This is a genomic window from Verrucomicrobiota bacterium (genome assembly GCA_039192515.1).
Classification (GTDB): Bacteria; Verrucomicrobiota; Verrucomicrobiia; order Methylacidiphilales; family JBCCWR01; genus JBCCWR01.
This window is the reverse complement of record JBCCXA010000009.1, coordinates 1-57671: the sequence shown is the minus strand read 5'-3', so window position 1 is coordinate 57671 and position 57671 is coordinate 1. Positions and strand designations below refer to the sequence as shown.

35 protein-coding genes and 1 pseudogene (1 of these 36 running past the window's edge) are annotated in these 57671 nt (G+C 42.1%); 19 read left to right on the top strand and 17 right to left on the bottom strand.

The features are described from left to right. Nucleotides 1-4608: the 5' end (the start) of a hypothetical protein gene (locus AAGA18_05835; GenBank protein MEM9444857.1), read on the bottom strand. The gene continues 12831 nt to the left of window position 1, outside the view; only the first 4608 of its 17439 coding nucleotides appear in the window; the start codon lies at nt 4606-4608; its stop codon lies beyond the left edge, outside the window. Nucleotides 4609-4909: 301 nt separating this feature from the next. On the opposite strand from AAGA18_05835, the gene AAGA18_05830 reads away from it, so the two are divergent. Next, nucleotides 4910-5704, top strand: a complete 795-nt coding sequence (locus AAGA18_05830) for a hypothetical protein (GenBank protein MEM9444856.1) — start codon at nt 4910-4912, stop codon at nt 5702-5704. Nucleotides 5705-5708: 4 nt separating this feature from the next. Here AAGA18_05830 and AAGA18_05825 read toward each other — a convergent pair whose 3' ends face one another. Next, nucleotides 5709-6458, bottom strand: coding sequence for an SUMF1/EgtB/PvdO family nonheme iron enzyme (locus AAGA18_05825; GenBank protein MEM9444855.1), 750 nt, complete (start codon nt 6456-6458; stop codon nt 5709-5711). Nucleotides 6459-6571: 113 nt separating this feature from the next. Here AAGA18_05825 and AAGA18_05820 point away from each other — a divergent pair, with 113 nt between their 5' ends. The 6 genes from AAGA18_05820 (at nt 6572) to AAGA18_05795 (ending at nt 16254) form a co-directional block, all read left to right on the top strand. Beyond that, nucleotides 6572-7993, top strand: a complete 1422-nt coding sequence (locus AAGA18_05820) for an efflux RND transporter periplasmic adaptor subunit (protein MEM9444854.1) — start codon at nt 6572-6574, stop codon at nt 7991-7993. Nucleotides 7994-8009: 16 nt separating this feature from the next. Next, nucleotides 8010-10163 (top strand): biotin/lipoyl-binding protein, encoded by a 2154-nt coding sequence (locus AAGA18_05815; protein ID MEM9444853.1) that lies wholly within the window; start codon nt 8010-8012, stop codon nt 10161-10163. A gap of 11 nt (nt 10164-10174) precedes the next feature. Next, nucleotides 10175-12151, top strand: a complete 1977-nt coding sequence (locus AAGA18_05810) for a DEAD/DEAH box helicase (protein MEM9444852.1) — start codon at nt 10175-10177, stop codon at nt 12149-12151. Between the two features lie 67 nt (nt 12152-12218). Next, nucleotides 12219-14117 carry a TolC family protein gene (locus tag AAGA18_05805; protein ID MEM9444851.1) on the top strand — a complete coding sequence of 633 codons (1899 nt, stop codon included), beginning with the start codon at nt 12219-12221 and terminating at the stop codon, nt 14115-14117. Between the two features lie 38 nt (nt 14118-14155). Next, on the top strand, nt 14156-15553 hold the full coding sequence (locus AAGA18_05800) for a glycosyltransferase family 2 protein (GenBank protein MEM9444850.1): 1398 nt from the start codon (nt 14156-14158) through the stop codon (nt 15551-15553). Nucleotides 15554-15603: 50 nt separating this feature from the next. Beyond that, the gene (locus AAGA18_05795) at nt 15604-16254 is read left to right on the top strand and encodes a polysaccharide deacetylase family protein (protein MEM9444849.1); all 651 of its coding nucleotides are present in this window, start codon (nt 15604-15606) and stop codon (nt 16252-16254) included. A gap of 2 nt (nt 16255-16256) precedes the next feature. Here the strand turns inward: AAGA18_05795 and AAGA18_05790 are convergent, their stop codons facing one another. From AAGA18_05790 to AAGA18_05765, 6 genes are all read right to left on the bottom strand, one after another. Then, nucleotides 16257-17396, bottom strand: coding sequence for a class I SAM-dependent RNA methyltransferase (locus AAGA18_05790; GenBank protein ID MEM9444848.1), 1140 nt, complete (start codon nt 17394-17396; stop codon nt 16257-16259). 183 nt (nt 17397-17579) lie between these two features. After that, nucleotides 17580-17933: a hypothetical protein gene (locus AAGA18_05785; GenBank protein MEM9444847.1), complete on the bottom strand. Its 354-nt coding sequence runs from the start codon at nt 17931-17933 to the stop codon at nt 17580-17582. Nucleotides 17934-18003: 70 nt separating this feature from the next. Further along, nucleotides 18004-18486, bottom strand: a complete 483-nt coding sequence (locus AAGA18_05780) for a DUF695 domain-containing protein (protein ID MEM9444846.1) — start codon at nt 18484-18486, stop codon at nt 18004-18006. A gap of 23 nt (nt 18487-18509) precedes the next feature. After that, nucleotides 18510-19094: a DUF4412 domain-containing protein gene (locus AAGA18_05775; protein MEM9444845.1), complete on the bottom strand. Its 585-nt coding sequence runs from the start codon at nt 19092-19094 to the stop codon at nt 18510-18512. A 163-nt stretch (nt 19095-19257) separates the two neighbouring features. Next, entirely contained in the window at nt 19258-20115 is an 858-nt protein-coding gene (locus tag AAGA18_05770) for a hypothetical protein (protein MEM9444844.1), read from the bottom strand. Nucleotides 20116-20573: 458 nt separating this feature from the next. Beyond that, nucleotides 20574-21035, bottom strand: coding sequence for a thermonuclease family protein (locus AAGA18_05765; protein ID MEM9444843.1), 462 nt, complete (start codon nt 21033-21035; stop codon nt 20574-20576). 292 nt (nt 21036-21327) lie between these two features. On the opposite strand from AAGA18_05765, the gene AAGA18_05760 reads away from it, so the two are divergent. Continuing rightward, nucleotides 21328-21993: a nitroreductase family protein gene (locus tag AAGA18_05760; protein ID MEM9444842.1), complete on the top strand. Its 666-nt coding sequence runs from the start codon at nt 21328-21330 to the stop codon at nt 21991-21993. Nucleotides 21994-22112: 119 nt separating this feature from the next. On the opposite strand, the gene AAGA18_05755 is transcribed toward AAGA18_05760, so the two are convergent. Continuing rightward, nucleotides 22113-22367 (bottom strand): hypothetical protein, encoded by a 255-nt coding sequence (locus tag AAGA18_05755; GenBank protein MEM9444841.1) that lies wholly within the window; start codon nt 22365-22367, stop codon nt 22113-22115. Between the two features lie 310 nt (nt 22368-22677). Here AAGA18_05755 and AAGA18_05750 point away from each other — a divergent pair, with 310 nt between their 5' ends. The 3 genes from AAGA18_05750 (at nt 22678) to AAGA18_05740 (ending at nt 23342) form a co-directional block, all read left to right on the top strand. Then, on the top strand, nt 22678-22821 hold the full coding sequence (locus AAGA18_05750; GenBank protein ID MEM9444840.1) for a hypothetical protein: 144 nt from the start codon (nt 22678-22680) through the stop codon (nt 22819-22821). A gap of 25 nt (nt 22822-22846) precedes the next feature. Next, nucleotides 22847-22972 (top strand): hypothetical protein, encoded by a 126-nt coding sequence (locus AAGA18_05745; protein MEM9444839.1) that lies wholly within the window; start codon nt 22847-22849, stop codon nt 22970-22972. 148 nt (nt 22973-23120) lie between these two features. Beyond that, nucleotides 23121-23342: a hypothetical protein gene (locus AAGA18_05740; protein ID MEM9444838.1), complete on the top strand. Its 222-nt coding sequence runs from the start codon at nt 23121-23123 to the stop codon at nt 23340-23342. A gap of 251 nt (nt 23343-23593) precedes the next feature. Here the strand turns inward: AAGA18_05740 and AAGA18_05735 are convergent, their stop codons facing one another. The 3 genes from AAGA18_05735 to AAGA18_05725 form a co-directional block, all read right to left on the bottom strand. Then, nucleotides 23594-24520 carry a PEP-CTERM sorting domain-containing protein gene (locus AAGA18_05735; protein ID MEM9444837.1) on the bottom strand — a complete coding sequence of 309 codons (927 nt, stop codon included), beginning with the start codon at nt 24518-24520 and terminating at the stop codon, nt 23594-23596. Between the two features lie 158 nt (nt 24521-24678). Next, nucleotides 24679-25659 (bottom strand): hypothetical protein, encoded by a 981-nt coding sequence (locus AAGA18_05730; protein MEM9444836.1) that lies wholly within the window; start codon nt 25657-25659, stop codon nt 24679-24681. Between the two features lie 97 nt (nt 25660-25756). Then, nucleotides 25757-28168, bottom strand: coding sequence for a TonB-dependent receptor (locus AAGA18_05725; protein ID MEM9444835.1), 2412 nt, complete (start codon nt 28166-28168; stop codon nt 25757-25759). An 81-nt stretch (nt 28169-28249) separates the two neighbouring features. Between AAGA18_05725 and AAGA18_05720 the strand changes: the two genes are divergently transcribed. The 3 genes from AAGA18_05720 to AAGA18_05710 all read left to right on the top strand — a co-directional run bounded on the left by AAGA18_05720 (nt 28250) and on the right by AAGA18_05710 (nt 30741). After that, a complete protein-coding gene (locus tag AAGA18_05720; protein ID MEM9444834.1) occupies nt 28250-29029 on the top strand; it encodes an energy transducer TonB in 780 nt (259 codons plus the stop codon). Between the two features lie 142 nt (nt 29030-29171). Beyond that, the gene (locus AAGA18_05715) at nt 29172-30041 is read left to right on the top strand and encodes a PEP-CTERM sorting domain-containing protein (GenBank protein ID MEM9444833.1); all 870 of its coding nucleotides are present in this window, start codon (nt 29172-29174) and stop codon (nt 30039-30041) included. A 13-nt stretch (nt 30042-30054) separates the two neighbouring features. Further along, nucleotides 30055-30741, top strand: a complete 687-nt coding sequence (locus AAGA18_05710; protein ID MEM9444832.1) for a PEP-CTERM sorting domain-containing protein — start codon at nt 30055-30057, stop codon at nt 30739-30741. Nucleotides 30742-30831: 90 nt separating this feature from the next. On the opposite strand, the gene AAGA18_05705 is transcribed toward AAGA18_05710, so the two are convergent. Both AAGA18_05705 and AAGA18_05700 read right to left on the bottom strand, forming a co-directional pair. Next, nucleotides 30832-36855: an SDR family NAD(P)-dependent oxidoreductase gene (locus AAGA18_05705; GenBank protein ID MEM9444831.1), complete on the bottom strand. Its 6024-nt coding sequence runs from the start codon at nt 36853-36855 to the stop codon at nt 30832-30834. A 2-nt stretch (nt 36856-36857) separates the two neighbouring features. Further along, nucleotides 36858-38888, bottom strand: a complete 2031-nt coding sequence (locus tag AAGA18_05700; protein ID MEM9444830.1) for an AMP-binding protein — start codon at nt 38886-38888, stop codon at nt 36858-36860. Between the two features lie 119 nt (nt 38889-39007). Here AAGA18_05700 and AAGA18_05695 point away from each other — a divergent pair, with 119 nt between their 5' ends. From AAGA18_05695 to AAGA18_05675, 5 genes are read left to right on the top strand one after another with little or no spacing between them, the layout of a single operon-like run. After that, nucleotides 39008-42421 carry an amino acid adenylation domain-containing protein gene (locus AAGA18_05695; GenBank protein MEM9444829.1) on the top strand — a complete coding sequence of 1138 codons (3414 nt, stop codon included), beginning with the start codon at nt 39008-39010 and terminating at the stop codon, nt 42419-42421. After that, a complete protein-coding gene (locus tag AAGA18_05690; GenBank protein ID MEM9444828.1) occupies nt 42393-50087 on the top strand; it encodes an amino acid adenylation domain-containing protein in 7695 nt (2564 codons plus the stop codon). Before AAGA18_05695 ends, AAGA18_05690 begins: the two co-directional genes overlap by 29 nt. 18 nt (nt 50088-50105) lie before the next feature. Beyond that, nucleotides 50106-50813 (top strand): phenylalanine--tRNA ligase beta subunit-related protein, encoded by a 708-nt coding sequence (locus AAGA18_05685; protein MEM9444827.1) that lies wholly within the window; start codon nt 50106-50108, stop codon nt 50811-50813. A 15-nt stretch (nt 50814-50828) separates the two neighbouring features. Further along, the gene (locus AAGA18_05680; GenBank protein MEM9444826.1) at nt 50829-54002 is read left to right on the top strand and encodes an amino acid adenylation domain-containing protein; all 3174 of its coding nucleotides are present in this window, start codon (nt 50829-50831) and stop codon (nt 54000-54002) included. A gap of 27 nt (nt 54003-54029) precedes the next feature. Beyond that, entirely contained in the window at nt 54030-54800 is a 771-nt protein-coding gene (locus AAGA18_05675) for a thioesterase domain-containing protein (protein MEM9444825.1), read from the top strand. 72 nt (nt 54801-54872) lie between these two features. On the opposite strand, the gene AAGA18_05670 is transcribed toward AAGA18_05675, so the two are convergent. The 3 genes and pseudogenes from AAGA18_05670 to AAGA18_05660 all read right to left on the bottom strand — a co-directional run bounded on the left by AAGA18_05670 (nt 54873) and on the right by AAGA18_05660 (nt 57671). After that, nucleotides 54873-55952 (bottom strand): DUF3500 domain-containing protein, encoded by a 1080-nt coding sequence (locus AAGA18_05670; protein MEM9444824.1) that lies wholly within the window; start codon nt 55950-55952, stop codon nt 54873-54875. A gap of 184 nt (nt 55953-56136) precedes the next feature. Further along, complete coding sequence (locus AAGA18_05665) at nt 56137-57246, bottom strand: Fic/DOC family N-terminal domain-containing protein (GenBank protein ID MEM9444823.1); 1110 nt, start codon at nt 57244-57246, stop codon at nt 56137-56139. A gap of 326 nt (nt 57247-57572) precedes the next feature. Beyond that, nucleotides 57573-57671, bottom strand: a pseudogene (locus tag AAGA18_05660) (integrase core domain-containing protein).

The following is a 57671-nucleotide window of genomic DNA, read 5'->3' as shown; positions in this document are numbered from 1 at the left end:
CTCAAAGCTTGCAGCATTCGTAACAGACTCGTTGTATTGAGCAATGACCGTCATACGCCAATCACCACCAGAGGGATAGACATTTGTCGTATCTAAACGGAAAGCTAAATGATTATTACCCCCAACGCCTTCAATGAAGGCGATAATCTTTTGATAAACCCCATTGTCCATGAGGGCGGAAGTTGCTTGGATCGCCTGATTGAGGTCATTGACCAAGTCATCTAAACTGGCGTTATCTGTTGTGTCCTCGACTTCAATGGTCAGTATCTGACTGGTTCCATCAGGTAGGATAAACTCAAAAAATGCATCCGTAGCTAGAACAAAATCGCTTACATCAACGGGGTTGTCGGCAATGATGGGGTCTGTTTCCGTAGCCAAGTATTGATTTTTAGCCACATCAACTCTAATAATATCGTAATTTACTCCAAGAATTTGGAACCCTAAGTTTCCTCCATTATCAAATGCCTCAAAATCTACAGAGCTGTGGGCATTGTTTATGTCAACAATCAACTGGGCTAGGTTCGTATTACCCGAAGTGTCAGTAGCCTTAGTTGAAAAGACAAAAGCATCTGTTGCCCCCGTAACTGAGTCCTCTAGCTTAACGCGGTAGTAGACATCATAATCCGGATTGTTGGGAAGAACTCCTGAAGCATCGATCTGCGTAGCACCCGCTAATACATCAAAATCATCGAGATTACCTGTTGAAACATTCGTCGTAAAACCTAACTTAACGGCAGCATCATTATTATAGGTCGTATCTTCTGAAATGTATTCAGGAACTTCGACTGCTAAGCTACGACTTGACCCCGCCACGGTTGTGAAGCGAATCACATCTCGTTCAAAGTCGTTGACCATGTCCAAAGAAGCTACTACCAGCGAGCTAAGCATAACTCCACCACCGATATCAACTGCACTCAGTGCGGCATTAATATTCGCAACAAAGTCTTCTGTGCTTGTGTTAAGAGCCGTATCACTCGCTAAAACGAGAACGTCGTGTACCACACCATCGTCAAGTATCACCTTAAAGAGAGCATCGTACGAATCAAGCTGCCCATCCCAGTCTTGAATGATAACGGGTAGTTCTACGACAAGCTCCTCACTGCTTGTTTTCGGCTGAATTAAATTGAGGCCCAAATCAAAACTAATTTCTGAGGAGCGGGATACCGTGACTTGTTTTTCGGCTGATAGATTACTTATCTGCCCCGTCGCTGTTTCTCCATAGCTGGACTCAAATCGCATATCGACATCAGTGAGATCTGCCAACCCTTCATCCCCAAAGTATTCGTCTACGTAGAGGTGGATGGGAAAGGTGAAATAAGGAGAGACCCCATTGACAATGTCCCCGCCATTATAGACTGCAGGGGAGGAAAGAAGACCATCTGCCAACCCTGCTTCACGTAGCGCTATGGATATAGCGTCCACTAAATCAGCCATAGAATTATATGTATCTCCTTTAATGGTAGCTGTCACTGCAGCAGCCCCATTTACAGAAACGAATAAGGTCGTATCGACCGTAAAGTTACTTAGATCTACAGCACTGGATGAAGTGATTTCTGTGTTAGCATTATCTACTAAATCCGCATCTAAATTGAGAAAACCTTTCCCGGTTCCACCTGTAACCTCAACACTGGTCGTATTTGCAGACCAACGGCTGATCTCCACACCATCAGCGGAGCCATTAAGGTCCACACTGACCTGTGGTAATCCCGTAGATTGATTAAGGAGCGCGACAAATTCTTGCACATTACTAAACCGAGGTTTTTGATCCTCGGCAGATAAAGCCATTACTTGGGCAGCCAATCCATCTAAGTTATAGTCATCCATACCAAATGAAGCAGAAGCTCCAGTCGAAATTTCTTGGATAAAGCCAGAACCGGCACCTGGATTTAATGCAAAGAATTCTAAATAATCAGTTGAACTCCCATTCTGGTCAAAGGAGCGAATATCCACTCCAGTTCCAGAAAGAGAGTCCCTTAAACCTGCTCGAGTCAAAGCACTTTGCACATCACTAACAAAGTCTGAAACAGAGGTGTTGGTGGAATTTCCTAAAAGATCTGTCGTTGTGTTGCCATTGATGTAAACTCGAGTAGTCGTTGCGGATGCATTGCCATCTTGCTTCACATCAATATCAATGTAAGCCGCCGTAGCGCTTTCACTCGTACTGGATAATCCTATGAGGCTATTACTAGAGGTAGAAATGGTTAGCTCATAAACCTCTGCCGAGGTATAAAAACGTATACCTTCGCCACCACCCACAGGAATCTTCTCAATCAATATCCCCGTATTCGTAAAAGCATCATAAAGACCATTGCTTTGAAGAGCTTCGCGAATAGCAAAAATCACATCATCGACGGACGCATATTTTCCTGCGGGAATCGAAATAGTCTCTGTAGTTGTCGCCAATAGCCCAGCCTGCTGAGAGCTGAATGAAATAGTCAGAGATAACCCCGACTCAAAAGGAGAGAGTTCTACAGGAGTTGCCGAGGTATAGGAGCTCGCTCCACTTGTCGCACTTAACTGGAAAATCCCCACATCACTACCCCCAAGCGTTAGTGTTTCCCCTGAACGAGAACCACTAATAGAAAAAGTTACCCCGAAGCCCTGACTATCCCCGGAAGTAGCTTCATCCACCTCAATTCCCTCGCCCGTGCTCGCATCGTAGACGCCAGCCTCCGCTAAAGCCGATTGTAAGGCAAATACAAAATCTGCCATAGAGCCATAAACACTTGGAGGCAAAGTAATGGTGGTCGCGCTGTCAGAGCCAATTGCTACAGTAAAAGTCTTTAGTGTTGTAAAATGACTTACCTCTATGGCGGTGGAAGACTCTACCTTAACTTCTTGTAGCTGATATTTCTCATTTTGATTGCTCGAGATCGTTCCATTGTTTCGAGCAAAGACCAGTCCATAAGGATCAATACCAAGATCTAATGTTTCTCCACTTGGATTCACACTACTAATGAAGAAGGTCGTATCCGCATCTACACCATACAACTCTAGCCGAGGAGAAGCGGTTTCGGTTACCCGTGCGAAGACTCTTTGGGTCCCTGCGGCAGCGGCAGCGAGCGCAATATTTAAGTCATCGGCAACATCTTGCAGTGAAGCACGGGAGCTATTCGCATTGAGAGTAATGATTTGCAAGGCACCACCTTCTAAGACACCTTGGTAAAAGACATAAATTTGAAAGCTACTATTACCCGTGTAATCAAGTGGATCACCACTTGTTGATGGCGCATCTTTGATGCGTAATACATTCTCAATGATGACTAAAGGATCAACTAATGCTTTTTCTGAAGCCTCCAGGAAATCATACGCTTGGCCCAGGTTAAGATCAAGTAATGGAAGAAAATTTTGCATCTCTGTTAGATCTGAACTCTGACCAAAGAGATAGGTAGCGTTTTTAACAAACTGTAAAAGATCATCAGCAGTCATCCTCGAAAAAGAAGCTAATGTCTGATCACTTGCTTGAACCAAGGGTGAACGGCTATCAAAAAGATCGTTATCGGTAAAGGTAAAGTCTCCGGTGATACCATCAATACCGCTAATAAACTCATCCCCTGCTGGGTTAGCTACTTGGATTGGTAAAAAGAGTTCACCTTCATTAACACCCGCACCGGTTGGAGTATCCACTCTGTAGATGCTTTCATATGATGAAGCAGTATCAATTGCTCTGAGCTCATCCAGACTGAGCTTACTATCAGCAGACAAAGAACTCTCCAAGATAAAATCAAGTTGAAGATTAAAAGAGAAAGTCCCGCCTGTGTTAGCAACATAACCACCCGAGTCCATTACATCATCCCGAGCATCAATGAGTCCAAAACCAACTCCAAATCCGGTTAAGGGATCTAGACTATTGGTATGACTCGAAGAACCCATTATAGATAACGTGTCTTTATCACTGCCACCAAACTCGACTGAATAAAGGCTATCGTTAGAGGAGTTATCTGTTTCATCTGTTGCCACATTATCCACTCCACTTAAATCAGCTTTAATAGAGAACGTTATGGCATCCGCATTAAACTTTACTTGGGCACCTGCTCCATATTCTAAGAAAAACTCCTGAGCTTCGGTGCCAAATTTTAGGTCCTTTGTAACTTCATTCAGATCGATAGAGAAATTTAATATCAGATTATCATTGTCCGAGCCTGTATCCGTAACAGATCCAACTCCAAAGGTGTTCTGCACTGCGCTCTGTAGGTCAGCAGCAAGGCCTGTGGAATCCGGACTCGCATTGTCAAAGTAGTCATCAACTACTTGGCTATATGCATCACTACCTGACCCACCCTTTAAAAAGTCTTCAATCTCAAAACCTAATAAATCCTCAACGCTTGATTGGAAAAAAGGAACTGCTGAGGAATCTGCTGCCTCTTCGGTTCCTATCTCGTCTGCATACTTGCCGAGAAAAGTAAAAGTATCCGTTAACTGCGTTTCTATATTCGTTGCGACATCACTATCCCCAGAACCGCCGCCATCTCCAGGATCATACAAGGCGGCAGAAAATAAAAGCCTCGGCTCTAATGTTTGCAAATCATATTGCAGATGCCTTGGGATTTTCTTGTGCTTTCGGGGTTGTTTCCAGCGATTCCGATTTTTAGTTTTTGTCTTAGCCATATTTATTACCTCTTTTTGGTATAAATAGGGATACGATGACAGGTAATATTCCTGCCATCTAAACCCTCCCAACATTAACAGTCTTTCGCAACCAAAGACTTGTTTGATTCTGAAGACAGCACTGTTATAATCAAGTATTAATCAGATAAAACTGGATTAATTTCAACTCTCCAATCATCATCGAACTATGCTAAAGTTTATGTATAAATTCTATTTCATTATTGTAATTATATTAATTTATGAAAAATACAATAATCGCATGCTTACTGAACAAACTATTGACCTTCTGCGGTTTTAGATAATGATGTCAAACATGCCTAACCAAACAAAAGAAGCTCCTACAGGACAAAAGATTAGTTTAAACGAGATCGCAGATCGTTACCTAAATGTTTATCAACGTCTTTTCGATATCGCGATGGTGAACCTCGCGGGATATCGCAAAGTTAGTGAAGAGGATTACGATAGTGTTACCAATCAATTTCCTGTTCAACCCCAACAAAAAGAAAGACGCTCCTTTGAGGCAGCAAAAAATGCTTCTCAAGATTGGCTTACTCGAAATCTTATCACAGAGGCTTTGTCGACCATTGTGCCACTATTAGAGGATTGCAGAACTGTGCTAGCCCTATGTGATTACAAATCTGCTGGCAAAAACGACGCCACTGAAATCCAAAAAATCACTGGCAAAGACCGTCAAGAGTTTATGAATCTTCCAGTCCCAGATAAATTCAAGTTTTTGAAAGATAAATACTCAGCATCTTCTGAGCTCCAAGAACAAATTCTTAGCCTAATGGATTTTTCTAGAGGCATGATTATGTTTGAAGGAAAAGCAACAAAAGAGATCTGCCAAGATGGCAAATATATCTTTAAAATTAGAACGATTACTTTGTCGCAAACGCCTGCTAAATCAGATTCCGGAGAGCCCATCCTCGGCCTAACTCGCAAAATGTCCGACCACACTCGCCAATTTAAAGAAGGTGATCAATTAGAATTGAACAAAGGCGAAATGATTGGCTCCTTAGTTACCATTGCAGGCTTTCTTGCTACGCTGCTAGCAAGTGTTCAAGGATATGCTAAAAAAGTGGGTGCTGCCAGTTAGCAACCTACTGAAGTGCGTCTTCTTCTTTTTTATCTTTCGTCAAAACAATTCGGAAGCCATACACGGAAAGCCTAAGGTCCGGACGGTTACCGATTTTATTGGTCAAGAGAAGGTCATTTGGCAAACGCATACGCCAGGAGGCCCCTCGAAGAATTCGATAATCTGGAGATTGATTAAAAATATCTTCACACCACTCCCAAACATTGCCTCCAAGATCATAAATACCAAGTTTGTTAGGCTTAAAACTGCCTACCGGAGAGGTATGGGAGTAGTTATCTACAAACAAATCAGGGCTGTAATTTCCAGCATCTGGGGGCGGTGGCCATTCTTTTCCCCAAGGATATTCAAAATCTAAATTATCTTCGAAAGAGAATTCATCTGCTGCACCCTTAATCCCAGAAGCTAAGCTCCATTCCTTATCGTTGGGTAATCGATAATACTGTTTAGCTGAGATAATTTTCTCTTTTCTCTCCTTTGCCGTTAGCCAGTAACAGAAAGCTTTCGCATCCTCCCAGCTGACATTGACTGCTGCATGATTCCCATTCTGCTTAAAAGAAGGCTTTTTAACTGTGCGCTTCGTTTCTTTTACAAAAACCTGATAATCTTTTACGCTTGTTTCATAGACAGAGAAATAAACTTCTGTGTTCGGAACTGTCACAAACAACATACCTAAGCTATTTTTAAAATCTGACTTCTGCGCTTGTGTCTCCACTACCCCAAAGAAGCTGATCAACCATATCAAATTCCATCGCATGAACATCTTTTTCTTATCTAAGACTTATCTTAAAACCTTAACTCTCTTTTCTTGTTTTCCCAAAACAAAATTTACTAGGACTACACCCACACCTTGAGATAGTCTCTACTTAGATGTCAGAAAGTATAGAGTCTGAAACAACATCCTCATTGCCCTCTAAGACGCATAATCAAATGCCAGAAGGACCTCTATGGATCACCCTGGACCTGATCTCGTTACTCAACCAAAGTAGTCGGTACGATCACGCAGCACTCTCTCTTTGCAATGAATTGGTTTTTCACTTTCGTTGTACACGTGTTTCTATTGGCCGCTTGCAAGACGATGAAATGAGACTTAAAGCAACAAGTCACTCAAATAAAATCGAAAAAAGAACTGAGATCGCACAAGAACTCGAACGGGTAATGCTGGAAGCATCCGATCAAGATGAAAATGTTGTTTGGCCCACTAAAGACAACGAACTCACCATCACTCGAGAACATCAAAACTTTCATCAAAAATTTGGTGCAACAAATATGCTGTCAATGCCGTTGAGAATAAATTCCCAAGTCATTGGTACACTCACTTTGCAAAGAGAAAACGCGCAGTTTAAAGAAACAGAAGTAGAAGCACTTCGGTTAATTTGTGACCTAGTTACACCAAGGCTCGAAGAACTTCATAAATACGCTAGAGGTTGGTGGTTTCTCGGAGAGAACAAAACACGCAGCTGGTTGGCTACCGTTCTTGGACCAGAACACACATGGTGGAAATTTGGGGGCCTACTCGTTACAATCGTGCTTCTTTTTTTATGCCTATACCCATGGCCTTACAAAGTCAGTGGAGAGTTTATTTTAAAAACGGATGCCCTCATCAACCTACCCGCTCCTTTCCAAGGCTACATCAAAGAAGTCCATGTCATTCCCGGTAAGGAAGTAAAAAAGGAGGAACCACTCATTGCCCTAGATACTCGCGAACTTAAACTCCAAGAAAGTGAAGTCATGGCTACTATGCAACGCTACCGAAGCGAAGCCCAAGTCGCACTTGGTCAAAGTAGTCTTGGTGACATGCATATAGCCACAGCTAAAGCAGCTCAGTCTGAATCAGAACTCAAACAAACCCGCTATAAATTAAGCCGTTCAAAAATCGTGAGCCCATTTGACGGTGTCATCGTCGAAGGAGCTCTTACTGAACAAATTGGTGCTCCAGTTGAAAAGGGTGATGTCCTTATGAAAATCGCCCGTTTAGAAGACCTTTATACTCAAGCAATGATCCCAGAGGAGGATATTCAAGAAGTCCTAGTCAAAGCTGATGGAGCTATTGCTTTTAAGAGCCGCCCGGAAATCAAGTACCCCATCACCGTGAGACTCATCGAGCCCAGTGCAGTTGCTCGCGACAAAAAAAATGTCTTTTATGTTCGCTGCAGCATCGAATGTCCACCGGATGAATGGTGGCGCCCAGGCATGACAGGTATTGTCAAAATCAATGCTGGCACCAAGCCTCCCCTTTACATGATGACCCATCGCCTTATTGATTTCTTAAGATTAAAATTGTGGCTTTAGGATACAATCAGAAAATATGAATCGGAGTTCATTATTCAGTGAGTCTTGGCACCGTATTGCTAGTCGTAGTGCGCAGCTACATCCCAGTGTTCGAGTTGAACGTCAAAGCTATAGAGGAGTGCCTTGGTATGTTTTAAGCGAACCATTTAGCAATAAATTCTTCCGTCTTTCTCCTGCTGGCTACCATTTTGTAGCTAGACTACGAATCGAACGAACAATCGAAGAAGTCTGGAATGAATGTTTAGAAATTTATCCTGATGAAACGCCCGGACAGCAAGAAGTCGTCCGACTTCTTGCCCAATTGACACAGGGTAACCTCATTCACTCCGACTTTCCTCCTGATGTCTCAGCTATGTCAGAAAGACGCCGTAAAGCAGAACATAAGGAGTTACGAAGCAAATTTCTTAATTTCCTCTTTATTAAAATTTCTCTTTGTGACCCTACTCCATTTATTAATGCACTGCTTCCCTTTTTCAGGCCTCTCTTAAATCGTTGGGGAATGATCCTTTGGTCCATTGTTATTTTTCTAGGAGCTAAAGAACTCTTTGAAAACTGGGACGCTGCGCTTGATCAAACAGAGGGCCTTCTATCTCCTGGAAACCTTTTCCTGCTCTATCTCTGTGGTGTGATTGCAAAGTTTTGGCATGAACTCGGTCATGGTTTGATATGCCGGGTCTTAGGAGGAGAAGTGCGCACGTTAGGTGTCATGTTACTAATCTTCACACCCATTCCCTATGTCGACGCTACAACAAGTTGGGGCTTTCGCAGTAAATGGAATCGCATTTACGTCGCAGCCGCCGGAATGATCTTTGAATTCTTCCTCGCAGCTATTGCTGTCATCATTTGGGCCAATACCTCGGATACCACTATGAATGCCATGGCCTATAATTTGATGGTCATCGCATCCATCACTACCTTTTTATTTAACATAAATCCTCTTTTGCGTTTTGATGGCTATTACATTCTCTCAGACCTTATCGAAATCCCTAATATGTCTCAACGCTCCAACCAGCAATTGAAATACCTTTTGGAAAAATTTATCTTTAAATGCCGTCACATGCTCCCTGCTGCACAATCTAACTCGGAAAGCATTTGGTTGGCTATCTATGGAATAAGTGCAGGCCTTTATCGTATTTTTCTATTAACGAGTATTGCTCTCATCGTGGCTGACCAATTCTTTGGGCTAGGTATTGTCTTAGCAGCTATCACTTCATTTATTTGGTTAGCTATGCCTTTGTACAAATTTTTTTACTATCTGTTTACAGACCCGGGCTTAGACGCTACTAGAAACCGAGCCCTGACCATCGTTTTTTCAATTCTCGTAGGCACGATCACCCTATTGGCCATTATACCCTTTCCACTGCATGCCAGAGCACACGGGGTGGTAGAAGCTGATAAATTCCTTCGGCTATTTGCGCCTACCTCTGGTCGCTTAGAGCAAGTTTATACGCGTCCAGGCACCAAAGTAGAGGCAGGTGATAAGCTCATGGTGTTTAGCGACTTAGCACTAGACTGGAAAATTGAACAAGCTCAGGCCGAGATACGCGCATCTAGGGCTACCTTGCAAAATCTAGCCTTTAAAGAAAATGTTCGCATCAAACCCGTCCAGCTTAAACTGGAAAGCGCACGGAAAAATCTAAAATTCTATCTGGAGGAAAAAGAACGCCTCAATATAACAGCTCCCTATGACGGAGTTTGGGCCGCCCCTGAATTAGACCAGCAAATCGGCGCCTGGTTTCACAAGGGCACCCCAATCGGAGTCTTCCTCAAACCTACTAGCTATCGCTTTGTTGCTATCGTAGAGCAACCACAAGCTGCGGATGTTTTCTTTCAATCGATACGCGGTGCTTCAGTCCGACTGATAGGTCAAGCTGGTAAAGAAATTGAAGTGCTCAATATGATTCGAATTCCCGGAGAGCAGAAAGCATTGCCTTCACCCGCTCTAGGTTGGGGTGGTGGTGGTGAAATCGAAGTTTCACAAGAAGATCCTCAGGGGGTTACAAGCAAAGAGCCTTTCTTTATGATTTATGCAGAGCTTGAGAATCAAGAAAATGTTTATTTTGTCCAACACCGTAGAGGACAAATTCGCTTTCATATTGGTTACGAACCATTACTCAAACAAGGCTGGAGATTGATCAGGCAAGTTCTTCAAGACAGACTCAAGTTGTAACTACCCTTCCGATGTCAAATTTCCAGTTAGATTATTGGCGGCTCAAAGCAAGTGAAAAATGCAAAAGCTATCAAGGCCTTGATGCCTTTATTTTTTCACTCCATGGTAAATACAAGCGCCGCAAAAGTTCACTAAAATACTTTTTAGAATTAGCTAAGAAAGCTCAGCATATAGCTGAGCGAAATGAGTCCATTACAGACAAAGAGGTTGTATCCCGTTTAAAAAACCTGCGCCTTCATTTCCTCAAATTCCCTGCCACAGATAAAGCCGTAGCAGAAGGTCTTGCTATGCTAGTTCTCGGAGCAAAGCGAGCACTACAACTAAGTCCTTACCCGGTTCAACTTGCTAGTGCGGCCAGCCTATTCCATGGATATTTAGCTGAAATGGCCACCGGAGAGGGGAAAACACTTACTGTCGCACTAGCTGCTACTCTCATGGGAAGCACAGGTAGACCTTGCCATGTCATTACAGCCAACGATTACTTAGCCTCACGCGACAGTCAAGAGATGGAGGCTTTATTCCGTTTTTTCGGCTTATCGGTTGGATCCGTCACTGGTCACATGCCTGCTAATGAGCGCGAGAAATCCTATGCAGCACATATCACCTACACTACACCAAAAGAAGCTTTAGCTGATTTTTTAAGAGATCGTATAGCCTTAAGTACTCCCTATGACCCCACTCGCCGCCTGATTCGTAATCTGGCAAAAAGACAAAACCGCCATCAAAGTGTAGTCATGCGTGGTTTACATTTTGCCATTGTGGATGAAGCAGATAGCGTCCTCATTGACGAAGCCGTGACACCACTTATTATTTCACAACGCGTCAGGAATAAAGATCTCGAATCAGCCAGTATTCACGCTAAAAAGCTGATTGCACCCCTAAAACGTGGTCAAGACTATCAGGTTGATTTCAAGTTCCGAGAAATCAGTATCGTATCTCAAATTAATGATCGACTCTTTAGCAAAGCTTCGATTCTCCCTGCTGCTTGGCGAAACAGGGAGCGCTTCCACGACCTCATTCGTACCGCTTTAATTGCAAGAGAATTTTATCTAAAAGATGTTCATTATGCCATAAACGAGGGAAAAATAGAACTCATAGATGAATTCACTGGTCGGATTATGGAGCATCGCACGTGGCAACAAGGATTGCACCAAGCGGTGGAAGCTAAAGAAAACGTAGAAATCACACCTCCTAATGAATCTATAGCTTCTATGAGCTTTCAAAGATTTTTTCGTTGTTATCCAAACCTCTCGGGTCTATCTGGAACCGCATATGAATCCAAGGAAGAACTCTGGCAAATCTACCATCTAGCAGTCCTAAAAATTCCTACACACCGCCCTGCATTACGCAAAAGATACCCTGACCAAATTTTTGCCTCTCAGAACGACAAATGGAAAGCTGTTGCTTGCGAGGCAAAAAAATTGCATCAAAAGGATCGCCCCCTCCTAATCGGCACACGGTCTGTTCAAAGCAGCGAGTTGGTGGCCAAACATCTCAGTAAGATGGGGTTACAATTCGAAATCCTCAATGCCCTCCGGCAGGAAGACGAAGCTCAAATTATCTCTAAAGCCGGACAACTTGGCCGGATAACCATTGCCACAAACATGGCTGGACGTGGCACAGATATAAAGCTCGGACACGGAGTGAGAGAATTAGGAGGACTTCACGTCATTGCTACTGAGATCCATGAGTCATCTCGCATTGATAGACAACTCATTGGTAGATCAGGCCGACAAGGAGATCCTGGGAGCGCCCGGTTTATTGTATCTATTAACGACGAATTAACCCTACGGTTTTTACCACTTTCTCTCTTAAAAGCTGTGGGTGGAACCTTACCTAAACCTTTGCCCAGTTGGATTATTCATTTATTCGCATGGGCTCAGTGGATGGCCTCAAGCATGGCTTTTAAGACAAGAAAGCGTGTTCTGAAACATGACACCTGGTTAGACGAAAACCTATCCTTTTCCGGGAAATCTTCTGCGGTCTAGGTTAACCAGCAAAAGTTGACAAGCCTTTGCGAATCTGAAAGACTTTCGCGGGTTGTTAAAAAATGTCATGCTTGGAAATAAAAATAAACTAAAGATAACGAGCATATATGTTTTGCTCTCTAGCTTCATTTTTGCTGTTGTTGTTGTCGGTTGCTCTAAATCCTCTTCTACTCAGGTTGCTAAACTCGAGTCTCCACTAGCCAAGAAACATGCGCTTCTTGCAGGAAGCTTGATTGCTAGCACCAGTAGTTCAACAACAACGACCACTACTAGCTCGGACGACGACCCTTTTGAGCCGGATGGCCTGGATGCTGTCAGTTCTAATACAGAGCCAACTCTAACCACAGAAACAACCGAACTGAACGAATCCCCTACAGGCTCACCACCTGATATCCCAGAGTCAGATTCCGTGCCTCCGAATTCTTTGCCGACATACTACGGCTCATCTAGTTCCTCGGAAGATGAATACAAAATCCCAACTTTAGAAGCTCTGCCAGAAATTACACTGGACTTGCCATCTGCTATTTCTTCATCTCTAACAAAAAACTTAGATGTTGAAGTGAAGAAACTGGATATCTCCATCGCCCAAGATGTTCTTCGACAACAGATTGGGGGATTTAACCCCGAGCTCTCCTTTGAAGGACAGTATGAAAAGATACGTACTCCTCAAAATACCGAGGAATTTATTAGTAGTGGTGGTAATGCAGTTATTCTAAGTAGCGATCCTCGTATTTTCACTGAAGAAAACTGGAGCTATGAACTATCGTTAGAGGGCAAACTCCCTACGGGCACTGAATATGATCTCTTTACTAAACAAGACATTCTAAGAAATACCTTGATTGAGTCAGGTCCCCAGCAAAGCGCTCTTTCTTTATTTAGCCCAGAATATAGCACCTTTACCGGGATGACACTTACCCAGCCGCTACTCCGTAATTTTGGAACAGATGTAAACCTCGCAGAAATCCGTGTTGCTAGAAAAAACAAATTGATCTCTAGGCTCGAGCTAGAAGCAGCTATGCTCGAAACAGTTAGCGAAACCTTAAAAGCCTACTTTGATCTCATGTATCACGTGAGAAATTTAAAGCTCAAGGAGCTTGAGCAAGATCTAGCCTCTGAGTTAGCCAAAGAAAAAAGGGAACTACTCGAAAAAGGGCTTGTTTCCCCCGGCGACCTCAATAAAGCAGAAGCAACTCTTGCCGAAGTCATTGAAGAACTAGTCCTAGCTCGTAATGAAGTCTTTGCCAAACAGACCGAACTTCAAATTCTCACGACTAACCACCCCACACCTAATAGAACTTCAGTCTTTATTCCAACAACTAAGCTTATCATCCCCCATATTGATCTAGATTATAACAATCTGGTTGCCGAGGCCTTCAGCTCGAGCCCCGCATATAAAATCGCTAAACGAAAAGTTGAGCGAGAAGATATCAGACTCGTTTTTGCCGAGAACCAGGTCTGGCCTCAACTCGATCTTAAAGGCACCTACGGAATAAATGGCTTGTCTCCTAGCATTGGGGGTAGCTACACGCGATCTTTCGGAGGTCAAGGCTCCGAATGGTCCGTCGGAGCGGTCTTCTCCATTCCCCTCGGCAATGACGAAGCCATTGGTCGCAAGCACGAAGCACAACACCGAAAGAGACAAAGTATACTAGAACTAAAAAATCTCGAACTACAAACCTCATTGGCCTTTCAACAACTTATTGCCATCATAGAATCTAACCGAGAACGCCTTGAGGCCATGCAACTCTTTCATGCCAATGCTCAACGTTCCTATGAAGAGGAAGAAATACGCCTTGAAAAAGGTCTCACCACTGAAAATACTCTTTTTAAGTTTAGACGTGATCTTCATAAAGCTAAAGTTCGGGAGCTAGCAGCAACTGTTGATCTCAACAAGGCCTATATCAGACTCTTTGAGACTGCTGGCACTTTACTGGAAAGATATAACATCTTTATTTCTTCTAGTTAAGCACCATCTTGGTAGAGCGACACAGCGCTCAAAATACTATGTCAAATCTATTGCTTAGTGTTGTTATGATCGTTAAAGATGAGGAAAAGAATCTTCCTCGCTGCTTGGATAGCGTCAAAGAAATTGCGCAGGAGATCGTGATTATCGACACAGGCTCCACTGATAAAACACTAGAAATTGCTGAGAGTTATCAGGCTAAAACGGGTTTCTTTGCCTGGAATGGAGATGAGGCTGCCGCACGTAATGAGTCTCTCAAAATCGCCACCGGGAGCTGGGTTTTGGTTTTGGATGCTGACCAGGAACTTTCCTCCGGGCTACAAGTAGAGTTGATTAACAAACTTCGTAATATAAACCAAGACAACAGTATTAATGCCATAACATTTCTAGAAGAGAACAAGATGCCACAAGGCACATCTAACACTGTGCGAACGACACGAGTTTTCCGGCGTTTTGATGATTTACGATTTGAAGGAGAGGTTCACCCACAGCTAAACCAAAGACAAGGCATGGTCCATTTAAATGGAAAGATGATTCACTATGGATACATGTGGGACGCCAAATTGCGCCAAGAAAAAGGGGAACGAATGCTCAAGCGTCTACGACCTCTTGTCAAAGGAGATAAGCCTGATTTGTCTCGCCTTTGCCAGCTTATGTCTTATCTCCTTATCACTGGTGAAAACAAAGAGTTTGAACAACGTTTCCAGCTCATTAACCAAACTTACTCCACTGAAGAGCGCCTGTTAAATAATTACTGGAGACAAGATTTTGGAAATTTTTTAGTTTATTTTTCACAACAGAATAAATACGAGATGGGACTTCGTAGCGCACAAGAAATCCTTAAGGCTTACCCTCACTACATCTCAGCATCCTTTTACCTTTGCCAGTATTACATGAAACAAGAAAACTGGATCGAGCTCAAAAGATTTTCCAAGCAGGTGCTAAAGGATCTTGAAAATACCATTGAGGTTGGCGTTTATTGCCAGCCTGAGTTATACCAAGCATTCGCTACGTCATGGTTATGGCTCGCTCATTTTTTCCTGGAACAAAACACCTCAAAACAAACAGATCTCAATGACTGGGATCCAATATCTCTCTCTGTTCTTTTATTTGCAAAAGAAAGAAAAGGTGAGCAGCTTTCTATCCTACCCCTTGACAATAGCCACCAAATTGAATGGCTTTTATCTAACTCCAAGATTGCTAAAGACAAGGCAGAGCTTAACGAATTTAGCCTAGATGCTAAAGGCCTACTGGCTTGGCTCTGCTCTTGTAAAAGTACAATTATAAACAAAGAGACAAATAAACTTCTAAAGCTCATTAAAACTGGCATGCATCAATACCAAGATTGCTCTTGGCTACTCATTTTACTACAAGATATTTGCCAATCACCAGAGCAGTGGCCACTCACTACTTACAAGGATCTTACTTACAGGGTTTAGAAAAACGCAGCTGTTTACAAAATGAATTCCACGCCTTTTAATTGAGCTGCATGCTTTCAACCATTTTAGAACCAAAGCATTGGCCAGCTGGAGAAGGCAAAATCATTTTGACTTTTGATGATGGTCCAAATCCAAATATAAGCATATCGAATCAACTGCTCGATGTGCTTAAAAGCCACCAGATACCTGCAACTTTCTGCTACATTGGAAGAAATATAAAAAAACATCCTGCGATTGTTAAAAGAGCTATCGATGAAAACCATTCCGTTGCTTATCACACCTATTCGCATACTCCCTGGCCCCTTCTGTCTAAAAAACGCCTCTTACACGAAACAGATAAAACACAGAAATTATTTAAAACAATAACGAAAGCTCATAACAAGTCTCCAAAACTTTTCCGCCCTCCATGGGGAATAGTCACTCCGGCAGTGAAACACTTATTAAAAGAGTTATCTTTAGACACTGCCTACCTAACTTTCTTTATCAGCGAAGCTTGGTCCGACCCGGCATCTGGCAAACAGAAAATGGATCAAATCAAAAAGAGACTTCTAAAAAACAAAGGCGGCGCCATAGTGTTGCATGAAAACTGTCACAGTGTCTCTATTGACAAATCTTGGCTACCAGATGCCGTAGAAAATTTAATCCTTTGGGCGAAGGAACATCAACTAACATTCACAAGCTATGACACCAAGCGGATTTAATCTTACCTAGAACCCGCATAGAGATCATAAGCTAAAAGTTTACAATCAATTTTTGCATGGTTAAAAGTCGTGCGGCTTTTTGCTTTCAGACCAATTTTCTTTGCCAGCTTAGAATTCCCAGTGAAAACATACCCTGTTTTAGCTTGGCAGAACTTTTTAAAAAAATTACCAATTCCCGCATAAACTTCTCCTAATTCTTTTTCATTACCCAATCTCTCTCCGTATTCAGGATTCAACATCACAATACCGGGGCCATTGGGTACAGACGTTTTTTCATAGGGAACCTGGTCAAATTCAATCATCTTTTCCACTCCTGCCATCTTGGCATTCTCTTGCGCCGACTCTATAGCCTTTCCGTCAATATCTGTAGCGATAATCGGTGAATCGATCTCATCCTTTGCTTCAATTTTTGACAAAGCATTTTTCCAATTCGCTTCCTCATACCCCTGAATGTGCATAAAACCATAATTATCACGTAGCAGACCTGGTGGACGACCAGCAGCTATTAAAGCCGCTTCTATGGCTAACGTGCCACTGCCACACATAGGATTAACAAAAGATCCCTTGGCATCGCTCCAACCAGCGGAATAAAGACAAGCTGAAGCCAAAGACTCAGCTATCGGTGCTTTGAAGGGTATTTTTCGATAATTATGTTTGGCTATTGTTTGCCCTGACGTATCAAAGTAAATATGCACAAGGCTCCCATGCCAAAAGAGAAACAGTACCGTTTGATCACACTCTTTTCCAGAATTAGGTCTGATCCCATTTTGCTCCAACATTTGATCCACAACGGCATCTTTTAGTTTTAAATTGGCGAAACGGGTATCTCGTATAGAATCGTTCTTTACAAATGACTGGATAGAAAGATACCCATTCTTGGGAATCAATTTGTGCCAAGGTATTTTTTTTGCTTCTTGATATAACCTATCAGGAGTCTTTGCCTCGAAAGACTTAATCTGCCAAAGCACGCGAGACGCTGTCCTTAAATGAATATTGAGGTGAATAACCTCCTTCCAGCCACCTTCTAAAGTTACGCCACTTCTTTCGATCCTTATGTTTTCGTAACCTAAAGACTCTACCTCTTTTTTGAGTATTGGGGTGATAGTAGGGGCACAGTTAATAACTAACTTTGAGCGACGCATTTTGTATTCTTAGAAAGAAAGATTTGAATGCTGCTAAGACGAGAGCAATCCAAATGTTCCGTAACTCATGCTCAGGAATTGGGAGAAACATAAGTATCTCAGAGCGTCCATATATCGTTTCTTACAAATGAGCAATAGCTTGAAAGGCTTTCTATGCTATTGCTCATTGAGTCAGAAAATAGATCACCTTACTACCGTAACAGGCCCATGATCATCACAATGATCACCATGAGGATGATGAAGACGCCCATTGACAATATAGTCAATGTGATCACCGTGAGGAACAGCTTCATGACCACAACCCGGACCATGAACATGCCCGTCATCATGCCTCACATGCTGCTCACAAGAGCAAGAATCAGGATTTACTTCAGTAACTGGTAGCACGTGACTCTCCACGGAGCCATCCTCATTCTGATGATGCAAATGTCCGTCATGAAGATAATCGACGTGATCTTCATGTTGAATGGCTGTGTGACCGCAGTCTTTACCATGCACGTGCTGGTGATCCTCTTTGGAAATAGATTGATTACTCATGAATAAAGTATAGCGAACTAATAGCATGAGTCAATAACTGGGTTAGAACTTAAAAAGGAAAGCATTGCGCTCACAAATCTTGATCAGATCCACCACCAAACTCTTGATAAATTTCCCAGTCAGGATCTTCTTGAGAGAAATTTTGTAAGGTATGAGTGGTGACGCTGTTGCGAACAGCTTCTATACGTTTTTCCACTTCATCAGGATTACCTGTATAGAAAACCCATTCTTTACCTCCCCCACTGCACTGGGAAAAAACAAAAAGTGCCAACTTGTCGTTTTGTAAAAGCTCCACCAATTGTTCTTCAATGACTGCTACCTCTAGTCCTTCTTCTTCTTCATGAAATCCGGCCTCTGTCGGATTGTTGAGAGGCACTGCTACCCCAACCTGAAAGTTATATTCTGGATGACCTATTAAGTCTTTATAGCCGTGGTTCATTCTAAGAACCATGGGCCCTTCTTCGTCTTCGACTATCATGAGAGACCATTCGCTAGGAATCTCTAGTGCTTCTTTGCTTGGATAAGCTTTCTCTATATCACTTTTCTTTCTCACTCATAGTCCTAACTTCTCTCGCACTACATACCTGGTACTGAGATTTTTGTGTAACCTGTTGGTAACTCGAAAAGCTTCGCATCGGGCTGTCCTAATTTTACATTTTTCCATGTTGTCACCACACCTTGGACTTCAGAGCGAATAAGAACATCATCCTCTTGACGCAACCAATAATAAGCCAGTTGCTTTTTACCATCTACATCAAATGTCACTGACCATTTAACAGCAGCTTGGTTATCAATGCTCTCTTCTCCTAAGTTTTCCCACTTAGCATCTGAGGCGGGTTGATAAGCTAGTGGTTGGCTAGTCATCTCAGTAAGAGGCATTTCCATATAAGTTTTCATCTGCTCCATCAAATTCCAAATCACTTTCTTATCTTGACGAACGATGGTAATGATAGACTGCCCCATAATATTTGATTCTGTACGCATTTTATTAGAGGCAAAATAAATTTTGCTTTTTACCTCCATACCCTGTGTCGTAGTCGTTGTTTCAGCAGTATAGCCGTTTGATAGATCGATGGGAGGCCCTACAGCACAACAAGGTAACTCAGAGAAGCTAAAGAGTGCTAGCACTAATGCAGCATGCATTCTTACTTTTTGTATCATGTCCACGTAACAATCATACTATGCCGAAAGACGCCACCTTGCTAGCGTAATATTCTGATAGATTTTTACCTGGAATGCTAGATTTGGTCTTCGGATTGCCAGACAGCAGACATCCATAACTTCCTCAATGCATATCTAGAAATCAAAAATTCAAAATGATCCGCTACATACTAATTGAGACATGAGCATAAAAATCATTAAAGGCTTTTAAATGAGCCACGTCCTTGTCTTCTAAAGTATGTTCATTTGAAAGGAGATGGCCGTTGTTGTCATAAATTACTGCGCCAATTTGCTCTTTGGCTTGTTTCACTTCACCATTTAAGTTTGAAACAGCATTCCATCCCTCATCTTGAATAAGGAAAACTTTATCTCCCGCAACTATTCTAACATAATCGTATTGAATACCAAATAGTGGAGCTTGTTGCGCTCCTTGGGCTATAGAGTTAAGATCCTGGATAAGAGCAGAAGGACTTGCATAACGACCTGATAAATTAACCTCCAAGACATTTGCCTTGATATAGTTTTGTAATTTTAATGTCACCCCAACTTCCTGCGATAAAGGAATTTGATCTAGTGTTTGCGGAAAAAAAACAATCGTGGAGTAGCATCCATAAGCTACTATAAAACTAAATGGAATGAATAAAATAAAGGTTAGCTTACTAAGATAATTTCCTTTCTTCTTAATCAAAGGACTCTGGTATGAAGATCTATATCCAGCTTGGGGCACTGCTGCAGCAGACACCTGCTTCACTTCGTATTTTGAAGAATGGGGCTGCTGGGCTTGCTCAAGATTCACCGCCGTAATCTTCTGGGTAAGCCTCTTAATCCTCTGCTTTGCCAGCTTTGCCGTTTCCTTAAAACCGGCAAATAGATCCTTGATTTGAATCCATTTCTCATCATGCCAAACCAATCGGTCGTCATTGATGGACCCTTCTTTCCATTCCTTATGTATCTGTTGTTTGGATTTAGTTGTATAGGAGGTCCCACAGTCGGTAGAGATGTATACAATATCATTTTCCATAGCTATTCTCGTTCTCTTATTTAAATGAATTAGCTTCCTTTCAAAATTTATAAAGACATTTTCAAACTAATTATGTCACACTGTGGTTACCATTTTAATAAAATGTTTAATCTCTACGGTATTTCCTTCTCAATTGCCCAAGTCACTTCTTTTTCTTATCGAACTCAATGACTATCTTGAGCATTCCTAATGAAAGTCAATACCACGAGTAACAACTCCAATTGCACTTCTCTTGGCTCTATTTATTTTCATGTTGGTTATCATCTTCTTACCTATAACCCAGATACGCCTAAGGATTTTGGATATTTTCTTAAACAGGGTCTGCAAAGACATATTCAAAGGTGATATTTTGAGTAGTATCAGTGCTCCTTGAGGCCAAGATCTTGCGCAGATCTTTAAGTGTCTATAGCATTATGTGAGTTTAAGGCAGTTGTAACCTTGAAATATAGACCGCCCATTTATTTAACATTCTTCCTAAATTCCCAAGGTGGGATAGGATTTGTTCCCTGCCATAAACCCAGCCTTTTCCTATGAGCTGATTTCTGTGCATCGCGGAGAACATCTGATTGGTCATATTGTCTGTATTGCCATGCCCATCCATTTTCAACAAGCCAGCGGTTGATACTTATTTTGTCTAGGACAACAATGCCAGTCGTGCGGCCATAGCGATCCATACCATTTACCTCAATCCTCACGCTCTTCTTTAATATCTTATCAGCCAACACCTTCTTAGCCTCTTTCCCATGCTGCTGCTTCATCTCAGGAGCATCAATACCATAGAGCCTTATCTTATATTCGTGATTTGAATCTGCCTTAAAATGAATCACATCTCCCTCGATAACACTTACCACTTTGCCTCGTAAGGCAAAAAGATTAGAAACAGACAGTTGAAGAAAAAATAGAAGAAATATGCACTTCACATTACAACTCTAGACTATAGATCGTTTTTTATCAATTCTCGCTTAGAAAGTCTCACCCTTGAGAAATAATCGGGTTGAAAGAGAAATATGAAAGAACTGCTTCAAAAAAATTAGCTTAGACTTAGTTCATTTTTCAGTAGCTTCTTTATTCTGAGATGACAACTCGCCATACAGATACCAAGCAATTTTCTAGCCTTAGATATCACCTAAAAATTACATCCAATGTCACAGATAAAATAATGTGGCCTATTCCAGGCTATCATCTTCAAATTCCCCAGGTATGTTTATAGCTATGTCAAATGATGTGCAAACTATGCAAAGGATAATCCGAGAACGAGTCACAGAAAAAGTCATGTGCTCTCTCGAGCATTATGAAGCTATTCCATCCCATATTGATGAAAAAAACCGTAAATCTGTACACTACTCCTTAGAAATAGCCGGTTGGGCTCCATTTCACTATCCAAGAGATATCAATGATGTTTCTGAGCCTTGGAGAGCCTACATTTTGTGGAAAGAAGAAGCTTACCAAGCCGCTAAATATCTAGTGGAGAAATTAGGTATTAAAACTAAGGAACCTAAACTTGCCACCGCTTGTAGTGCCTTGATCCTTATAACCTGGCTTCCTGAGGAACCTTCTTCTTCTTTCAACCCCGATCAAGAAGTACAAATTAAGATGCGAAATGAAGAACATTTGGCTGCGTCTTCTGCAATGGTGCAAAATCTCTTACTGATGTTGACTGCATATGGGATGGGGACGTATTGGTCAAGTGGAGGTAAATTGAGAAGCCCTGAGATCTTTGAATATTTAAAGATACCTCAAAATGAAAGCTTATTAGCTGCCATTTTTGTGGAGTACGCAGAGATGAAACAAATAAAATATAATCATTACGAAAGGAAGCCTGGGGCCCATCGAAATAATCGATCTCTGAAATGGATTCATGAAATAAGCATTCTTTGATAAAGAAAGTAAGTGTCAATGGATAAGTTGTTGCTACTTTGCAGCTGAATAATGGCAAATAGTTTAAACGTCGGTGATTACCGGCACTTTACAAAAACGCAATTCACCAATACCTACACTCATCTCCGACCTTGCTGGACCGGTATAAAACCAAAAACTGCCATATACAATGCCACCTCAAGCTCCTTGCCTTCATGATCCACGCCCTTAGCGGTAATCCAGCCGGTGTTGGAGATATCGGTGGCATAGGTGAGTCTTTGTAAGCCGTTGGCTTCGGAATCGGGTAAGAGATCAGTCAGATCTTTTTGTTGCCAGGTCCATTGTGCAGAGGGTGCATCAGGTGTTGCTACCGGAGATTCTTTCTCCCATAGCACGACAGCGCCGCCGCTTCACTTAGAATAAGAGGTGAGATTTCGATTTCTGCATTATCTGGATTGGTAGGATCTGAGAGAACCGTAATGGTGCCTTTGTTAATAGCTCTGGCGCATTCTGGACCTAAGATTGTTCTTTAAAACAGAAATTATTGAATACACTTAATAATAATCTAACTTGTCATAAATCAATGATTTACAAATACAACCTGAAAGTGCTACGGGTATTTTTCGTCTTAGAAATCTACTAACCGTCGATAATGTAAAGGTGATTTTCTTTGGAAAACTCCGAATTCTTAGCTTGGACAATAATATGAGGGTGAAGGAAATAGTATACAACGTTATGGAGAATGCTCCTGATGATGTAACTGTGGAAGATATTATACAGGACACCCGTCTTCACGACTCTTTAGAACGCAGTCGTCACAAAGTGAGGCTGTTCAAACAATCACTCTAGAAGATGCTAGGAAAGAATTTTCTGAATGGATCAAAAATTCTTTCAAGTAGCTATTACTCCTGAAGCCAAAATACATCTTAGAGGAATCGCAGAATATACTTTTCAAGATGATCCTATTCGTGATGAATCTTTGATAGAGCTCAATCATTAAGCAAATCTCCTTTTATTGGGAAACCTTATCGCCACAAAATTTATAATAACTTGAGGGTTTTAAGTCATGGCAACTATCTGATTATTTATAAACCTGAGTTCGGGATAAGAATCTGTACAAAAAAAGACTCTTGGAAGAAGTTTAATGTATGAAAAGAAAACAACACCAAGAGTCCAGAGTTCCTTTCACAGAACTCTGTGTAGAGATAGACGATTATTGTCTGGAGCACCAGCATAAGTGGAAACAAAAAGGGTTGCCACGAGGATCCAAGAGGCAACGCAACAGAAGGAGTAAGATGCGACTTAGTGAAATGATGACCATCGTCATAGCTTTTCAACCTTGGCGCTCCTATGGCGACTCGCAGAAATGAAAGCTTTCTTTTGATTCCTTAACGCCTCTAACTCACTTAATGGTTAACTCTTCAGAACCTCTCCAAATTCTCTTCTCTCTTTAAAAGTTTTATCAACGAAAGGTTTCAGGAAAATCCTATTTTGATATCACGCATAAGCCTGCTTCCTGCTAGGCCGTAATCAAATCTCGGTAAGTCGCGATACATTGAAAAAGCCCTCGTAGTAACTAAGGGCTCTTTCAAAACTTAGATAAAGTTAATGGTTAAATATTTTACTTGCGACGACGAAACCGCCTAAGAGCAAATAAAGCTGCACCTCCAAAACCTAGTAAAGCATAGGTGCTAGGCTCAGGAACGACTTCAAGACTAGCGTCAAGTGATGTCGTGTCGTAATAGTAAAGTGTGCCTGTTCCATCTAATGGATCAAAATCAAGAGGCTGACCTCCGCTGCTCTCTCTTCCATCTAATATTGCACCAGCTGCCAACTCAATTGCTAGATCACCACGTGTTGTTTGCAAAACGGTGCTACTTGGTGCAGGTGTCAGAGTGTTGAAGAAACCGTAAGGCACAGCATCAGCATCGCCAGGCGTATCTAGATCAAAAGTTCCAACTAATTCAAAGCCAGTCTCATCACCTGTGGTGATGTCTAAACCTTCGATACTAAAGGGGTCGAAGCGGAAGTCAAACGATGCTAAAGTATCGGGACCCTGGCTGTAACTAAATGATGTAACTTCACCGTTTACAAAGGTCGCTGTTGCAGTTCCGAAGAATCCTGTTGAGGTAAGGCCATTTTCATCAGTGGTGGTAGTTGTTGCGGTTCTTGGTAGTAGATACTTTGTATTTACTGGTGTTCCGAGAGGAGATGAACTACTTACTCGTGTTGTGTAAGCCTCAACACGCTCAAGAACAGGCGAATGAATAAAGAGCTCGGCACCTGATGTAGCAGTCGTAATTGTGCCTGTGAAGTTGGCATCAAAGTCTTTTACAATAAATTGGCCCTCAAGAATCCCTAAATCCGGATTGGCAGCAATTTGCGACCCTAATAGGCTTGTGGGGTTAAATGGATCAGCTCCTGCGGGTCCAGAATAGCTATTAAGAGTAGCGTTGAAGGTTAACAAGAATTCATCAGCTTTTGATGTGTTTGGCGCAGTCGCCAACGAGACCATAGCGGCCATTGCAATTATTAGGTATCTATTCATATTTTTTATTATTTTAGTTGTTATGTCTAACTAGACTATGACATTTAAATAACAGAATTCGTGGAGGAGTCAAATGCAAATGAGTCTCATTTACAAAAATTTATTGGGTTGTAAGCTAAATGTGGTATCCATCATTTAATAGAATTAAAACGAAGTGATTATGGAAAAAACACCTCGACGGTGTAAAAGGCATTTGCGCCTAACGCGCTGTCTGTTATTTCCTTGGTCGTGCCGTCTCCAGCAATGGAACTGCCAAAGTCTTGGAAGTCTGCACCATCAACTCCCGTTGTCGATCTTTTGACTTGATAGCTGCAGCCTGTCACTGAAGGCCAACTTAATCTTACACCAAGCGATGGTGCAGAGACAAATTCAATGTCAGGAGCTATACGAGGGGTTGCCAAATTATTGACAATACCCTCAACGTCCCAGGCTACTCGAACGTTATCAGAGAAAAGTATGTAGTTTTCTGTTTCATCAACAAAGAGATCAAATTCACCGTCACTTATGGTAAACACACCTTGGAAATCAATATCTTCTGTAGGTGCAGAAGGACTTATTTTAAAGTCGACATAAGTAAATGTGATATCCGCTGTCAGACTAATGTCTATTACCGCACCATCTAATAACTTCACCTCACCAACTAAATTAGAGAAAAAGGTTTCATATGAGTTTTCACCATCATCTTGCGAGTTGGCATTCTCGATGATAGTACCGAGATCCGAAACATAAGTTACCCAATCCATGATAATGCCCGTGATTGGGGCAATCTCCACGCCAATGTTTGTCAGACCAGAATCATCATAGGTAATAGAACCAATGTTCGAAAAATTTTCCTCAAAAGGAAAAATATCTGCACCAGTAGCAGCACCGCCTGTCCCCGTACTCCCGCCCTGGATAGGAACTAAATTGGGAAGTTCACTGATGAAGAAGAATCCATCAAGAACTGGATCTGGATTGGGTATTGTCGTACCATTAAAGAAGCCTTGATCGATTTGAGCGAAGGCGTCCGCAAAATATTCAAACCAACGGCTATCACCATCTGCGGTCAAATCTAGATCAAAAGTCGCAGAATAGGATGGCGTTGCTATTCCTAGTATTGTTGCTAAAACTAAAGAGAGTCTAAACTTCGGTTTCTTCATGCGCTAACGTGTATAAAGAGATTAAGTCTCAATAGCAATAAAATTGCTCAATCGCCGTCTAACCTCCTGCAATCAGTCCAAATTTTTGATCAAAAAATCAAAAATTAACTCCTAAAGAGCCAATAATTGTAAAAGGAGGAGCAGGAAAAACGGTATTAGGAGTCGATTCCGTTCCAGCGGGAAGTAAGTATTCTACATCAAAGATGTTTTTAAAATTAATTTGGGCTTTCCAGTGCTCTTGCCGGTAGTAGATCAATGCATCGTTACGCACCCAGCCATATAGCGTAAAGGTATTGGCGTCATCATTTTGCACCGTATCACGTAAAAAACAGCTCGTGCCCATACCAAACCCTTTCAAAGCACCCTCCTGCACCTCATAAACGGCTGAAATACTTCCACTGTGGTAAGGGACGCCTTTTTTGCGATTCCCTGTATAGCCACGCGTTTCATCATTACTAAGCCTTGCGTCGAGATAGGCGTAACTGAGCTGAAGATCGAAGCCACTAAAAAGTTCTCCTGTGATTTCTAATTCTAAGCCTCGGGTTGTTTCTTCCCCAATGTTGAGATAAAAATTTTCGGCAGGCTCAGCAAAACGATCATTCGTGGGATCGACAACGACTAAGTCTTGTTTGATCACTTGGAATAATGAGAACTCGATACCTAGCCTACTTTTTAGGAGATCGAACTTCATTCCTACCTCGATTTGCTCTGAAGTGGTAGGTTTTACAGGTGCTCCAACTCTAGTTATTCTATTCTCTGTATTAAACGCAGTTGAAAAAGCACCATAGACAGACATTTCCTCGATAGGCCTCAACACCACACCGAAGCGTGGGTCAATGGAATCTGATGTGTCTGTAAACCCAAGACCAGTGTCTACATCACCATTTTCTAAGATAATATCTTGATCCTTATAATCTCGATCAAAATGACTAAAACGCCCACCTAATAAAATATGTAAATATTCACCAAAAGAAATCAAATGTTGAGCAGAGATACCATAAGAAAAAGTCTCCTCATCTGTGGTAAGCTGAAGTGGTAGAAAATCAAGAGTCTCAGGATAAACAGGATCGATTGCATCCTGAAGACCGAATATTAACCCAGAGTCGCTAGAGTAGAACTCGTAAGGTAAAAACTCCATATCGAAACGGACTAACATTTGGTGGGATATTGCCTGATCAAAAGCTTCACCCGTTTCAAACTCAAAGATATGATTAGCCTGAGCCCCATATTCATTTGTATAAACTTTGTTATTCTGATGAAGCACTAGAACACTACCTTCTTGGGCCGTGCCATAGGTAAGTGGAGGATCTCCTAGGAATCCTAACTCAAGTAATTCAGCCACTGCGAAGACAGTGAAGCCTGTATAGTTGCCCTCTTGTATAACAGTATCATCAATGAGCATAGCACTGGAATCGAAGTTTGAGACTCTCGGTGTGCCACCAAATAATGTAGCAAGAATTGCTGCAGAATCTAAAACCTCTTGGATAGGAACTAATGCTGATTGATTAATTCTTTTTCTCATCTGATTAAAGCTACCGTGATAGTCAATTTTAAAAAAATCCGAGAAACGGTGTTCAAAGTCAAGATCACCTCTTACGATCTCGGTCTCCTCTATATTGATGTTAGGCACCCCATAAACCGTTGATTGATTTGTATTGGGCACTGCATTGCCACGGTCATAGAATAAACCCGCATCCGTAGGAACATTATCTTGAGTAAATTCACCTCTAAAAAGCATAAGGGTGTCCTCTGAGGGCTGCCAGCTTAAAGCAGGAGCTAGGAAAAGCCTATCCTGATCTCTAAGAGATCCTCGATAGGTATCTTGTTCTGTCCAAGAGGCATTAACCCGGTAAGAGAAATCACTTTCTCCAATTGGGCCAGTAATGTCCAGCAAGCCTTTGAGAAAATCTTCTGATCCGTAAAATGCCTTGGCCTCAGCACCAAAAAACTGCTCCGGGGATTCCGTTATATAGTTAATAATTCCACCAGGTTCCATGTTACCATATAGAATAGCTGAAGGACCTTTTAGAACTTCAACTCTTTCGATATTACTAACCTCCGTCGTGGGAGCTAATAGCTCTCCAAGAGGCGCTGCACCACCTACGCGTGAGTTATTTTTAAAAATAGAACGCCTCGCATCAAACCCTCGAATAATAGGTAACTCCTTACTACCACTCCCTGACTGAGTGACCCCAGCAATATTATCAAAAGCTTCCCGAATATCCACCGTTTGCTGCGTTTCAAGAAGTTCTGAGGTTAAGGTGTTAACAGTAACTGGCGAATTCATGCGATCTACCTCAAGACCTATTCCTGAAGTATTCTTCTTGGCTCGGAATTTTGTATCCTCTACAGCAATAATTGCATCTGCTTGCACAAGAATTTCCTTTAATACAAAAATTTTCTCACCTGTGTTGGGATCAGTATACAAGTTAGCGCTTTCCTCAGATTGGCAAAAAACAGTGGAAATAAATAGACTTATTACGCAGTTAAGCTTAAGAAGTCGCATCATGAAGAAAGGATTATTAAGGCCTTAATACTTGAAAATCAATCTCAATAACTTTACATTCCGATCGATACATAAATCCTACTCATGAAGTTAACCCTAAGATCATCCGGAGTATTGGGCCTGCTACTTTCCATTGCATTTCACTCTGTTCTCTTTGCTGCTGTCGGTGGGATCATCTTATTTAGAACCCAGGGCCTTCATTTCCAACCAAGACTGCAATTCCAGGCCATTCAGGTTGAGCCTCTGATCGTAGATGAACCACAGGAAATACCTGAAGAGGAACTGAGTTCGCCTCAAATACAAGTAGAAGAAACAAATGCTCTGGTTTTAGATAATCGTGAAGACCTAGAATTTGAGAGAGAGATGGAAGAGATATTGACTGAGAAGGCCTTTGAAAACCTGAATGATGATGCTTTGGAGAGTCATATGCTGGATGTAATCGTTTCCTATGACGGACCCACTGTTAGTTCTGAGTTATTTGAGGTCATGGCTTCCCCAGCCAATCAAGGCGCGGCGAATTCTAATAGCAGTAGATCCATGATTACTTATTCTCGGCCTCTGAATAGTCACGGCCAAAAAGCGATTAAAGTTCGCAAGCGACCTACTTATAAGGATTGCCCAGCTCCTAGCTACCCTGTCCTTGCTAGGAGAAATAAATATGAAGGTCGCGTACTTCTTAAATTAATGATTTCAAGTGAAGGATCGGTTTTAGACATTGATATTATCGAGGGTTCCGGTCATGAAGTCCTAGATCAAAAGGCTTATCAGACTGCACTCCGATGGAAGTTTTACCCTGGAACAATCAACGATTTTCCGGTTGAGATGCCTCTAGTTGTCCCCATTGCATTCTCATTAAATCTCTAAATCTTTTCAGTATAAGCTTAGACTTTTTCATTACAGGTGTCTATCGAGCTCGAGACGTCCTATCCAGTGGTTTAAATAAGTATTTCATTAATTAATTAAATTTCTTATTGCACATGAGTCTCAGTTTAAGTATTTTCTCGGCATGATTAAAAAAGGTCTGCTTAAAAACTTACTTTATTTAACAAGCACGGTATTACTTTTGAACACAGCAGCGCATTCCACGACTCAATTTGTTGATCTCAGCACAAATAATGGAACAGGCTCTTTGTATATTACAAATATCCAATCAGAGTTAGTTGAACCAAACTCTGGTTTACCCGGTTCAAAACCCTTCGAATATCCTTACTATTGGGATCCAAGTAAGAACGGCGGAGCAGGGGTATGGGTTATGATTGTATCTGAACAATTGTCGGCTTCTACTACTTATAGCTTTGAGGAAGCCAATTTCAATGTCTTACAAAAGACGATTACGGATAGTGACTTTGGCATATTTGATGTGGGTGATATCAGCTACGATGACACTTTACTTACAGGCAGCGGGACAGAAGTATTAGGGTTATCAGACTTTACACTCTCTTTAGACCTAGCCGATTTTTCGCCTTTGTTTAGTCCCAGAAATATCAACAACGAATTCGCCTGGGACTATGCTGCCAGTATCGGAGATTTGACAGGTGCTGGTCTAACTTTTGTAAATGGTGAATTAACGAGCATCGATTTCGTCGCTGACATTGCCATCACCCCTCAGTTGCTAGGATCTCTGCCCTTTGGCAGCTCATACGATGGTTTACTCACCTTTTCTGGAAACTCCTTTGCATTTGATGTTGATGTTATACAAGATAACACAACTGCCTTGGGGCCTTTAGAGAACACACACTTGGTATTTGATGCACAGGGTAATTATGTTATTCCGGAACCTTCGACATGGGCCATGCTCGTCATTGGCCTGGCAACATTACTAATTTCAATCAAGAAAAAGATAGATGTAACTCGTACATCAAATTTTAATAAATAATAGGAGAAGAAAGATGAAAAAATCATTATTACTAACGTGTATGATCAGTGTTATGTCTGTTAGTGCTCAAGCAGTAACTGTATTAAATGTTGATCTGACGGCTAATGGGAGCAGTCGTGTCTATGACTATTTCTCTAACGGATATGCTCAGGTAGACCTGGAACCAGATGGCATGTATGACATTGATACTAATAATCAACTAGGGGGAGACCTCGACGTTTTTCCTAGCGAAGGAAACTGGAATAGTGTGGGAAGCTTAAGCCTAGACGGTGATCTCATTGGTTCTGGATCTGAAAGTTTCAATATCACTGATGCTACTTTTGATTTTGCACAATATATTAGCGGGACATTCTCAGTCCTTAACGATACCAATTATACGACGACTCTTGCCATTAATTCAGGATCGGCGTCTTTCACTGATGGGTTACTGACTAGCTTAAGCCTAGATGCAGATGTTTCATTCACATTTCAAAGTGGTTTTGGTCCAGGTGTATTTAGCGAAACTAGTGGCCTTATACTAACAGAAAGTTCCTTCGATTTAGATGTCGATGATCAAGTAGGCGCTTTCGTTTTTGTTCGTCATCAATGGGATGCTGATGGTACAGCCAGCATTGAAGTGGTTCCAGAACCTTCTACATATGCTCTGCTTGCTGTAGGCGCAGCTGCCCTAGCGCTTCTTCGTCGTAGCGCTAGGAAATGACTTAATAAATACCGTCACTCAAAAAACCTATCTCGCCCTAGTGAGAGATAGGTTTTTTGTTGCATGATATTTTAGAGAAGCGTTCTGAAATTATGAGGACTCCTCTAATAACTCTTCAAGAGCTAAGAGCTCAGAGGCAATGTCCTTGCCAGAAACTTCGGACACTAAAAGTTTTGTCTCCGAATCGTCATCTAGTTTTAGAGTAGAGACATCAATCGATTGTTTGCTTTGAATTTTGTTTTTTCCTAAGACATTCATTTGATTCTCTAACAACTCAGTAAGTTTTTGTGCGAGAGCGCTGATGGTTGGATGCTGAAAGATAAGCGTAGGAGAAATATCAGTGGCCAGATACAACGCTAACCGATTTTTTAAATCGACACTCATCAATGAATCCACCCCAAGATCGAAAAATCCTGCGTCAGCCGGTGGCAAGTCCCCAGCCTGTAATCCGATGACTTGAGCCAATTCTTCTCGAATTTTCTTGTTTAGGTAATGACTCCATTGCCCTCTGGGAAGATTCTTTAATTCTTTAATCCATTCTCCTTCCTTCCCGGTTTTTAATGCTTTATTTTCATGCCTTTCTTTTGATATGGACCGAGCAAAATATTCAAAAAATGGATCAAGAGACAAACCTGCTTTTAATAAAGTTTTCCAGTCAACCCGAACCAACCCTAACTGGCAACAATCTGGCCTTTGGAGGGCAAGTGATAGGCATTTAATTCCACTTTGAGGATCTATCATAGAAATCCCTCGTTTTGCCAATTCCATTTGGGTTGACTGAGAGGCTGCCGATCCAACCTGAGACCAAGCTCCCCAATTGAAACTTTGGGCAGGTAAACCGAGTGATCTTCGATGATGCGCCAGTGCATCCAGGAAAGCATTTGCTGCGACATGATTTCCCTGGCCTGGAGAACCGAGCAAAGAAGCTGCAGATGAATACAAAACAAATAAATCAAGCTCCAGATGAGCTGTCAATTCATGCAAATGCCAACCTCCCCAAACCTTGGGACCAAAAACATAATTCACCTCATCCCAAGATAACTCCTGAATCGTGGCATTAGACAAGACACCCGCACTATGAAAAATACCGCGCAATGGTGCACGTTCTTGAGCATGCTTCAAGACTCCCTCAACTGCAGCACGCTCAGAAACATCTGCACTCTCAAACCACACCCAATTCTTCTCAATGGCTTCTTTTATGATGAGTAATCTAGGATCATCCGACTTTGGAATATTTCGGCCTAGTAACAAAACGTGCCTGGCGCCTTGCTCCACCAACCAACGAGCTGTTTCAAGCCCCAGCCCTCCAGCTCCTCCAGTAATCACATAAGAAGCATCTTGACGAACCGGACTTTGGGTCCGATCAAAATCTAGCACTACCTTTCCCACATGGCGGGAACGCTGGAAAAACTTTACAGCTCGAGGAGCCTCTTGAATAGGAAATGAAGTTTCTGGTAATGCCTGAACTGGAAGCAAACCCTTGAAAATAGAATCCCCTTTACCCTCAGATCGCCAAAGCTTGATGCGTTGTTCACTTTCAGAAAATAAATCCACAATGTGATACTGAATATCGGATCGAAATTCACCGATTTGTTCCTTGGTCCAAATGCCTCGCTTTCCTAATTCAATAAACCGTCCATCCTTGGCTAAAATAGAAAGACCTTTTTCAATATAGTCACCTGTTAATGAGTTAAGAACAACCTGAACCCCTTGCCCCTGCGTGGCTTTGATTACTTCCACAGCAAAGCCTAAACTGCGGCTATCAAAAATATTCTTAACGCCTAATCGCTTCAGAACTGGCCACTTAGCACGGCTCGATGTGGCATAAACCGTAGCTCCCAGATGTTGTGCGACTTGAATGGCTGCCATCCCTGTACCTCCCGCACCCGAATGAATAAGAACAGACTCTCCTTTTTTCAAATGTGCTATATCGCAAAGAGCGCGCTGGGCTGTCAGGAAATTAACCGGCAATGTAGCGGCAGCCTGTGCGGTCTTAATATTATTTGGCCACTTTGCTACTAGAACAGATGGTACATTGACATAAGTGCGAAATGCCCGTGGAGCCAATGCCATAACTTTATCACCTATCTTAAAATCAGTGACACTATCACCAACTGACACCACTTCGCCCGCGCATTCAACTCCCAACCAACCTCTTTCGAAAGGAAGCATACCTGCAATATCTAACCCATCGATAAAATTGATCCCAGCGGCCTGCACACGAATTTCGATATCACCACATATTGGTTTTTCTCGCTCAACTTCAGCAAGGGTCAATGAACGAGTTGGCGTATTCTCCAATTTCAGTTCGTAAGCATCCGTTTCTGGAATTTTTAGAGACTCTATTTTTTCTGCGTGTTGCAACCTTGCTACATATCGTTTTCCATCTCGGAACCGAACCGAGCCTCGACTCAAGTTTTCTAGTTCTTGATTGACTAAATCTCTCTGTTCAGCAAGCGTTTTCGTGGGGTCGAGATCGATGCGCAGGCATTGTAGTCCAGGAAATTCCAGTTCAATGGTTCTTGATAATCCCCATAGAGTTGCTTGCTCAGGGTGAAAAGCGTGTAAATCAGTGGCACCCTGAGTCACTAGCACAAGTTGCGGCCAGGGTGGCTTCCCACTTAGACATGCTTTAACCTGCGACAACAGGTTCCGAACTCCGGCTTGTATTTGCTCGGCAAATGTTCCAGCTCCTTGACGATGCTCAGCCCATATGACTAGCTTCTCATTTTTTTCCGCCCTTTTTTGAGCAACCATGACGGCTTGAGGCAAATCGCCAACTGTAATCGTTGATGATTCCCAACCCATGCTATTAAAGAGCTTATGCCATGTAGTGCTGGACAAAAGAGGATAATCGACTCTCCACTCGTCGTTAAAAGACCACCAGCCTTTGGTCAAACCGAATATAAGATCTAGCCAAAGGAGTGGTTTAACTCCCTCTAATAAAAGCAAATATCCGTTAGTCAAAAGAAGTTCTCCAATCTTGCGAACAGAGCTATCTATGTCAGGAGTTGCATGCAAGACATTCGCCGCGATGACCAAATCGTACGTATTTCTATCAAATCCTTGCTCTAATAGGCTTTGACTTAGGTCGAGTGTTTTGAAAAGCATTTGTTCTGAATGACCAAATTTTTGTTTGGCTTCGTCTACTAAAAAGGGTGAAACATCCGTGAAAACATACTCATCATCCTTACCCAAGAGTTCGATAAGTAACGCAGTAGTTCCGCCGGTTCCCCCACCAACTTCCAGAATTTTAAGAGGACGCCCTAGACCCTTTCGTATTTGAGCAAAGCTCAGACACATTTGTTTGTTGAGCAGTTGTGCTGCGTCTGATTTTTGGTAGAGCCAGGTTAATTCGGAGCTATCACCTTTAGGAAAAAGAACTTCCATAGGATCCTGGTCTCCTTCCACCACGGCAACAGCTTCACTTGCGCAACGTTGGATCAGCTTGATTTCCTGCGGGAAGACAGCCTGCAATTCGTCGGTAAACGTTGAGGTTTCTAAAATTTCTGTTTGGGCTCTATTATGCAAATGCCTCCACAGCACTTTTTGTTCCGGAATAACTTTTTCCGAGTCTACCTTAGATAAAATAATTCCTGCCAGCTGAGCCGCAGCTCGCTCTAAGTTAGGTAATCCCTCTCGGTACCGTTTGATTTCTTCAACCTCGAGAGCCTCTTTTGCATCATCCATAAGCTGACGAGCTAATTGTTCTGGAGTGTGTCCTTTTTCCCTAGAGGGAATATTATCGAGCTTCCAGTCCACTGAATAAAACCAATCCTTAACCGAAGCCCGATTGACTCTGGTAATCCAGTTTTTAGTGAGAGGACGCAAACGAATATCTTTGAAAGTTACTAAGTCGGCTCCCTCTTCGTCTTGCAAAAGAAAATCTGCACTAACCCAACCCTCTCCAGATTTCATCTTTCCTAACACGGTAAATACCTCACCACAGAGTTTTTCGACATGAAAGATAACTTGGCCTACGCCCTCTGGAATATAGGTATATTTATCATCTTCCTTCTCCAAGAAGCCAGCAGCCATTGTCTGTAGAATAGCATCTAATAGAAACGGGTGATAATGAAAGCCTCCTGACTCTTGAGGAGCCTTAATATGAGCCCGAATATAGCCATCTTTTGTTTGGAGAGATTCAATTAATTTCCATGCTTCCCCATAAGAAACCCCTTGGCTTGCTAGCCGCTCATAAACATGGCTTGGCGCCACCTCAGAAAGCTCATACCTAGGAAAATCACTTATGGATAAATTGTGAACCTTTTGATAGCTTTGATCTAGCATCGTAACACACAATGTTTGCCATTCACCTGTTTCAGTTTGTTGCAGAACTTCCGCGGTATCTTGCTTGAGAACAATTTGAACTGGCATCTCAGAATCCAATGATAGTACCCGAGCAAAGCTCACATCCTTTAAGGAAATATTCTTAGATCCATAAACATGTTTGAATGCAGCGGATAGCAATTCGAGAAAACCAACCCCTGGAAAAACAGCTTGTCCAAGAACTTGGTGTTGTTTCAGAACATCATCACGAAAGAGACTTTGAGAAACAACAAGATGCTTCGAGTTAATGCGTGCCACAGAAAGCATTTCTTGCAGCCAGGGATGAGAAAGTAATGGGCGTCTTTTCTTGTTTTTAGGTATATCTACCCAATACCTTCTTTTATGATTTGAAGTAGAAGGAACTGGCTCTAAATTTTTTAGAGAGCCCTCTGATCGTTCTAAAATAACATGAGCATTGGTGCCACTAAAACCGAAAGAACTCACTCCCGCTAGAGAAGAAGACCCTCTAGGCCATTCCACTTTTTGGTCAGTCACTTTGATTGGAATCTTATCCCATTTTACATGAGGAGTCGGTTCCGAAAAATGGAGATGCTTAGGTAACATTCCATGCTGCATAGAAAGAACTACTTTCATCAACCCCCCTATGCCTGCTGCAGCTTCCATATGCCCAAGATTAGTTTTTATTGACCCAATCAAAAGTGGACGTTCTGGAGAATGGCTCTCTTTAAAGACTTCACTCAACGCATTCAGCTCGACGGGGTCTCCCAACTCGGTTCCAGTGCCATGAGCTTCTAGATAGTAAAGATCTTCTGGTGATGCTCCTGATGTCTTTAAAGCAGATTGAATAAGCTTTTGTTGGGAGTGCCCATTGGGAACTGTAAGACCCCCACTCCCTCCGTCTTGGTTGATAGCCGAACCGCGAATAATCCCAAGAACCTGATCTCCATCAACTCGTGCTTTAGATAGCTTTTTGAGAGCAACCATCCCACAACCTTCTGCTCGCACAAAACCATCTGCCTTACTTGAAAAGGTATGACAACGCCCTCTCGGCGAAAGCATCCGAGCCTGAGAAAAGGCGATACTTACTTCCGGCGTCAGAATGCAATTCACACCGCCGGCTAAAGCAAGTTCGCATTCCTGATTCTGAAGACTCTGGCAAGCCAAATGAACAGCTACCAAAGAAGACGAGCACGAGGTATCTATACTAAGACTTGGACCCGTCATTCTAAGCACGTAAGAAAGGCGTCCCGCTAACACACTTGCAGAATTTCCTGTAGCTAAATAAGGATCTATTTGCTCTCCTGAAAGCTGAGATAAATGTCTGGCATAGTCCGTGCCACTCACTCCAACAAAAACTCCAGCCTCAATACTTGAAGCTTGTTTGGGATTCATACCTAAGCGGACAAGTGCCTCATAAGAAACCTCCATTAATATCCGCTGTTGAGGATCCATAGTATGTGCCTCTTTGGGCGATATTCCAAAGAATAGGGGATCAAATTCCTTTACTTTATCAATGAAGCCACCTTGCTTGTTAATGACTTTTCCCGGAACAGCCGGAGCTCCATCATATAGTTCCTCAGCATCCCACCGATCCGAAGGCACTTGCGTAATAGCATCACGTCCATTTTCTAACAATTCCCACAGCCCCTCAGGATCTGCTACACTGCCAGGAAACCGACATGCCATACTTACAATGGCAATTGGCTCAGTGGATGCAGAGCTCTGGTTCTGTTGTGATAGCTTTCCTTTGAGTCGTTCAATAAGTGTCATCGCACGCTCTAAGCGTTCTTTATATTGGGTAGATACCTCCTGTGGTTTATTCATGATCAAGAATCATCTAGCAAGGCTTCTAACTCGTCCAGTTGCTTGTCCACTACTTCAAAATAGTTTTCAGATTTTTCTCTTTTATCAAATAGCTGGTTCCCTAGATAAAGTAGAAGCGTCTCAAGATTTGGATAATCAATTATAAGAGTGGCAGGGAGCTCCATTTTGAGACTCCTTTCTAAGCGAGCTTTTAATTCCATACCGGTCACGGAAGTAAGTCCCATTTCAAAAAAGCCCTTACGGTGATCAAGTTGACTCCCACTTAGTCCCAATACTCTGGCAAACTGATCACAAACAAAGTGGTTGAATGACTCCTGATCCTGAGGAAGATCAAGTAAGTCGCCCGCGGTATCATCTCCAAGAAAACTCTGCTCAAACAAAGTGCTCAATCTTTTTTCTTGGAAATTTTGGCAGCACTGCCTTCTTTGCAATTTACCACTAGTTGTTCGAGGCAAACTGACCGGATTCACAGCTATACAATAAGCAATTGCTAAAGCCCACTCGCTAAGAATACAATCATAGACGTTCATAGATATTTCTTCCCATGACCGCCCATTTCTTTGACTCGGCCGCATTTCATAAACCATGACGACCTGTTCTTCTATCCCATTTTCAATAGCAAATGCTACGATCGAACTAGCATTCAGACCTATCGCTTTTGCTGCAGACTCCTCAAGGTCCGTAGGTATGTAATTTTGACCATGAATCACGATCAAATCCTTGAGCCTGCCACAGATCACTAGTTCATTTTGATCGAGAAAGCCAAGATCACCGGTCCTTAGATAGTTCTCAGAGCTTAGCGACGAAAACAGACTTGCTCTAAAGATATCTTGGGTCGCTTGTTCGTTATTCCAATACCCTCTGGCAACACTCGAACCTGAAACCCAAATCTCACCTATTTCTCCGTTCTCTTTCTCGATTTTATTGTCTGAGTCAACAATCAATACCTGTATCCCCTCAGAGACATGCCCACAAGAAACTCGTGGCACTTCTCCCGCCTGCTTCGCTTGAGCTAGGCGCCAACCCGTTCCTTTTTCTGGCGCACTGACCATTAAGGTAGCCTCCGCCATGCCATAACAAGGTAGAAAAGCTTTCGGATTGAAACCACACTCTACAAATGCAGTTGCAAATTCTTGCAAAACATTTGCCCGAACTGTTTCTGCACCGACAAATGCTAGTTCCCAGGATGACAAGTCCAGTAATTGCTTGTTTTCAGGAGTTATCCTTTGAGCAGCAAGTTGGTAGGCGAAGGCAGGCCCCCCGCTGGTTGTCGCTTTGAATTGATGAATAGCTTCTAGCCACTTATAAGGAGCTCTTACAATGGTGCTCGCAGACATCAATACCACAGGAAAGCCAACAAAAATCGGCTGCAAAATCCCCCCAATAAGGCCCATATCGTGATGCGGCGGAAGCCATATCACCCCCTTACTATCCTCGGTATGGCCAAAACGCTGCTGAATTGCAGATAGATTATGCATGATATTTGCATGCGTCACCATGACTCCCTTTGGCAACCCTGTAGAACCTGAGGTGTATTGCAAAAAGGCCACATCTTCTAGCCGAGGCCTTTCCAGATTCATTTCTGCTTTTTCGGTTAGCTCCGCCGTACAAATACATTCCAAGCCATTTAGAGGTCGGAAAAATTGCTGGGCCTTCATATCGGATAATACTGCAACTGCCCCAGCATCCTTTGCTACATGCACCCACCTCTGCCCCTCTTTTGCCATCTTTGGCTTGGGAATGGGCACGGCAATCCTTCCAGTAAAAAGACAGGCCAAAAAAGAAGCTACAAATTCGATACCCGTATCCTGTGCAATTAAAATCTGCCCATGCAATTTTTTTTCCCTCATGTGCTGAGAAATAATCATAACCCTCTCATACAGGTCCGAGTAGGTAAAAACGTCATATTGTTTTTCCCATTCCCCTTCCGAATAATTAGAGTTGTAAACTAAAAAAGCCTCTTGTTTAGATTTAGACTCAATCTCAAAAAGCTTGCGAAAGTGATCATATAATGTTTCATTTATACTTTTCATGAATAAATAGACGCAAAGAGAGAATTTAAATCAACTACTCAAAGCCTTGCAATTGACAAGGCTGATACCCTAAAAATACTCGCCTAAAAACCACCAGTCAACCCCAACCTTCTACACCATTGAAAGCTAAAAGCTCCAATATTACTTCATTTTTAGCAGACTTACAAAATCGGGGTATTAACCTACAGGTCGTTAAAGGCAAATTGAAAATCAGCGGTTCTGCCAAGATTATTAATGAGTTTAAAGAGCAAATTTCTCAGCAAAAAGCCGAAATTATTTCCTTTTTATCGGCTCCCAGAGACACGCCGAAAACAGCTCAAATTGAGCGTTGTGACCCTCGCCCACAGAAAATTCCACTCTCATTTTCGCAGCAAAGACTCTGGTTTCTGCAAGAAATGCAACCTGAATCCTGGACCTATAATGTCCCCTTTGCTCTAGAGCTGCAAGGTACTTTAGATCTAGAAATTCTAGAAGAGAGTCTAAACACACTCATAGAACGACATGAAATACTACGAACCCGTTTTATTTCAATTAAAGGTGAACCAGTTCAAGAAATTCTCAGCCGAGCAATTATCGATTTTATCTTTGATGACCACCGCGACCAGCCAAGCCCTGAGTCTCATATTAAGGAGGAAATTGAGATCATGGCAACAACCCCCTTCTCCCTAGATCAAGCACCTCTTTTCAGAGCATCAGCTTATCAAATAAAGGATGAAAAATTTGTGATCCTTTTTTGTTTTCATCATATAATTACTGACGGTTGGTCTTTTGAAGTTCTAATCAAGGAACTGGTTCAGGCTTATCGCTCGCACCTCTTAGGAACTAAACCTGAGTTTACTCCTCTTCCCATCCAATATGCTGACTTTGCTATCTGGCAACACAAGTCCTTGGATGATGCAGGACTCAAAAACCAATTAGATTATTGGAAAAAACAACTCTCTGGAGAACTTCCAACTCTTGACCTACCCACTGACTACCCGCGCCAGAGAATGCAAACCTCGAATGGTGATATGGTTCACTTCAATATTCCTGATAAAATAACTCAACAACTTCGAGAAATTGGCCAGCACCAATCGGCGAGCCTATTCATGGTTTTGCTAACCGCATACAAATTACTTTTGAACCGCTACACTGGACAAAATGACCTCCTAGTCGGATGCCCCATTGCCAATAGGCACCGATACGAAGTCCAAAGCTTGATAGGCTTTTTCGTCAACTCCATTGTCATACGAACTCAAATTTCTCCGACAGCAAGCTTTATAGACACACTAAAACAAGTTCGTTCCACAACTCTATCTGCTTACGAAAATCAAGACCTTCCCTTTGAAAAACTCGTTGAAGCGATTCAGCCTGAACGGGATATGAGTAGAAGTCCTATCTTCGAAGTAAAATTTCAGTTAGAGAGAGCTTCCACCTCAGAACTACAGCTCCCAGGCTTAAGTCTTAAGCCCCTTGCACAAGAACAGATTTCTGCCAAACATGATTTAGGACTCGATCTCTATGAAACAGATGAAGGACTTGTTGGAGGATTCGAATACAACTCCGATCTCTTCAAAAGAGAGACTGTTGATAGAATGTCCAACCATTTTCTTGGTCTTTTAAAATCGATTATCCAAAACTCAACTTCACCCATTTCCGGGCTTTCCATTTTTACTAAAACAGAAGAACAAGCTTATCTTCAATCATGGAATTCGCATGATAAGCCATTCAAAGATTCACTTTGCTATCACCAGCTTTTTGAAGCTCAAGTCGAACGCACACCTGAAGCTATTGCTCTAGTTTTTGACAACGGAAGCTCTACCGAACTCAACTATCGAAAGCTAAATGAACGTGCCAATCAGCTAGCTCATTTCCTCATCGAAAAGGGAATTAAACCCGAAAGTGTCGTTGGCATAGCTGTAGAGCGCTCATTTGAAATGGTCATTTCATTACTTGCTGTTCTAAAAGCTGGAGCTGCCTACTTACCTCTTGATCGCACTTACCCCGAAGAACGGCTCCGCTTCCTTTTATCCGACTCAGGTTCATCAGCACTCATTACCACCGGTGATTTCACTATTGAGGATTCAGTTGAAAAAACTCTGACTCGTATCAATCTAGACACAATCTCACTCTCATCTTATTCTTCAAAAAATCCAAAAACAAATGTCCAACCTGATAATCTAGCCTATCTTATCTATACTTCAGGTTCCGTTGGAAAACCTAAAGGCACACTTATTCAACATCGCGGACTTGTTAACTTAACAGAGGATAAAATTCGGGTTTGTGAGATAACCTCAGATGATTGTATTCTTCAATTTTTCTCATTCAGTTTTGATGGCTCTGTTCCTGAATTTGTTATGACACTCGCCGCTGGAGCTAAGCTACTCCTTGCACCAGCCGAAAACTTACTTCCCGGCCCCTCACTGCGCGATTTGATTAATAAGCACCAGGTAAGTCATATCACCATAACACCATCTGCCCTAAATGCTCTTCCTGCACATAAATATCCTTCACTGAAGATGGTTCTAGTGGGAGGTGAAGCGCCCCCACAGGAGTTAATTGAGCACTGGAGCCAAGGCCGAAAATTCATCAACGCTTACGGTCCTACAGAGACAAGTGTCAATGCTAGTATGGTAACCTGCGGAAATGGTGCTCCACTCACACCCACAGTCACACCTAGTGCAAATAAACAATTATACGTACTAAATGACTCTTTGGAAATATGCCCACCAGGAGTTGTTGGTGAACTTCATATTGGGGGTATAGGTCTCGCTCGTGGATACCATCATCGTCCATCACTTACAGCAGAGAGATTTATTCCGAATCCATTTCCTCCGGTCAAAGGACGTAACTACAATATCCCACTACTTTATAAAAGTGGAGATCTTGCTTCGTACCTTTCTGATGGACGAATTAAAATTCTGGGAAGAACTGATCACCAAACAAAAATCCGTGGCTACCGCATTGAGCTACAAGAAATAGAAACTGTTTTAGAAACACATCCAGACATCAAGGTTGGCCTCGTTAGGGTCAAAACATCTGATAAGGGTAATAAGCGACTCGTGGCTTATGCAATTCCCCACAAGAAACAACACGAAAGTGATGAGGAAATTAAATTATATCTCTCACAAAAAATGCCCAAATTCATGATTCCTTCTGCCTTCATTTGGCTAGATGAACTACCTCTTACTCCGAATGGAAAGCTTGACGAAAAAGCACTACCGGAACCAAATGATAATCGAGTAACAGTCAGAACACCTCCGCAAACACTTACTGAAATCAAACTTGCCGATATTTTTACCGCTACGCTGGAAATAGATGAGATTGGAGTCGAAGAAAATTTCTTCGAGCTCGGTGGACATTCGCTTTTAGTAACCCAACTGATCGCCAAAGTTGTAGAAACATTTGGAGTCGAACTTACCGTAATCGACCTCTTTGATGCACCTACTGTATCTACGCTTAGCAAACGAATCGACCGGAAACAACAGATCGCATCTCTTACTCCAGCAGATCAGGAAAATAATCATGAAGGACGAGAACAATTTACTTTCTAAATCTGCCCATGAGAAAGCAGATCTGTCCAAGCTGAGTGCTGAAGAAAAGCGCCAGCTTCTAGCTAAACTTCTTGCTGAAAAATCTACTGACACTAAGACTTCAAAAGCGTCGCACAAAAAAAAACGATTCCCACTATCTCCAGCCCAGCAAAGGCTTTGGTTTATTGACCAGCTTCAACCTGGCTTAACAGTTTATCATATCCCTGCGACACTTAAAATCGCAGATGAGGTTAACGAAACGATTCTTTATAAGTCCTTTAATGATATCATTTCTCGCCATGAAATTTTGCGTACTCGCTTCATTTCCGAAGAAGGAACACCTTGGCAAATCATTGAACCACAGTATGTATTGCCTGCATTACGATCGGGCCATGCCAACGATATAGAACAACTTTACCAATCCCCTTTCACTCTATCTGAGCTGCCCCTGATTCGAGCCAAACTAGGTAAGGATGATTGCGGTTGTACGCTTCTCCACCTCGTCATTCATCACATCATTGCTGATTTTTGGTCACTTCGCGTCCTTATGGGAGAATTGCAATATATCTACGGCTGCTATCTCTCAAACGAAAAAAGTAAACTGCCACCCTTAGAAATCCAATATGTCGACTATGCCGTTTGGCAAGAAAGCCAACAAGACAAATTGCAATCTGAACTCGATTACTGGAAAACAAAATTAGACGGTGTCTCCCCTCTACTCAAACTTCCATCAGACCGTCCTAGGCTAAAACGCCAAACTTTCAATGGATCACGCCTACCTATTGAATTCTCAAAAAAGGATTCGGAAGCTTTAGCTTTGTTAGCAAAAGCAGAACGTACGACATGCTTCAGTGCACTACTCTCTATCTTACAAGCTCTTTTATTTCGTTATTCAGGCCAAGAAGACTTTTGTATTGGTTCCACTGTTTCTAATCGTGAACGAGAGGAGACACGCAACCTTATAGGGCTTTTCGTCAACAATCTAGTCTTCCGATGTCAGCCAACTTCTCAATGGACTTTCCGTCAATGGCTAAACAACACACACAAAGAAGTTCTCGAAGCCTTCCAACATCAACAAATCCCTTTCGAACAAGTGGTGGATGTTTTAAAGATTGACCGCCAATTGAGCCATAACCCCCTATTCCAAGTTCAATTTTTGCTAAGAACTGAGACCGAGTCAGACTCCCATGGAAAAGCCAAGCAATCCTTACACTTTGAATCCATTGCGCCAGACAAAATAAGCTCTCGCTTTGACTTGAGCCTAGAAGTAGGAGAAACCAAAAACGGTTATCAAGGATTTTTGGAATACAACGTCGACTTGTTTGACCAAGAAACCATTTCACGGCTTGCAGAACATCTTAAGCTTCTCTTACATGCAGCCGTAAATGCTCCTGACCAAGCTATCTCCAAGCACAATCTCATTACCCCCAAAGAGCAGCAACAGATTAATAATTGGAACTGCACAGCCAAAGAAATTTCTTCCTTAAGTATCCATGAATTAATTTCTCAAATAGTTCAACTCAAGCCTAAAGATACCGCAGTTAGTTTTGATAAACAGCACTACACTTATGAAGAAATAGAAAATAAGTCTAATCAACTTGCCCATTACCTACACTCTCAAAGCCAAAACTCAAATTCACCTATCGCTCTTTGCTTGCCACGCTCGGAACAACTTGTGATCTCGCTTCTTGCCATACTTAAAAGTGGATCCCCCTATGTGCCGCTGGACCCATCACACCCCGAAGAACGACTCAAGATGATTCTGGAGGACTCGGAAGCAAAAACAATCATTGTAAATGGTAACTCACCTCCATCATCGGACAAAAGTATTCGAGTAATTGATCTCAGCTGTGATGCCGCCCTCATTGCCCAAAATTCAAAAGAACCTCTACCTATCACAGTAAAACAAGACGCTCTTGCCTATATTATTTTCACCAGTGGAAGCACTGGAAAACCCAAAGGCGTTCCCATTCAGCATGGGAGCCTCGTCAACCTTCTTGAGTCGATGGCTGAGGCACCTGGCATAAATGCATCAGATACTCTTTTAGCTGTCACAACTATTGCCTTTGACATCGCAACATTGGAATTGTTATTGCCTCTGATGGTTGGTGCACATCTTTGGATTGCTGATGAAGAAACAGCTTCGGATGGATTTGCTTTAACCCATCTGCTTGAGAAATCCCAAGCCACCATCATGCAGGCAACACCTGCAAGCTGGAGGCTACTCCTTGAGTGCGGCTGGAGAGGCTCACCTGACCTCAAGATATTATGTGGTGGAGAAGCTTTAGACTCCAGCTTAGCTAAACAACTTTTTGCCTCTGGTTCTGCACTTTGGAATCTTTATGGGCCAACAGAAACCACCATTTGGTCTGGTGCTTTAGAAATTACGAAAGGCCATCTAAACCAGGAAAGTATTCCCATTGGTGGAAGATTAGCCAATACAGGGTTCCATATCTTGGATGAGCAATATAATGAAATGCCTATTGGTATCCCTGGAGAGCTCTACTTATCAGGTCTTGGTCTAAGCCCTGGCTATCACAAGCAAGAAAGTCTAACAGCGAAGAAGTTCACAAGTTTTAGAGGCACTCGACTTTATGCCACAGGTGACCGCGCCAGGTTCAAAGCAAACGGCACACTTGAGTTTTTGGGGAGAATCGATCACCAAATAAAATTACGAGGCTTCCGCATCGAACTCAGTGAGATTGAATCCAGGCTATTAGAATTCCCAAATATTGAAGCAGTTGTGGTATCTCTTCATGGATCTGAAACACAAAAGCGCATTGTTGCTTGGTGCCAATCTCCCAGTACCGACTTATCTATTCCTAAGCTCAAACAATTTTTGGTCAAACAACTTCCAAGTTATATGATTCCCTCAGAATACCAAGTTCTGAAAACCTTTCCTTTAAACCCCAATGGCAAAGTTGACCGAAAAAAACTCCCTCAGCCTGGAGAACAATTCCAACATGAGCTTGAAGAAATTATCTCACCCTTAGTCACCGAAACGGAAGAAAAGCTTGCTAAGATTTGGGGAGAACTTTTAGAACGCCCTTTAACAAACGGTAACACTAACTTTTTTGAAGCTGGTGGACACTCCCTTCTTGCAGCTCGTATGATCGCGCAAGTTAGATCAAATTTTTCCGTTGAACTCCCGCTTCGTACAATATTTGATGATCCTACTATTCATGAATTTGCCCAAGCTATTGATTCTTCACATAGAATACAAAGCAAGCCTATTCAGAAACGCCCAAAAAACATTCCGATTACTCTATCACACGCACAACAAAGGCAATGGGTTCTTACACAACTTGATCCCGACAACCCTTCGTATAATATTCCAGTAGCAATCCAAGTCCAAGGATCACTCAATACCAATCAACTTGAGCAAGCACTGCAGACACTTTGCCAACGTCACGAAGTACTTCATACATCTTTTCCAGCTGACCAAGCAGGAAAACCCAAGCCAGTATTGCAAGATAAAGCCAAGCTACCTTCATTAAATTATTTAGACTTAAGCCATCTACCTGAAGAAAAAAGACAGCAAGAGATTCGTAACGCATTACAAAAGATAGCTTACAAACCTTTCGACCTTTCAGATACACCCCTTTTAAGAATTTCCTGTTTTAAATCACAACCTAATCAACATATTATCTTATTAGTTATCCCTCACCTAATCGGTGATGCTTGGTCCTTAAGAATTTTATTAAGAGATCTCTTAACTATCGCCCAAAAAGAGGAGCTAAAAACATTAAAACTTCAATATAGTGACTACGCCTATAATGAGCAAAAAGGAGACCAAGCCGACAGCTTACAATATTGGAAAAAACAGCTAGAAAATCTACCCCCCACTCTTGATTTGCCGCTTGATTTCCCTCGTCATACTGATGCAAAACCAGTTGCTTCAGAATTGCGTTTTACTATCTCGAGGGAACTAACTAAGCAAATCAGTAATCTGTCAAAAGATCATGAGGCTACACTCTATATGGCCTTGCTAGCTGCTTTCAAAGTACTCTTGTTCCGTTACACGAATCAAACAGATTTGATCATAGGCAGTCCCATAGGACACCGCCCCAATTCTGAATGGGAAGAAGTCGTTGGCATGTTTGTCAATACACTAGCGCTACGCACTCGCATTCAAAAACATCAAAGTTTCCATGATATTTTAAGACTCGTTAGACAAACAGTCTTGGATGGCTTTGAGAATCAAAGTGTACCCTTTGAGCAAATAGTCTCTTCTTTAGGAGCTGAGAGAAGTTGGGACCACTCACCTGTCTTTCAGACATTTTTCCTTTGGCAAACTGACACTAAGATTCCTCAATTTACCAACCACGACCTTACCATAGAACCTTTCCCCCTTCCCGCCTCTACTGCGAAATTTGATCTCACGCTCTCGATGTCACAAAATAACGATGGTTCATTAACAGGACGGTTTGAATACCGAAGTGATTTGTTTGCTCATGCACGTATTGAACGCATGGCTAAGCATTTCAAAAAGCTTCTTGAAGCCCTTACTCAAAACTCAGAAAAACCTGTTACATCCTTGGCTTTTATTCCTGAAGAGGAACGATCTTGTATCCTTAGATACTCAAAGGGGGAACAAAAGTCTTTCAAATCCGGGACCTTTATCGACGCATTTCAAACACAAGCAACACTTCAGCCTACTGCTATCGCAGTTCGCTGGAATCAAGATGTAATTACTTATCGTGAACTCGATCTAAAATCTAATCTTGTCGCCCAAGGCCTAAAAGCCAAAGGAATAGAATCCGGAAATACCGTGGGGCTTAAATTACCTCGAACTCCCGATCTAGTCATCGCCGTAATTGCCGTTATGAAAATTGGTGGCATCTACGTTCCTATAGATCCTCAGCTCCCAAAGGCTAGGCAAGACTACATGACTGAGAATGCTGGATGCACATTGGTCTTAGATTCGTTAGCTGCACTACCTCTTACTAAGAACGAGCTTCCTCTTCCGGCTTTGAGAAATAACCTCTCTTGTTATATTCTTTATACATCTGGATCAACTGGAAAACCCAAAGGAGTTACTGTTTCTCATGAAGGACTCATGCACTACCTCCACCACGCTTTGGAAAGCTATCCATATACAGAAGGTTGGGGGTCACCGGTCCAAAGCTCCATCGGATTCGATGCAACCATTACTAGCCTTCTAGCACCCCTACTCACAGGCAAAGCCGTTCATTTGCTTCCTGAAGAGAATGTGATCTTAGCACTATCAGAAGTGATGCAAACTGGCCCTAGTGTAGTCAAACTAACGCCTGCTCACCTATCTGCTTTAGAACCTATCTTCCCAAAAGATTTAGCTACTGATCAACTGCCCAAAGCCATAGTTGTAGGTGGCGAAGCATTGACCGCAGGACATGTCAAATTCTGGCGCGAGAACTACCCCCAAGTTCGAATTTTCAATGAGTATGGTCCTACAGAAACGGTTGTGGGTTGTTGTATTTATGAGGTCCAAGAAAAAAACCTCACCTATGAGAATATTCCCATAGGCTTACCAATCGCCAACACTCAACTTTATGTTCTCAATGAAAGCTTAAATCTACAGCCTATTGGCATCGCTGGAGAATTATATATTTCTGGGAGCGGTGTTGCTCAGGGTTACTGGAATCAACAGGAATTAACCAAAGAGAAATTTCTACCCAACCCATTCGCTTCAAACCCATCAGTCGGAGCTATTATGTATCGGACGGGTGACCAGGCATTACTCCGCCAAGATGGAATACTTGAATACTTGGGAAGGTATGATGAGCAATTTCAATTCAAAGGTTTCCGTATCGAACCAGGAGAGATTGAGTCCGTCCTTCGCAGTCACAAGGGTATCAAAGATGCTTGTGTTGTCCTTCGCAAAAACCAGCTCGTCGCTTTTGTTGAAAGTGATATATCAGAAGATAAGCTAATACAATTTTTATCGGAGCAACTGCCTCAACAGATAATCCCCTCAGCTATTCGTGCCATTAAAAAACTCCCTCTAACTTCTAATGGTAAGATCGATCGTGGCGCTCTTCCTGACCTAGAGAATTTGACAAGTGCGCGAATCTACTCTCCAAGAAATCACTGCGAAACACAGCTACTAGCTATTTGGAAAACTGTTCTTGGAGTAGAAAAGATTGGTATAAAAGATAATTTTTTCCAACGAGGTGGAGATTCCATTCTTATCTTACAAGTCATTGCTAAAGCTCAACAAGAAGGTATTAGCTTTACTCCGCGAGACCTCTTCCAACATCCAACTATCGAAGGTCTTGCAACCGTAGCACAGGTTGGTCAGAATCACACTCAGGAACATCTCCCAGAAGATCAAGAAATCGTGGTGCCCTTAACACCTATCCAGGAATGGTTCTTCAAACTTCCCTTAAATCATCCTAATCACTGGAATCAATCTATTCTGCTCAGTATTCTTGAGCCTCTTAATATCGACCAATTGGAACAAGCAGCACATACCCTCTACCGCCAACATCCCGCCCTCCGATCAATATACACTAAAACAAATGGTAGTTGGAAACAAACTTACACTCCAATTCCTAAAAAAGCACCATTCACAAAAATTGTTGAAACAACAGATGAACCACAAAAAAAAATAGAAGAGGTTGCTGCTTCTATACAATCGGGTTTTAACCTCACAAACGGTCCTCTATGGCACCTTGTTTATTTTGAACTAAATGCAAATACCAAGTCACCTTGCCGCCGCCTTCTCATTGTCTGCCATCACTTACTTATCGATGGTATTTCCTGGCGCATTCTACTCTTTGATCTTCAGAACTTCTATGCTCAAATCGGTAAAATTGGCAGCGCGGAACTCATGCCTCCTTCTTCAACAGTCTCAAAATGGGTGGAAGACTTAAACCGACGTGCATTCAAAGGAACAGAAAAAACTTGGAAACAAATTGAAGAAAACTCATTGCAATCACCTTTACCCGTCGATGACCCATCAGGCAAGATCTTCATGGGTGAAGCAGAAACAGCTTCCCTTATTATAAACGAGGATGCAACGGCGAAACTACTCAATGAAGTTCCTAAAAACTATAAAATCAAAGTAGACGAACTTCTTTTGGCTGCACTTGCCCGGACAGTTACCTCCTGGACTAAGCATCACTCCTTAGGCATCCAATTAGAAGGCCATGGGCGCCAACAAGGAGACTCCAACCTTAACCTTTCACGAACCGTAGGTTGGCTGACTAGCCTCTTCCCTGTATCCTTTCCAACAAATACTAATCAGACTTTAGATGATTCATTAAAAAGTGTGAAAGAAGCATTTCACCAGCTTCCTGATGAAGGGCTAAGCTATGGCGTTTTAAGAGGTTACGCTAAATCTAGTTTGCCATCTATTCGCTTTAATTATCTAGGCCAGACCGATCAACTCCTAAATAATTCTTCCTTTTTCGGAAGAGCAACTGAATCTTCTGGTAAGGCTCGCCATCCGGAGGATAAACGTGATGTTTTCTTCGACATTAACGCAATTATTTCAGAGAAAACTTTAAAAATTTATTGGATGTACAATCCAAGCCTTCATCAGAGCAAAACCATCCAAACCCTTGTGGAAAGACTTGAAAAAGAGATTAAAGAACTCACAGATTTCTGCATCAATCCTCAATCAGGATCCGGTTACAGCGAATCTGATTTTTCTCTTATGGATTTCAAACCCGGTGAACTTGACCAGCTCCTGAAAGATCTCTAGATAAGCAATTTAAAATTAATGAAAATAGAATTAAAACCAGAAGTATTCGAATTAGCACCGCATTTTCACCGAGGAATCGTGATTGCAGAAGGAATCAACAATCAAGGCGAAAGTGCTGAGCTAACTGAGCTGCTAAGAGAAGCAGAGGCTATAGTCAAAAGCTTAAGCACACCCAATGACCTTTCCAGTGTGCAATCTTGGGATAAAGTTCATCGCCAATTCGGATCAAACCCGAATAAATTTCCTCCTGCCCACAAAAATTTGCTCAAAAGGGTTCAAAAACTTGAGGTTCAACTCCCTTTTATCTCGAAAGTTGTTGCTATTATGAATATAGCCTCTCTTAGATTACAAATTCCTGTTGGAGGAGATGATGTCGAACGTGCACAATCATATGGCGATGCTTTGCAGCTAAGAAAAGCAACTGGACAGGAATCCTTTTTACCGTTGGGCAAAGATGCCAAACAAGAATCTCCAGAGCCAGAAGAACTCATTTATGTAGTAGGCAACGAGGTCATGTGCCGACGTTGGAATTGGCGAAATTCCTGTCAAACTCTCATTTCTCCGGACACTTCTAAAATCATCATGAACGTCGACTGCCTAGGTGACTCTGCTGCATCAAATGCGAAAAAAGGTACTGAGCTTATTTTGAGCCTACTCACAAAATTTTGTGAAGCATCTGCCAAAACACATACCCTTCACATTAACCATCCCAACCTTGAATTCTAACAAGTCTTTATAATCATGCCAAATATCGCAGACATCTACCCATTATCCTCAACACAGCAAGGGCTTTTATTCCACTCACTACTGGCTCCTGAAAAAGGAATCTACATTCCCCAAATTGTTCTTTCTTTGTCAGGAAATCTCGACACGCAAATCCTTAAGCAATCCTGGGAAAGAGCTTTACATCGGCATGAAATCCTACGCACAGGTTTTCAATGGGAGCAGCGTGATGAACCATTCCAAGTCGTCTATCATGAAGTTTCATTACAGTGGATCGAACTAGACTGGTCAGATAGTCCTAAGCAACAAGATAAAAAACTAAAGGCCTTGCAAGCAGCTAATCAAAGTGAAGGTTTCAATCTACAATCTGCTCCATTAACCAGATTTCATTTAATCCGTCTCTCTGACTCTTCCTTTAAATTAGTCTGGTGTTATCACCACCTCATTTTAGATGGGTGGTCAGCTGGACAAGTCTTACAAGAAGTTCTCACTGACTACTTCGCACTTGCTAAAGGTCTAACAGTATCACCTATCCAAGCTTCTCGCAGCCGCTACAAAGACTACATTGCCTGGCTACTCAAACAAAATGCTGAACAGGCCGAAAAATTCTGGACCGAATCCTTGGTTGCAGAATCATTTTCCTCTAGTTCTCACCAAGAAAATGCTAAAAAATTTGGCGAAGAGTCGTTTGTCTTTTCTTCCGAACAGAGTAATGCTATTCGTCAATGGACACAAACACACCAGGTTACCCTACACACCCTTTTACTCGGTATCATAGGTATTCTTCTTGGTCGATATCAAGACTCCCGAAATGTGACATTAGGACATACTGTTTCTGGACGGCCTAGTAATTTACCTGATTCTACGAAAATGGTCGGCCTTTTCATTAATACCCTTCCCGTCTCTCTTTCACTGCTACCACAAGCTCCCATCATCACGTGGCTAAAAGACCTCCAGAAACACCAGGCTGACGCTTCCTCCTATGAATATGTTGCTCTGCGTGATATCCAGTCTTGGACCAATCAAGGTAACCCACTCTTCGATTGGCTATTTGTGCTAGAAAGCTATCCCCTTCCCGCTGGCAGTAACGAAAAACAAGATAATCTTAGACTAGATGGTACTGAATTCGATGAATGGACACACTTTCCAATGACCTTATTAGCCATCGAAAATGATACCCTTACCATCAAAGCAAAGTATCAGGAACCTCGCTTTTCTCAGTCAATGATTCATAACCTCTTTTCACATCTCAATGAAATCCTTCAACAAATTCTCTGCAACCCTGATCAACCACTCTCATCCATTACCCTCTATACACAGGAAGAACGAAAAATAGTTCAATCATGGAATGCAACTGAACAAAATTGGAAAGAGCACGCCCTCTCAATTACTGAACCCATTGAACAATTTGCTGAATCTGCAATGACTGCACTGCGCTTCAGAGGAATAAACCTTAACTACAAAGAAATTCATGAAAAAGCATCACAGCTTGCTGCACTACTCAAAAAAACTGGAGCAGGACCTGAACAACCCGTTGCTGTCTATCTAGAACGCTCCCTAGAACTACCTATCACTCTCTTGGCTATTCTCAAAGCCAATGCCGTTTACTTCCCATTAGACCCTTCTTACCCGAAAGCACGTCTACAAAGCTTGTTAGAGGAAAGTACGCCCGTTGCCATAGTTACAGATCAAAGACAAAACCTACAAGAGCTCAAAACAAACTGCAGAGTGATCGATTGGGCAAACGAAAAGGAATTAGAGAAAACACTCTCCATCCCACACATTCCGAGTAATCCAAATCCTGACCAAGCACTCTATCTCATTTATACCTCCGGCTCTACAGGCAAACCAAAGGGGGTGATTAATACGCATCAAGCGCTTGCCAACCGTTTGCTATGGATGCAAGAACAATACTCACTTACCTCTTCTGACCGTGTTTTGCAGAAAACCCCTGTTGGCTTTGATGTGTCTGTTTGGGAATTTTTCTGGCCTATCATGACAGGTGCAACCTTAGTACTAGCGGAACCAGAGCAACACAAAGACGGTCAAGCCTTAGTCGAATTGATTCAAAAAGAAAAAATCACCGTACTTCATTTTGTACCTCCAATGCTCGAAGTGCTTTTAGAAATATCCGAAGTCGTCAAGTGTACCTGCCTGCGTCTCATCATTTGCAGTGGTGAGAAGTTGAATCCCTCTACTGTCGCCAAATGCAAAGAACTCTTGCCCAACACCTCCTTGCAAAACCTTTATGGCCCTACCGAGGCGGCCATCGATGTCACCCATTGGTCTTGTGACCAAGGGCAGGCTATGACGCAGGTGCCCATAGGCAAGCCTATTGCTAATACAAGCATTCATATCCTCGATCAAGACCTAAATGAGCTTCCTACAGGAGTCGAAGGCGAACTCTATATTGGTGGCATCGGCTTAGCGCGTGGCTATGCTCAAAGAGCTGACCTAACAGCAGAACGCTTTATCCCCAATCCATACTATAAGCAAAATACACCTTCCTCCTCTGAAGTTCTTTACCGCACTGGAGACCTCGCTCGTTATGCTGCCGATGGAACAATTGAGTTTTTAGGCCGAAATGACCATCAAATCAAAATTCGCGGTCAACGTATTGAACTCGCAGAAATTGAATACCCCCTCAACGAGCACCCATCTGTAAAACAATCACATGTCTCACAACTCCCTTCATCAAGAGAACTAGTTGCTTATCTTGTCTTAGAAGACAAATCTATTAGTATTGCCGAGAATCCAAGAGCACACTTTGAAGGCTACCTCAAAGCTCACTTAACGGAAGCCATGATTCCTCATAGATGGGTAGTACTATCTAAATTTCCTCTTACCACAAACGGTAAAATAGATCACAAAGCCCTTCCAGATCCTATTTCAAGCAAACAAGAATTCCAACCCTTAGAAAATTCTACTCAAGAAACCATCGCTAAAATTTGGAGTGAAATGCTCAATATTGAAACTATCGGAGCCAATGCTCATTTCTTCGAACTAGGAGGCCATTCCCTCTCTGCTACTCGTGCCAATACCCGCCTACGAAAAGAATTCGATGTCGAATTGCCCCTTCGAGTCCATTTCGAGTGCCCTATCCTTTTAGACTTAGCCAATCACATTGATGCACTACTCATTTCGAGTAACCTGTCCGAGAAATCCGAAGATCATATTGAAATTGAAATATAAGGGACATAGAAATTCCGACAATGGCTTATGACCACACCAAATAGCAATGTTGTACTTATCTACCGTATGGGACGCCTTCTCCCACAAACAAGTGTGCGTTTATTTTGCCTCCCACCTGCAGGTGGTGGAGCCAGCATTTTTTACCCCTTGATGAACCTCGATTCTCCTGGATATAGCATCTGCCCAGTTTGTTATCCTGGGCGAGAGGGTCGTGCCAAAGAACCCATTCCTCAATCTCTTGAAGGTCTCGCTAACCAATTAACGAAAGAACTAATGCCTTATATGGACCAGCCTTTTATGATATTAGGCTACAGCATGGGTGCTTTGCTTGGTTATGAAATTATCAACCGTCTCCAATCCCTACAAATGACTTTGCCACTTGCTTTTCTCCCTTTAGCCTCTCGGCCACCTCATCAACCCCTCTCCGAAAAGCTTGCTCACCTTGACACTACGGCCTTTCGCAAGGCTGTCGCCAAACTTGGAGGCCTCCCCCAAGCGATTATCGAGGATGAAGAAACCATGTCACTCGTCGAGCCTCTATTACGAAGTGACTTTCGCAACTGTGAAAACTACCAACGTACTAAAGTTGAAAAATTAACCTGCCCTATTTTCGTAACCGCTTCAGATTCAGATACTCTTCTTGAAGTGGAAGATATCAAAAAATGGAAAGACTACGCTGATGGTTCATTTGACATAACCATACTCAAAAACCAACCTCATATCCTCCCCGCACCAATACTTGCTCATACTATTACTCAATTGCTCCACCATGTGGAGACATTAATGCCTGCGAATTAGAGCATTCTCTAATTACTTCTCATTATCAGTGCCTCTTGCATGGGCGCATCTTAGTGATAAGATACCACCGTATCACTTCATAAATTTCTGACCATACTCATTACTTGGATCTCTATACACCGTATGAATATGATCAATCTGATCCAGTGGGTCCGGACTAAATAACTGGCACGCATATTCTATGATAATAGACGGTCCTTGGATTCGATAGGACATGGGACTTTTTTTCGCAGTCGCTCCGTTCCAGGAAAAGTACATTTGATCCACTTCTTTGCTTAAGGATTGGATCCTTGGCTGAGAAGCATGGTCTGGCAAACAATTTACGTATTCTGATATCAAACTGATCATCAAGTCTTTTTGCTCTTGGTTAAGCTCACTACCCTTAATACCCACAAGCTCGGGGATTTCGCCATCATTTTCAGGATACGCCAACCTTGTGTCCTTGCTTTCATCTGACAAGATAGCTTGAGACTGTTGCTCTGGCTGAAGGGTATTAACTACGGCATGCGCCTTATCGGTAAACGGCTCAATAGGACGAAATTCACGCTCTCCCAGTTTAAAGTAGTGAGGTTGTGTTCCAAACAAAGAGGGCGAAAGTGACATTTTTTCACCATGAATACTCACATTAATCGCAAGATGATGGCCATCAAACTGCAACGCCCATGATTCACTTTCAGATGGATTTCCAAATATTACTACCCGATAATCTTGTGTACCAAATCCATGGTATCGCTTCCCTTCGGGAACGGTTTGATCGTCACCCAGAGGAATACTACGAGCCTTATAATAACCTGCTTCACTTAGCACCGTCGCTAAAAGTCGCATAGCTGCTTGAATCTGCTCTACATTTAGCTCACCCAATCTAGCTCCCATTTCATTTCGTTTAGGAGGATAGTTCGTCCATTTTCTTCGCTCTTCTGAGTCTAAATTAAAAAGTGTTTTTTTCTTTAATTTTTCATTTAAAAGACCCAGAAAATCATGTGCTGCCTTTGCTTGTGCGGCGGGTGATCGATCCGTTATTTTTGGAACCTCATATGTCAAGAAGGTCTCACTGGGCAAAGGATTATGTTTGTTGATGATAGATGAACGAACAAAATACACGGCCACCAACAATAAAGCCACACCTGTCACCAAAGCTAACCGAAATCTCATGATACCATAGACTGCCACCGACAAAACGGAATGAAAGCGAAATTCCCATCTGTATAGAAGAACTTTAAAAATGTTGAGATATAGCAAACATCTCACTACTAGTGGATCTCTGGTGATGAAGACCCCTGTCTCCAGATCAGGTTATTTCAAAGAACTATAATTAAGATTTAATTAAAAGAGAGAATCACAGGACTTTCTTGCCTTCAGAAATGTTTACTAACTCAGCAAATCCATATACTTGCCCTTGTCTTCCGCTTCCTTCCTTCATGATTTTCAACACCCTTGCTTCTTTCAAAGCACGAACCATTTTCGCTATAAGCTGTTTACTTGGGGTGGCTTTAGCAAAACTTATCTGACTGCTTTTGAAGATAGGGTGCGCAAACATAAAGTCCAACATAGGAACACCATATTGAGATCGTGTGATTTCTAAAATAGTTGTCTTCATCTTGTCATATAGAACCATAATTTCTCTGGCCTTTGTTGTATTATCCTGAGCCTGAATATAAATAGCTTTGAGAAAGAACTTTATCCATTGGTTCCAGTGATCTGGCTCATTCAATGCTCTAAGTGAATCAATGTAATGTCTCCGATATTTTTCTAGATACGCTGAAAGATAAAACATTGGGCTTGAGAGAATCTCTTTCTCATATAGAAACAGTGGGACAAGGATTCTACCTAAACGTCCATTGCCATCTAAGAAAGGGTGAATGATTTCAAACTGAGCATGAACAATTGCTAATTGAACTAAAGGATCAGGATAGCCTGAATGATAAAACTTTTCCCATCTATCGAGATGCTTCACTAATCCTTCAGGTTTAGGTGGAAGAAAATCAGCCTCATCAATTGAGCTATCAGGAGCGCCTATCCAATTCTGAATGGTTCTAAATTCTCCTCTGCCTTTATTACGTCCACGAACACTTGCCAAGAGGATCTTATGTAGTTCCCTAAGTAAATTGAGCCGAAAAGGTTTATTCTTGAGTTCTTTTTCAGCAACTTTAAGTGCTTTCCGGTAATTTATAATCTCCTGAATATCTAGTAATTTGCTATCTTCGATATCTTCGTTTCCCGCCTCATATTCTAGAACTTCTCCCAAAGTAGCTCTCGTTCCCTCAATACGAGAAGAAAGAACAGCTTCTTGGGTCGTTAATGGTGATAGTAGGATTGATGAATTAGGTATTCCCATGATGGCACCATCATAATGAGCCAAGGCACGGTTAGCCCGACCAATTAGAGGTATCAGGGGTTCCCAGTCGATATTTTGGATCGGAAGTTTCTCAGGAATAAAGGGTTTCATTTTGTGTAAACTAGATTATCCATTATTCCATTTGTGTAAACTAAAACATTTATTTAGTTTACACAAATAACGACTTATCTTTCCTTAGCTAGATGACATTTCTCGTGAGCCTGTTGTAGTTCTAGTGATAAATACCACATCGCGTAAGCGATGAAGCTAAAATGTGACCCGGAGGGCGCAAACCGTATAGACGATGACCGGAGTTCTTAATTTGGACCAGATAGAATGTTAGTATTTCTGTTAATCATTAATGGTTTAGGTTGTTTGTCAAGGTTCTGTGCAGTGAAGGACATAGTCCGTAACGGAACAGAACCTTGGCGATTGGAAAATTCTTGTGGGGTTAGATAATTCAATGAGCTGTGAGGACGATAGGTGTTATATTCTCTTCGATAGTCTTCAAGCACTACTTTGGCTTCTGTCATATT

What these genes read in the sequence shown, in the direction of transcription:
- AAGA18_05670 (MEM9444824.1), bottom strand. Translation starts at nt 55,952, where the DNA reads ATGAGATTTCGGTTAGCTTTGGTGACAGGTGTGGCTTTATTGTTGGTG.
- AAGA18_05740 (MEM9444838.1), top strand. Translation starts at nt 23,121, where the DNA reads ATGAAAAGAAAACAACACCAAGAGTCCAGAGTTCCTTTCACAGAACTC.
- AAGA18_05790 (MEM9444848.1), bottom strand. Translation starts at nt 17,396, where the DNA reads ATGCGTCGCTCAAAGTTAGTTATTAACTGTGCCCCTACTATCACCCCA.
- AAGA18_05795 (MEM9444849.1), top strand. Translation starts at nt 15,604, where the DNA reads ATGCTTTCAACCATTTTAGAACCAAAGCATTGGCCAGCTGGAGAAGGC.
- AAGA18_05800 (MEM9444850.1), top strand. Translation starts at nt 14,156, where the DNA reads ATGTCAAATCTATTGCTTAGTGTTGTTATGATCGTTAAAGATGAGGAA.
- AAGA18_05730 (MEM9444836.1), bottom strand. Translation starts at nt 25,659, where the DNA reads ATGAAGAAACCGAAGTTTAGACTCTCTTTAGTTTTAGCAACAATACTA.
- AAGA18_05690 (MEM9444828.1), top strand. Translation starts at nt 42,393, where the DNA reads ATGAAGGACGAGAACAATTTACTTTCTAAATCTGCCCATGAGAAAGCA.
- AAGA18_05705 (MEM9444831.1), bottom strand. Translation starts at nt 36,855, where the DNA reads ATGAATAAACCACAGGAGGTATCTACCCAATATAAAGAACGCTTAGAG.
- AAGA18_05815 (MEM9444853.1), top strand. Translation starts at nt 8,010, where the DNA reads ATGAATCGGAGTTCATTATTCAGTGAGTCTTGGCACCGTATTGCTAGT.
- AAGA18_05820 (MEM9444854.1), top strand. Translation starts at nt 6,572, where the DNA reads ATGTCAGAAAGTATAGAGTCTGAAACAACATCCTCATTGCCCTCTAAG.
- AAGA18_05775 (MEM9444845.1), bottom strand. Translation starts at nt 19,094, where the DNA reads ATGATACAAAAAGTAAGAATGCATGCTGCATTAGTGCTAGCACTCTTT.
- AAGA18_05675 (MEM9444825.1), top strand. Translation starts at nt 54,030, where the DNA reads ATGACCACACCAAATAGCAATGTTGTACTTATCTACCGTATGGGACGC.
- AAGA18_05810 (MEM9444852.1), top strand. Translation starts at nt 10,175, where the DNA reads ATGTCAAATTTCCAGTTAGATTATTGGCGGCTCAAAGCAAGTGAAAAA.
- AAGA18_05745 (MEM9444839.1), top strand. Translation starts at nt 22,847, where the DNA reads ATGGATCAAAAATTCTTTCAAGTAGCTATTACTCCTGAAGCCAAAATA.
- AAGA18_05770 (MEM9444844.1), bottom strand. Translation starts at nt 20,115, where the DNA reads ATGGAAAATGATATTGTATACATCTCTACCGACTGTGGGACCTCCTAT.
- AAGA18_05725 (MEM9444835.1), bottom strand. Translation starts at nt 28,168, where the DNA reads ATGATGCGACTTCTTAAGCTTAACTGCGTAATAAGTCTATTTATTTCC.
- AAGA18_05665 (MEM9444823.1), bottom strand. Translation starts at nt 57,246, where the DNA reads ATGAAACCCTTTATTCCTGAGAAACTTCCGATCCAAAATATCGACTGG.
- AAGA18_05760 (MEM9444842.1), top strand. Translation starts at nt 21,328, where the DNA reads ATGTCAAATGATGTGCAAACTATGCAAAGGATAATCCGAGAACGAGTC.
- AAGA18_05680 (MEM9444826.1), top strand. Translation starts at nt 50,829, where the DNA reads ATGCCAAATATCGCAGACATCTACCCATTATCCTCAACACAGCAAGGG.
- AAGA18_05785 (MEM9444847.1), bottom strand. Translation starts at nt 17,933, where the DNA reads ATGAGTAATCAATCTATTTCCAAAGAGGATCACCAGCACGTGCATGGT.
- AAGA18_05750 (MEM9444840.1), top strand. Translation starts at nt 22,678, where the DNA reads ATGAGGGTGAAGGAAATAGTATACAACGTTATGGAGAATGCTCCTGAT.
- AAGA18_05720 (MEM9444834.1), top strand. Translation starts at nt 28,250, where the DNA reads ATGAAGTTAACCCTAAGATCATCCGGAGTATTGGGCCTGCTACTTTCC.
- AAGA18_05825 (MEM9444855.1), bottom strand. Translation starts at nt 6,458, where the DNA reads ATGCGATGGAATTTGATATGGTTGATCAGCTTCTTTGGGGTAGTGGAG.
- AAGA18_05700 (MEM9444830.1), bottom strand. Translation starts at nt 38,888, where the DNA reads ATGAAAAGTATAAATGAAACATTATATGATCACTTTCGCAAGCTTTTT.
- AAGA18_05830 (MEM9444856.1), top strand. Translation starts at nt 4,910, where the DNA reads ATGATGTCAAACATGCCTAACCAAACAAAAGAAGCTCCTACAGGACAA.
- AAGA18_05805 (MEM9444851.1), top strand. Translation starts at nt 12,219, where the DNA reads ATGCTTGGAAATAAAAATAAACTAAAGATAACGAGCATATATGTTTTG.
- AAGA18_05715 (MEM9444833.1), top strand. Translation starts at nt 29,172, where the DNA reads ATGATTAAAAAAGGTCTGCTTAAAAACTTACTTTATTTAACAAGCACG.
- AAGA18_05685 (MEM9444827.1), top strand. Translation starts at nt 50,106, where the DNA reads ATGAAAATAGAATTAAAACCAGAAGTATTCGAATTAGCACCGCATTTT.
- AAGA18_05710 (MEM9444832.1), top strand. Translation starts at nt 30,055, where the DNA reads ATGAAAAAATCATTATTACTAACGTGTATGATCAGTGTTATGTCTGTT.
- AAGA18_05735 (MEM9444837.1), bottom strand. Translation starts at nt 24,520, where the DNA reads ATGAATAGATACCTAATAATTGCAATGGCCGCTATGGTCTCGTTGGCG.